This is a genomic window from Mesorhizobium sp. ESP6-5 (assembly GCF_020164695.1).
Lineage (GTDB): Bacteria > Pseudomonadota > Alphaproteobacteria > Rhizobiales > Rhizobiaceae > Mesorhizobium > Mesorhizobium australicum.
The window spans coordinates 1-56,767 of record NZ_JAIUGR010000014.1 but is presented as its reverse complement, the minus strand read 5'-3'; the positions used below and the strand labels follow the sequence as shown (position 1 = coordinate 56,767).

Sequence of the window (56,767 nt, the reverse complement as noted above, 5' to 3'; positions counted from 1 at the left end):
CGTCGCACCATTGCTGTGCCGCCATCACCGCCATGACGATCGCCTTGGTGGCGTTGGGATATTTTTCTATGAAGGCGGCGCGCAGGCCGAGCGCCTTTTCCGGATGGCCCTTCCAGAGTTCGCCGGTCGTGGCGGCGGTGAAGCCGACGCCCTGATGGACAAGCTGTTCGTTCCACGGCTCGCCGACGCAGAACACGTCCATATTGCCGACCTTCATGTTGGCCACCATCTGCGGCGGTGGCACGACGATGGTCGAGACGTCCTTGTCCGGGTTGATGCCGCCGGCCGCCAGCCAGTAGCGCAGCCACAGATCATGGGTGCCGCCCGGGAAGGTCATGGCGGCCTTGACCTCCTTGCCCTCGGCCTTCTTGGCGGCGAAGGCGTCCTTCAGCTTGGCGGCATCGAGGCCGACGCCGGTCGCGGCATATTCCTGTGCGACCGAAATGCCCTGGCAGTCGTAGTTGAGGCGAGCGACGATCGCCATCGGCAGCGGCTGGTTGTTCTGCGTCACCTTGCCGGTGTGCATGAGGTAAGGCATCGGCGTCAGGATGTGGGCGCCGTCGATGCCATTGGCTTCGCCGCCGAGCATCAGATTGTCCCGCGTCGCGCCCCAGGAGGCCTGCTTGAGCACCTCGACATCAGGCATGCCGAATTTCGCGAACAGGCCCTTCTCCTTGGCGATGATCAGGGGCGCGGCATCGGTCAGCGCAATGAAGCCGAGCTTGGCGCCGGTTACTTCGGGACCTTTGCCTTCGGCATGAGCGCCGGCGGGAAACAATGTCTTTGCGGCGAGGAACAGTCCCGCCGTCAGCGCGCTGCTGGCCAGAAAATCGCGGCGGGTGAAATCCTTGAGGGACGTGCCAGTTCCGATCCGTTTCGTCATCGTCGTCTCCGGTTGGGCGCGGTTGAAGCGCCGTCGATTGCGTGTTCGGCCAAAAACAAAAAAGCCGCCGGCCAGGCTTCGCGCATCCCTGGGGATTGCGCAGTGACCTGAGCGGCAGCTTTGCCTGTGGCGCCCGCCATTGGACGCCTGTTCCATTGCCCGTGAAGGGCTCGTTTATTTCAAAGCAGGAACCGTGCCAGTTTACCTCTGGCCGAAAAATACAAATGGATTCAGGATGATGGGAGCATTATGCGGGGACCCGATCCGTCGCGACTGAGGTCAAACATTGGTCAGCTCACCTTTCGAGCGCATAATTTTTGTGCAATGCACAAGCATGGCGCTAAAATGATCGGATTTCCCCGATGGCTGATTTTTGCCTCTCGATATAGGCGTCGATCTCGTCTGGATCGAAGATCTGGCCATCGAAGAAACCGTCCGGTCCGAGCATGAGGCCGGCTCCCGTCGCGCCTACCGCGGTCGCGGCCTTGAGTGCGCCTTCGACCTTGGCATTGGCGCCGGGCAGCGCCACCCCGAGTGGCTTCAGTGCCGAGCGGTAGAGATCTGGGCGGTAGCAGTCGCGGGCGATGGCGAGATTGTCGGGCGTGTGCGCGACGTGGCCCCAGCGGACCATCTGCGTGTAGAACCACAGCGAATGGCTTTTCCAGGGAAAGTTGGCGGCCTTGTCGAACGGCACGAAGAAGTCGTCGATGTCCAGCTCGGCCCCGCCGCCCAGCCGGAGATGGCCGGTCAGGATCGGCATCTGGACCGCCGGCGGCAGGCCAAGGAAGCCACGTTGCGCCATCACCGCGGCCAATTCGTCACGGTTCGCCGGATCCTGGCACCAGCGCGCCGAGTGATGCAATGCGCGCAAGAGGGCCGCCAGCGCCTCTGGGACCTGTTCGGCCCAGGCCTTGCGCACGCCAATCACCTTCTCCGGGCTGTTGCGCCATATCCGTGCCTTGACGGTGACGATATGGCCGGTGCCGGCCGCCACCGCGGCGCTGTTCCAGGGCTCGCCGACGCAATAGCCGTCGATGCGGCCGGCGGCCAGCGCGTCGGCCATGAAGGGCGGCGGCACGATGACGATCTCGATCTCGCGCGATGGATCGACGCCGCAGGCGGCAAGCCAGTAGCGCAGTTCATAATTGTGCCCGGAATGCGGATGCACGACGGCGAAACGCAGTGGGTCGCGGCCGGCGTCGGCCCGCTCGCGGATGAAGGCGCCAAGTGCCGCGCCGGCACGGGCCGGATCGAGATCGGGTACGGCACCGTGCGCCGCCATGCCGGCCCAGACGGCGTTGGAGATGGTGACGCAGTTGCCGCCGAGCCCCAGCGAAAAGGGCACGATGGTCTCGGAGGCCAGCGGAGTGAGGCCCAGATTGCAGGCGAGCGGCATCGGTCCGAGCATGTGCGCGAGGTCGAAATGGCCGATGGCGATGCGGTCGCGGATGTTGGCCCAGGAGGTCTCGCGGTGCAGGGTGAGATCGATGCCTTCGCGCGCGGCAAAGCCCAGTTCGCCGGCCGCGACCAGCACGGCGCTATCGAAAAGCGGCATGAAGCCGGCGGTGATCTGGTGCTCGGCGCCCATGCTCATTCGTCCTCCGCCGGTCCGAGAAGCCCGGCGGCAGTCACCAGGCTTTGGGCGATGTCGCCGATCTTGCGGTTCTGGTTCATCGCGGTCTTGCGCAGCAGCGTGTAGGCGGCCTCTTCGGTCAGGCCGCGCGACTTCATCAAGATGCCCTTGGCGCGGTCGATCACCTTGCGGCTCTCGAGTTCGCTGCGCGCCTCTTCCAGTTCACGTGCCATGCGCGAGAAAGCGTTGAAGCGGCTCACCGCCATGTCGAGGATCGGCTTGACGCGCTCCTGCCTCAACCCGTCGACGACATAGGCCGAAACGCCGGCATCGACCGCGGCCTCGATCGAGGCCTGATCCGAGCGGTCGACGAACATGGCGATCGGGCGCTTTACGGCCCGCGACAGCTGGAACATGTTTTCCAGCATGTCGCGGTTGGGATTTCCAAGGTCGATGACGATGACGTCGGGTTCGATCTCGGCAATGCGGCGCGTAATGCCCGAGACGTCATGGATGACGGTGACCTGCTGATGACCCGCCTCGCGCAATCCGGCTTCGATTATCGAAGCGCGGATGCGGTTTTCGTCGATCACCAGGACGGCGAGGGAAGTTCGGACCATGCCCGCATTATGAGCAAGGCCGCAAATTTGTGCAATGCAGCATAGCCGCCGACCTTGGGAGGTCGGCGGCTATGCCCGGAATGCCTGGTGGCGAAAAGTCTCTGCTTGGCAGGAGACGTTGATCAGCCGCAGACGCGAACGTCTTCGACCACCCTGTGGTGGTGGCGCCAATGCACGACCGTCTCGATGTGGCAGCGGTGATGGCGGTGGTGACGCCAGCGGTAGCCGCCATTGTCATACTGAACGCTCTGGTCGCCATCATACTCGTTGTCGTAGCGGCGCTCATGATGACGGCGCACGACAATTCCGGAATCTTCGTCCGAGGAATACTGGTTGCCGTCGTCGGACTGGATAGTCACGCTGGCAGCCTGCGTGGGCGCAATCGCCGCAGCTGTCGCGGCAAACGCCAGCACCGAAGCCAAAATCAACTTTTTCATTCCGTCCTCCTGCATGTTCAACACACATAAACTCGCGGAACAACCGGGTGTTCCGCTCAAATCCACACGCTTTGCGACGCTGGCGACATCAAGCCGTTATCGGCCGCATATTACAAGTGGACGAAGGCGGTCAGCGGCAGATGGTCGGAGGCCACGCGCGACAACGGTGTGTCATGCGCTTCGATGGTCCCGATCATGCCGTGCCGGTTGGCCATGATCCGGTCGAGCGCCAGCAGCGGCAGATTGGACGGGAAGGTGGGAACGGCAGGGGGCTGCGGGCCGAAGCTCGCGTGCAGCGTGTTCAGCGCGGAGCGGTTGCCGAGCCGCCATTCGTTCAGGTCGCCGAGCAGGAGCGTCGGCTTCTCGTCGGGACTGTTCATGATATCCAGCACGACCTGGGCCTGCTGCGAGCGGGAGCGGCGCAGCAGGCCCAGATGGGCCGCGATGATGCGCAAGGACTGATTTCCGTCGAGATCGATTTCCGCGACCACCGCGCCGCGCGGTTCGAGACCCGGGAGCCTGATCTGATGCACGTCGCGAACGACGCCCCTTTTGAACAGCAGGACATTGCCGTGCCAGCCATGGCCTTTGCCCGTTGCCGAAATGGGCACCGGCACGAGGCCGGTTTCGAGTTCTAGACGGTGCAGGTCGAGAAGCCCGTCACGGTCGCCGAAACGATTGTCGGCCTCCTGCAGGGCGATCACGTCGGGGGCGATCTCCCGGATGACGCGGCTGGTGCGGTCGGGATCGAACTTGCGGTCGACGCCGATGCATTTGTGGACGTTGTAGGAGGCGACCAGCGTCCCGGTGACGCCGTCCTTCTTCGCCGAGAAGGCGTTGGCCTTGCGCATCCGCCGGTCGCGAATGGACAGGAGCATATTGGCCGGCAGGCTGCGCCCGTTCACTCGCATCGCGCGCCGATCGTCCTTGCTGTTTTCACCATGCACCTAGAAATAGAGTCTTTCAGCCGATGTTCCATGGTTGGCGACACCCTATCCGGTAAACACGTCGTTTTCTTAAAGACAGGTTTTTCCCAGAGATAGTTTCTCCTAGAGATAGGGCGATCCCAGCCAGAGCATGCGATCGAACAGCCGGATGATGAACGGACGCGCCCGCAAGGAGGCCAGCGTGACTGGGACGGCCGTTTCGATCGCCGATCCGATCCGGGTCTCGATCTCGGTGGCAAAACCCGCGTCGAGGACCTCAAGGTCGATCTCGAAGTTGAGCCGCAGCGAGCGGGCATCGAGGTTGGAGGACCCGACATAGGCCCACGCGCCGTCGATCGAAAGCAGCTTGGAATGGTCGAAGGGCCCTTCCGTGCGCCATATGCGGCAATAATTCTTCAGGATCTGGTCGAATTGCGCGGTCATGGCGCGATCGACAAGGAAGAGGTTGTTCACCGCCGGCACCACGACATCAATCTCGACGCCGCGCCTGGCCGCGGTGATCAAGGCACTGATCAATTCCCGGTCCGGCAGGAAATAGGGCGACATCAGCCGTATCGACTTGCGCGCGACCGAGAAGGCGCCGATCAGCAGTTTGTGGTTGGTTTCGTTGCTTGCATCCGGTCCGGATGCGACCGCACGCACCAGCATCGGCTGGCCGGCGGGTGGCGAAACCGGTGTGATCCGCCAGGCATCGCCCTTCAGCGCCTCCTTGGTGGCAAAGCGCCAGTCCTCGGCGGCGACGGAGAAGAGATCGGCGACAACGGGGCCGGTGACCTGGAAATGCGTATCCCTGGCGCTTTTCGACCCGGCGAACTCCGCCGAAAAACCCTTGCGGATGTTCATGCCGCCGGTAAAGGCAACCGTGCCGTCGACCACCAGGATCTTGCGGTGGGTCCGCAGGTTGGCATAGGGCAGGCGCAGGCCCATGACGATGTTGCCGTTGAAGACATCCGCCGTGATGTTGGCGCGGCGCAGATGCCCCAGGATGCTGGGCACGGAGTAGCGGGCGCCGACGGCATCGATCAGCACACGGACGGTGACGCCGCGCTGGACGGCGCCGGCCAGCGCTTCGACGAAAAGCAGGCCGACGGCGTCGTTGTCGAAAATATAGGTCTCGAGCAGGACGCTGCGCTCGGCCCCGTCGATCGCCGCGCACATGGCCGGGTAGGCCTCGTCGCCGCTTTCCAGCACCTCGATTGTATTTCCCGGGTTGAGCGTTCGCCGCGCCACCCTGTCGCCCAGCGTCCTGAGGCCAGTGAACCGCTGTCCATAGCGCTCGATGATCAACGCCTCTTCGAGGGCGACGTCGCGTTCATGCTTGGCCGACACCATGCCATCGGCGAGCGGGCGCTGGGCGCTGATCGTGGCGCGGCGGATGCGATTGATGCCGGCCACGGCATAGATCAGCACGCCGAGGATCGGCGACAGCACCATGATGCCGACCCAGCCGGTGGCGGCGCGGACGTCCTCCTTGGTCATGACAGCATGGGCAATGCCGATGGTCGCCATCACCACCGAGATGATCGCCAGTATTTGGGGCCAGTGAATCGCCAGGGTCTCGAACATTGCCGGGACTATCCAGCGAGCGCCCGCATAAGGCAATGCAGCCGGCCGTATCCACGTCTCTGCATGTGCGAGAACGGCGGCGCACGGTTATTTGAGCAGGCCAACCAGGACGCTGAAAGCGGCGTCGATATCGGCGCGGACCGCGGCCTTGACGGCCTCGCCGTCGCGAGCACGGCAGGCCGCCGCTGGTCGCGAGAGCCTCGGCCGCCAAGCGTGGCTCTCCAGCTGGTGGGAACGTTCGTTTGAGGATTGAGCAGTTGGCTCGATCAACCTGCGATAAATTCCACCCGAGAGAGCCCAGCCTCACCGCGTGGGAAAGCATAGAGCCGGTGCGATCCGGCGTCGTCCCGCGCTGCTTTGGTCATCGAGGCTTCCTGTACTTTGGTACCGCATCCATTGTATATCAGAGGGAATGAAATTAGCGATGTAACACTTCGGTTGATGGCGAGGGGGGCGCCGAATGATGACGTTCAACTTCGAGGGGCCACCAGTGGGCGACGGCGATGCGCCGGCCGATTGCCAGGACCAGTTGCTGCCTCTCGTCAATGAGATCGTGCAGGCCGCGGTGGCGGCCGGCTGGAAGCGGGACGATGTTCTTCTGGCTTTCGTAGAACTCGCCTGGGATCTGTACGAGAACCGGCGCGGTGATCTGTAGCAGCGGACTGCCAATCACCGGCTCCGAACGGCGGCTCCCATGCTCGACCTCGCGGGCAAGCCATCAATCAGCGCAGGCTGCGCCAGGCACCTGCCGTCAGCGGTTGACGAGAACACAGAATCGCGCGACCGGGCGTGTCAGCACCGATTGGCGAACTCCTGGATGGCGAAGACCTCGCGCCGAGCGAAAATGAAACGCTCGGCAACTCCCATTCACCGCCATTCTTTGTTCTTTTCTCGAACAAAGATTTTTCTTTGCACGTGGGAGTTCTTCCCAAGCGAAGATGGCTGCGTTACGCTGTCTTCGGGGCCGGGAAGGGGATGTGAGGCGTCGTCGGACGGCTGAGGCAGTGCGAATGAAAAATGCGGACGAGGCACGGGAAAGCGGCATTTCCCGAGGCATCGATCGGAAGCGAGCAGCTCGATACGTCCTGGACATCATTCCTGAAAGTGCAGGTCCGCGCAGGGCCACAGCGCAAGGAAGCGTGATTTATTCCGTTCGCGGGCCCGGCTCGCAGACATTCCTGGCCAAGGAGTACTCCGCAGGGATCGTGCTTGCGCCCATGCAGCCTGCGCATCGTTCGCCGTCCGGACGGATCGCTCACATGAACGGGCCTCACGACGACGCCGGCCCGCGTCGAGCAATCACGAATTGTTTTTCGCGGGAACGGCCAGGGAGGCCTCGGGTTGAACTTTATCTGGAACTTATCAGGAGGCCGAAGAATGCCGGGCGATGATGGTTTCCCCGGGTCAGTTTCTCGAATCAATTCGGCGCGGCAGCCGGCGCTCACTGCAAAAGGCGGGCTTTCTCCCCGCGCCGCACGCAAGGTGCAAGACTTCCTGCACGAGAACTTCACCCGCAAGCTGGCGCTTGCCGAGATGGCTGCGGTGTGCGGGTTGTCGCCTTCTCATTTCGTGCGGGCGTTTGCCAGGACGTTCGGCGTGCCGCCGCATCAATATGTTCTCGACCTGCGGCTGGACCTCGCCGAAAGGCTGCTTGCCGACAGCCGCATGACGATCGCCGACATCGCCCATTCCAGCGGATTTTCAAGCCAGAGCCATTTTACCACCGTGATGAAGAAATACCGGCAAGTGACCCCATTGCAGGCGCGGGTAGGAAAGCTTAACGCCGAGATTAGATGAAGCGTCGCCCACACCGTTGCTTGATTACTTGGTTTTAAAGCAGTTGCTAAGGTAACGAGCTGTTAACCTCCGCCTATATGCTCGGGTCTTTTCTCACAAGACAGCAATTTCGTGAAATACGGCAAGCAGGAATCATGTCTTCCTGCCGTGGACTGGAATTGTCAGACGATTCCATGCCGGCCAGCGGAGAGGGCACCATGACCGACAATCAGATTTCGAGCGGCTCGCCTGTTGTGCAGCGTCGCGCGGCGCATTTCGCCGGCAACTGGATCGCCGGCACCGATCCCCGTTCCCGCTCAATTCGTCGTCGTTTGATGGCGGTGCTGCGCATGGCTCATCGCGCGCTGGGTATGGGACGCAAGCGCCTGGGGCTGGGAACGCTGGGCGTCGGCGGGGCGCCGGCCGCGATGCTGGGCGCCTTCGCGATCGGCATGGCTGCAACGCCGGCCCTGGCGCAATATCAGGCCGGTGGCGGGTCGGCGACAGGCGGCAACGCCGTCGCCATCGGTAACGGCGCGACGGCGAATGGCAATAACAGCACGGCGTTGGGCACCTCCAACAGTGCAACGGGCGACGCTACGATCGCCATCGGCTATGCGATGAGTGTCAATGGCCTCAATTCCATAGGCATAGGCGTGTTCGCGGGCGCGACCGGCGTCAACGCCCTCGCTTTGGGCGGGAACGCCCATGCCAACGGGGACGGAGCAAGCTCGATTGGCGTCAACTCGGTTGCAGCCGCAGGCGCGGCCGCCTTTGGCCTGAACGCGCGTGCCGACGGATTGAACTCGACGGCGATCGGCTACGTTACCCGGGCGACCGGGCTGCGCGCCACCGCGCTCGGGTTTGGGGCAACAGCGTCCGGGCTGGATTCGCTTGCCCAAGGTAATAGCGCCGTCGCAAGCAATCAGAACGCCATCGCCATCGGCTTCCAGGCGACCGCGACCGCGATCAATGCCGTCAATCTTGGCAACCGAACTGTTGCGGGAGGGGGCGCCCTTCAGGAAAGCGCCATCGCCATTGGCACGGACGTACTGGCGTCTCAGGTTGACTCCACTGCGATCGGGCGCCAAAGCAAGGCAACGGGCACGTCCGCCATAGCGATGGGCGTCACAGCCGCGGCATCGGCAACTAACTCGGTCGCCGTCGGCGCCAGCACGGTTGCATCGGGAGCCTTCGGGGTCGCCATGGGTAACCAAGCGCAGGCGCTTGCAGCCGGTGGTGCTGTTGCGATAGGCTCGGGCGCAATCGTTGCCAGCACCGCGACCTCGGGCCTTGCGCTCGGCAACAATGCAAGTTCCGGTGGTATTTTATCGGTTGCCGTAGGCGCCGGTACCAACGCCAGCGGCGACAATTCCACAGCCACCGGACGCCAGGCTGTTGCGAGTGGCACAAACGCCTCCTCGTACGGGACAGGATCCAAGGCTACGGGAGACAATTCCCTCGCTGCCGGCGTCAGCTCCAACGCCAGCGGGGTTGCCAGCACCGCACTTGGCATCGGCGCCGCGGCGTCGGCTACGAGCGCCATCGCCATCGGCAACAATGCCGCGGCCAGTTCCACCAACGCGGTTGCCATGGGTACCAACGCCGTGGCGACCGGCGGCCAAGCCGTCTCGATCGGTGCGAACAACACCGCCTTTGGCGACGGCGCGGTCGCCATCGGCGATCCGAGCTTCGCCAGCGGCACCGGCGCCTTCACCGGCGGCGCCAACAACATCGCCAACAGCGACGGCACGGCGACCGCGACCGGAGCCAATATGGCCAATGGCGCCGTCGCCATCGGCAACAACAACAAGGCGATCGGGCAAGGCTCCGTCGCGCTGGGCAACGGCTCCACCGCGGGCGCCGCCGGTTTCGTCGGCAATGTCGCGCTGGGCAACGGCGCCTCGGCGGCGGCAAGCTCGGGCGACGTGGCGCTGGGCTCGGGCTCGGTGACCGCCGTGGCGGTCGGCACCGCCAGTGGGGTGGTCAACGGCACGACCTATGCCTTCCAGGGCACCAACCCGGCCTCGACGGTCAGCATCGGCGCGCCGGGCGCGGAACGCACCATCACCAACCTGGCTGCGGGGCGGATCAGCGCGCTCTCGACTGACGCGATCAACGGCTCGCAGCTCGCCGCCACCAACCAGGCGGTCGACGCCATCGGCGCCGTCGTCAACAACATCAATGTCGGCGGCGGCATCAAGTATTTCCACGCCAACTCGACGCTGGCGGATTCGCAGGCGCTGGGAGCCGATTCCGTCGCTGTCGGCCCGAACGCGGTGGCCAACAATGCCGGCGACGTCGCGATCGGCCTGAATTCGACGTCGGGCGCCACGACCAATGTCGGCGGCACGACGATCGGCGGCGTCAACTACACCTTCGCCGGCGGCATGCCGGCGGGCGCCTTCTCGGTCGGCTCGGCCGGCGCCGAGCGCCAGATCCAGAACGTCGCCGCCGGACAGTTGAACGGCGGTTCGACCGATGCCGTCAACGGCTCGCAGCTCTTCGCCACAAACCAGCAGGTGACGCAGAACACGACCGACATCGCCAATATCGGCGGCAACATCACCAATCTCGGCAACACGATCAACAACATCGCCGGCGACACCTCGGCGATCTACACCAACGCCAATGGCGAGGGCATCCGCTATGCCCGCACCAACGAGACCGGCCTGGCGCAGACCGATTCCTTCGCGCAAGGCGTCGGTTCCACCGCAGTCGGCTACCAGGCGACCGCGACCGGCGTCAGCGCGCTTGCGCTCGGTCGCGACAGCGCGGCCAGCATCGACGGCAGCGTGGCGCTCGGTCAAGGTTCGGTCTCTGACCGCGCGATCGCTCCGGCTTCCGGGCAGATCGCGGCCGGCCCGTCCAACTTCATCCAGTACAACACGACCGACAAGACGCTGCTCGGCGCCGTGTCGGTTGGTACCGCCACGGCCTACCGGCAGATCACCAACGTGGCCGACGGCACGCAGGACCAGGACGCCGTGACTGTGCGCCAGCTGGCGGGAGCGATCGCGGCGGTCTCCGCCACCTCGACGAAATATTTCCATGCCAATTCGACAGCCGGCGACTCGCTGGCGGTCGGAGCGGAATCGGTCGCGGTTGGCCCGACCACGGTCGTCAATGGCGACAATGGCGTCGGCATCGGCAATGGAGCCGTCGTCGACCAGACGGCACCCGGCGGCACCGCCATCGGGCAGAACGCCCATGTCATGCTGGCCGACGGCATCGCGCTCGGCACCGACTCCACCGCCGCCGGCGTGCAATCCATCGCACTGGGCGCCGGCGCCCAAAGCACCTTCGCCAACAGCGTGGCGCTGGGCGCGTCATCCATCACCACGGTCGGCGCGCAGGCCGGCTACACAGCCTTTGCCCTCGGCGCCGCGCAGACATCGGCCGGCGAAGTGTCCTTCGGTGCCGCCGGGGCGGAGCGCAAGCTCACCAATGTCGCGGCGGGTTCGGCCGATACGGACGGCGTCAACGTCTCGCAGTTGCGCGGTGTCTCACAAAATGTTTCCAACCTGTTCGGCGGCGGCACCACGGTCAATCCCGACGGCTCGATCACCGGGCCGACCTACAACATCCAGGGCAACAACTACTCGACCGTCTATGACGGCTTCACCGCCGTCAACAATGCGCTCACCACCATCAACAATGGCGGCGGCATCAAATATTTCCATGCCAATTCGACGCTGGCCGACAGCCTTGCCGGCGGCACCGACGCGGTGGCGATCGGGCCGGAGAGCGTGGCGAGCGGCACCGACAGCCTGGCCGCGGGCCATGGTTCGACGGCGACCGGGCAGGGCGCCGTGGCGCTCGGCCAGGGCGCGCAGGCCAACAATGCCAGCGATGTGGCGCTCGGCTCCGGCTCGGTGTCGCAGACCGCCGTCGGCACGTCCAACACGGTCATCAACGGCAAGACCTACGCCTTTGCCGGCACGACCCCGGACGGCACCGTCAGCGTCGGCGATGCCGGCGCGGAGAGGACGATCACCAATGTCGCCGCCGGACGCGTTTCTTCCGACAGCACCGATGCGATCAACGGCTCGCAGCTCTACGCCACCAACACAGCGATCGAAGACCTGACCAAAACGATCGGCGGCATCGGCGGCACCGTCCAAAACACCGTGCAGTACGACACCGTCACCAATCCGGACGGATCGACGACCAAAATCAACAAGATCACGCTGCAGGGCGGCGATCCGAATGCGCCTGTCGTCATCTCCAATGTCGGCCCCGGCGTTGCCGGCACCGACGCGGTCAACGTCAACCAGCTGAACCTGAATCTGGCTCAGAGCAAGACCTATACCGACCAGGTTGCTGTCACGACGTTGCAACAAGCCAACACTTATACCGACCAGAAGTTCAGCCAGCTCAATTCCGACATCAGCGGCATCCGGGACGAAGCACGGCAGGCGGCGGCAATCGGTCTGGCGGCAGCCTCGCTCCGCTACGACGACCGTCCCGGCAAGCTGAGCGTGGCGGCGGGCGGTGGCTTCTGGCGGGACTCGAGCGCCTTTGCCTTCGGCGCGGGCTACACCAGCGAGGACGGCCGCATCCGTGGCAATGTGTCCGGCACGGCGGCGGGTGGAAATGTCGGTGTCGGCGCCGGGCTGAGCTTCACCTTGAACTGAGGCGGGGACCTGGGGCGGGAATGAACAGGCGAACCGGCCATGTCAGGCCAGGCTCGAATCCGGGAAACCCGTTTGGTTTTCCCGGACTAGCCATGGCATTCCTGACCTGCCTGGCGCTTGCCGGCGGGCTGGCGCCGGCTGCCGCGCAGACGGCTTCGCCCTATAGGGTCAAGCCCTCCGACGTGGTCGTGCCGCCGGACGTGAAGCTCGGACAATACCAGCGCACCATCCGCCCCTTCGAGAACTGGACGCTGATCTGCGACGAGAACCTCAAGGCGCGCAAGAAGGTCTGCAACGTCTCGCAGGTGATCGAGGACGGGGCGGGCAAGATGGCGTTCAGCTGGTCGCTCGCCGCCACCCAGGACGGCAAACCCTACATGATCCTGCGCACCGCGCCGAACGCCAGGAGCGATGGGCTGGTATCGCTGAAGTTCGAGGGGCGCGCCGAATCCATCGACGTGCATTTGAACGGCTGCAACGAAATGGTCTGTGTCGGCATGCTGCCGGTGGGACCTCTGATGCGCCAGGAGATAGCGCAGAAGGCGACGCCGGCGATTTCCTACCCGACCGTTGATGGCCAGACCGTTACCGTCACCGCAACGCTCAAGGGGCTGTCCGAGGCCCTTGCGCCAGTCAAATAACCGAGGCAGCACCGTGAGCCAGCAAGACCCGTTCATCTCCGCGACGCGCAGCAACCCGACCGTCGAGCCGGACCGCAAGAGGACCGTCGAGCCGCCGCGGCGTTGGCCGCGCGTCATCGGTTTGTGTGCGCTGGGGCTGGCCATGATGGGCATCGGCTTCGCCGCAGCGAACTATGCCGCGATCGCCGGTCTCGTCGGCACGCCGACGGCCGCTCAGGCCGGCACGGCGCCGCCCGCGCTGCCGGACTCGCCCTTCCTCCAACACGTCAAGCAATCCGGCGTGCAGGCCTGTTCAACCGTCTATCCAGTGCTCGGACAGCTTTTGACGACCGGCTCGAAATACAGCGTCAAGTCGCTGTGGAGCGACCAGGCCGCCGACAAGCACGCCGTGCAGGCGCTTGTCGGCCTGGACTATGCGACCGAGCGCTACAGCGGGCCGGCCGCCGGCATCGTTTTTGCTTCGCCCACCGCCACGGGTTGCGAAGGCACCATGGTGCGGGTGGCGCCGTTCGCCAGCCCCTGCGCCGACGTCACGTCCGCGCTTCCGCAAGGCAGCAAGATCACGGATCATCTCGGACAGGTCGAAGTGTACGAGCTTGGCGGCAACACGGGCGAAGCCCTTCTGCTGCCGACGGGCAACACATGCGTGGTGATTTCCATCGCATCGGCGGCCAAGTGAGAATGTCAGGCGAATGGGCGAGGCGCCCTGGAAAGGATTGCGGACCATGAAATCGCGACGTTTGACAGTCTTGTGCATGGCCTTGCTGTGGAGCGGGCAGGTCGTCTCGGCCGATCTGGTGGAGCCGTCCGAGCCACCGCAGGAGGAGAAAGGTATCTGGGCGGCAATCGCCTACTCCCAGACCGATACCAAATACGGCTTCTTCTGGGGCGCCGACAAGCGGCAGGAAGCGAAGGACATAGCGCAGAAATATTGCGAGAATGCCGGTGGAAAGGCCTGCAACGTCGTTACCGTGTTCCGCAATCACCGTCATTGGACGGACGATGATAAGACCGGATTTCCTTACAAGCATTGCGGCGCGCTCGCCGTGGCAGACAAAGTGGAGCACCGGTTCACCCCGTGGGGCGTGAACTCCGCCGAGACCCGCCGGGAAGCGGAGGATCTCGCCCTGCAGGCCTGCGAGGCAGGGGGGACCCAATGCAAGATCCGTGAATGGGTCTGTACGTGACGATAAACACGGGTCCTCGAGCCGCTACTTCGGGCATTTGCCCGGCACCCAAGAGAAGGCAGCATTCATTGGTTCGTAGACAGCTTTTCCCGAAGGCAGCCGTCATCTGCGCGGCTGCCTTCGCCGCTTCGGTGCCGGCCGTTTTCGCGCAACAGCAGCAGGCTTCGCTTCCCAATGGCGCATCGTCGCTCCAGGAAACCTATCAGGACTGGCAGCTCGCCTGCGGCATGCAGGACAATTCCCGGGTCTGCACGGTCACGCAGGACCAGACGCAGAAAAACGGCCAGAGGCTTCTGGCCGTGGAACTGCGCGTGGGGCAGAAGGGCGGGCTGATCGGAACCTTGCTGCTGCCCTTCGGCATCCTGTTCGAGCCCGGCGTGACGCCCCAGATCGACGACCAGCCGCCCGTCGGGCCGTTGAAGTTCAGGACCTGCCTGCCGAACGGCTGCGTGGCGCTGTTTCCGATCGACCGGGCGCTGATGCAGAAGCTCAAGGCGGGGACCGAGCTGAAACTCGACGTCACCACCGCGGCCGACACCAAGCTGAGTTTTCCGGTGTCGCTGAAAGGCCTTGGCGCCGCCCTCGATCGCATGGTCGCGCTGAGCGCACGTTGACGAGGGTGCCGTACGCGACTGCCGGCGGATGCCAAGGTCTTCGTCCCCTGCGGGCGCTCAGCGTCATACCGGAGCCTGACCCGGTCGGGTCATTTCAAAAGGCCCATTGCAGCGCGAGGCCGATAACCGACAATCCCATCGCAGTCGTCGCGAGCCAGCCGAGAAAGCGCAGCCAGCCCTCGACGGGGAATTCGCCCATGATTTCGGAACGCCCGGTCATCAGCATCATGACGACCATTACGGGGACCGCGCATATGCCGTTGATGACGGCGCTCCAGTAAAGCGCCTTGATGGGATCGATCGGCGTCAGCATGATCCCCATTCCCAGCACCACGGCGGCGGCCAAGGTCGCATAGAATGCCAACGCTTGCTTCGGCTTGCGCTCCAGCCCCACTGGCCAGCGGCGCGCCTCGCCCACGGCGAAAGCGGCCGAGCCGGCGAGAACCGGCACCGCGAGAAGGCCAGTGCCGATAATCCCCATCGCAAAAATCACAAAGGCGAATTTGCCCGCGACCGGCTCCAGGGCCTCGGCTGCGTCGGTGGAGGAATTGATGTCGGTCACCCCGGCCTTGTGCAGGGTGGCGGCCGTCGTGACGATGATTGCAATGGCGATCAGGTTCGAAAAAGCCATACCCACCAGGGTGTCGGCGCGAATGCGCTGGAACGCTCGCGGCGCCTGCCAGGGTGCCCATTTCAAAGGCTTGGCCTTCGGGTCGATCTTCTCCTCTTCGACCTCTTGCGATGCTTGCCAGAAGAACAGGTAGGGAGAAATCGTGGTGCCGAGTATGGCCAGAAGCGTCGTGAAGAACGCCCGGCTCCATTCGACATGCGGAACGACGATTCCCTTGAGTGCCTCGCCCCATGGGATATCAGCCAGAAACGCGGCCACCACGTAGGCAAAGAGGCTCAGCGTTGTCCATTTCAGGACCGTGACGTAGCGGCTGTAGTCGAGGAAGACGATCGCCAAAACGCATGCCACGCCGAACGCAACGACGTAAAGCGAGCTTGGGCCGCCCACCAGCAACCACAATGCATCAGCCATCGCGCTCAGGTCCGCCCCGATGTTGATCACGTTGGCGGCGAACAAAAGCAAGGCTACAAAATACATCAGCGGAGACGGGTAGTGCCGTGCGAGGTTGCCGGAAATACCTCGACCTGTCGTCCGGCCTATTCGCGCTGCTATCTCCTGGATCGCGACCATGAGCGGAAAGGTGAAGACCATCGTCCAGCCGACATTGAACCCCAACTGGGCGCCCGCCTGGCTGTAGGTGCCGATGCCCGAAGGATCGTCGTCCGAAGCGCCTGTGATGAAACCAGGCCCGATTGTGCGCAGCAGCCGCTGGAATGGCCCTTTTGCCCGAAGATTGCTCTGTTTCTCAGAGACTTCGGCGCTTATGTTGCTCATGCAGGTGCTCCAAATACGGGGTCCCTTCCGTAATCCGCCTGAAGCAAAATTCGGCGATCGCCATTCGGTTCCGTTAGCTATCGCTGAAACGCCGTTGGTGCCGTGTCGCCAGGTCGTGCTTGCTTTGCCGGCGATATGCTATTTCTCAGGCGCGAGATCGAGCGAAGGTCTCGGCGATCGCGAGAACCGCGGCGTGTATAGGTCCCGCGGTTAGACTGGGCATGATCGACGCGTCGACGACAAAAAGATTGTCGAGCGCCTTCAGCCGCAGATCCGCATCGACGACGGCGTCCGGATCCTTGCCCATCCTGCAAGTGCCACAGGGATGATGATGCGTGATGACCGACTGCGCGATGAAGTCGTCCATGTCAGCCGCGCTGTTCAGGCTGCCTGGCAGGAGTTCGCGCTCGCGCCAGCCGGCGAGTTCATCCCGATGTCCGATCGTCCGGGCTGCCTCGAGCGCCTGGCGAAACAGCGCACGGTCCCGGCCGCTTTGCAAATATGCGGGGTCGATGATCAACCGATCATCGAGCTCCGGCCCGCTTATGCGCACGCTGCCGCGGCTCATCGGATGGGTGATCCCGAACAGCAGCGAATATGCGGTGCCGGCGGAAGGCGCCTGAAAGCGTTCGGACACGATCGGCGCGATGCCGCAACCAACGACAATTTCGGGCTGACCGGTACCGGTGAACCCGCCGGCGCGCATATAGGCCATCGATTCCGAGTGCTGGAGGCGCGATGGAGGAACGGGCCTGCGAGCCGCATAAAGGTTGCCGGCGCCAAGCAGGTGATCCTGAAGGTTTCGACCGACTTCCGGCATATCGATCAAGCAGCCAACGCCGGCGGTATCGAGCATGTCGTGCGGACCGATGCCCGAGCGCATCAGCAAAGCCGGACTTTCCAGCGCGCCGGCGCAAAGGACAATTTGATCCGCGAGGATTTCGACCGGACCCTGTCGCCCCACGATTTCGAGGCCGTGGACCCGATTGCTCGCCAGGTTAAGCCGCCGCACTCGCGATCCCGTGAGGATGGTCAGGTTCTCGCGGCCTCGAACAGCCGGCGTGAGCCAGGCGTCCGCCACCGTAACCCGCCGCCCATCGCGAATGTTCAAGAAGTTCGGGGTGACGCCGATCATCTCCCCGCTGTTGTGCCCTTCAAGACGCGGCAGGCCGAGCGAAGCGCCGGCTTCGATAAACGCGCGCGCGACCGGACTGACCTCGTCGGCCGGCAAATGGACGGGCATCGGCCCGCCCTTGCCGTAAAGGCCGTTGCCGCCGAGCGGGTGATCCTCGATAGCCCGAAACGCGGGCAGCAATTCATCCCAGCTCCATCTGTTATCGCCGGTCGCGTCGACCCATGCCTGGAAGTCCCGGGGATGACCACGCATGTAACCCATCGCGTGCAGGCAACTCGAGCCGCCGACCACCCGCCCGCGCGCCCAGCGATGCACCCGGCCAGCGGTCCCGGCTTGCGGCTCCGTGCGATAGTCCCAATCGTAGCCACGGCCCTGAAGTGCCGGCCATGCGGCGGGGTTCCAGATGTCGGGATCCACCGCTTCTTCGCCTGCCTCGATCAGCAGAACGCGGCTGTCCGGCTTTTCACTCAGTCGCGCCGCAAGCAATGCGCCAGCCGACCCGCCGCCGACGATGACGATATCGGCATCCCGTTCGCGCTCAAAATTCGCCCAGCTCATCATCACTCCATCTGACGCTTGCGTATTTGGTCGGCAAGTTTGGCGCCGGCACGAGGTGGCCTACGCATCGAGCTGTGCGCGGACAGTCGATCCGCGACATCCTCAAAGGCTTCGGGTTTCAGGCGGAGCAACTGTCTTTCGAAAAACTCAAATCGCGCTGTCCATGGACATCTTCGCTGCCGCTTTGGCCTTCAACAGGTGATTTTTGGAGGCCTTGCGGGCGGCCTTCTCGTCGCCGGCGGCGATGGATTCGTATATCTCCTTCATCTCCGCCAGGCTGCTCTGTGCCCTGCCATCCAAGGACATCGATCGTCCGCGAAAGAAGCTGATCCTGGCCACAAGGCCACGATGGACCTCCTCAAGGATCGGGTTGCCGCAATTGGCCAGTATGATCGAATAGAAGTCCGCGGCGGTCATGACCTGTGCCAGGCTGTCATTGCTGGACGCCGCCGCTTCGAACGCGGAAAGAGATTTCTCGAGTTCAAGCAACTGCTCCGGGGAAATTCTCGACGCGCAGCGTCCCGCGGCCTCGACTTCCAGCAGCTCTCGAACCTCGTAGATGGCGGTTGCCACTTCCCACGTAAGCGACGGTATCGACGGCCCGCGGTTGGGGACGATCTCGATCAGGCGCTCGGCCTCGAGACTGCGCAAAGCCTCCCTTAGCGAAGGGCGGCTGATGCCAAGCTGTGTGCACAGCTGACTCTCGATGAGGCGGCTTCCCGGCTGGAACAATCCGGAGAAGATGGCGAGCCGTAACTTGTCGACGGTCTCGCGTTGAACTGTTCGTGGGGAAATTCGCAAATTCAAATCTGGAGGCATCTCTAACGTCTCATCGGTTTGAGTCGCAATCTCCTAACCAGCATACGTCACGCCGTGGAAAATAGCCAGATTGTCAAATCTGAAGATTGCAAGAATGTCAGACAATCTGCTTGACGTCGTTCTGGCTGTATGATCCTTTTGACCGAGACGGGCAGTGACGGTGAGGATCATGAACATTGCGGCAGGGATAGCTTCCGACCAATTTGGCTCGCGACGCATCGACACCGGCCGCATCACCTTGAATGTGCGCGAGGCGGGCAACGGCCCGTTGATGCTGTTTTTCCATGGCATTACCTCCAATTCCGCGGTCTTCACGCCGTTGATGGCTCGGCTCTCGGATCGCTTCACCGCCGTGGCCGTCGACCAGAGAGGGCACGGCCACAGCGACAAGCCGGAAGGCGGTTACGATGCGCATGACTATGCCGACGACATTGCCGGCTTGATCCGCACCCTCGACCGGGGTCCTGCCATCCTCGTCGGACATTCGCTTGGCGCGAGAAACTCCGTCACGGCAGCCGTGCGACATCCGGAACTGGTGCGGTCGGTCATCGCAATCGACTTCACGCCCTATATCGAGACCGAAGCGTTGGATGCGCTGGAAGCCCGGGTAAACGCGGGAAGCCAGCTTTTCGAGGATATCAAGGCCGTCGAAGCCTATCTTGCTGGCCGCTATCCGAACATTCCCGCCGACGCCATCAGGATCCGAGCCGAGAGCGGCTATCAGCGGGTCGACGGCGGGCTGCGACCATTGGCGTCGCCGGCGGCCATGGCCCAGACGGCCAAGGGCCTGCGATCGGACCTGGTGCCCGCCTATCGGGATGTGGCGAAGCCCGTCCTTATCGTTCGGGGCGAGGCGAGCAAATTGGTTTCGGCGGCGGCGCTGGCGAAAACAAGCCGGCTGCGGCCCGATCTGCCCGTGGTCGTCGTTCCGGGCGCCGACCACTACGTCAACGAGGTATCTCCCGAGATCACGCTGAAAGCGATCACGAATTTCATCGACGCCTGACGGCCCAGCACGCCGTCTTCTTGTACGCAGCATCAGGATAGAAAATGGCCAATGTAAACAAAACCCAGGGTAAGGCGCGCCGTGCCGAGGTCGCTGGCGGCGGCTTTGCCGGTCTGACCGCCGCCATCGCTCTGAGGCAGAACGGTTGGGATGTCAGGCTGCACGAAAAGAGCTCGGAGCTGCGGGCATTCGGCGCGGGCATCTATCTCTGGCACAATGGCCTTCGCGTGCTCGAAGGACTGGGCGCCCTGGATGATGTTCTCCAAGGTTCGCATACGCCCCCGACCTACGAGACCTGGATGCATAACAAGTCGGTTTCCAAGGAGACGTTCAACGGCCTCCCGTGGCGCATCATGACCCGGAGCCACCTGCATGATGCCCTGGTCAACCGCGCCCGCGCGCTGGGTGTCGACGTATCGGTCAACTCCGAAGCGGTTGCCGCCGATCCGGAAGGTCGCCTGACGCTTCAGACGGGAGAGGTTCTCGAAGCCGACCTGATCGTCGGCGCCGACGGTGTTGGGTCCAAGGTCAGGGACTCCATTGGCTTCAAGCAGGACCGATGGGTCTCCAAGGACGGTCTCATCCGGCTGATCGTGCCTCGCAAGAAGAAGGAACTCGGTCACGGCGAGTGGGACAACACCATAGACATGTGGAACTTCTGGCCGCGCGTTCAGCGGATCCTCTACTCGCCCTGCAACGAGAATGAGCTTTACCTCGGCCTCATGGCTCCAGCCGCCGATCCGCGGGGGTCGCAGGTGCCGATCGATCTCGAGGTCTGGGTCGAGATGTTCCCTTTCCTGGAGCCGTGCCTGATCGAGGCGGCGAAGCTGAAAACAGCCAGGTACGACAAGTACGAAACGACCAAGCTTGACAGCTGGACAAGAGGCAAGGTCGCCCTGGTGGGAGATGCCGCGCATGCGATGTGTCCGGCTCTTGCCCAGGGCGCCGGTTGCGCGATGGTCAATGCCTTCAGCCTGTCGCAGGATTTGCAGACTGGCTCTTCGGTCGAGGACGCGCTCGTCGCGTGGGAAAAGCGCATTCGCCCGATCACCGATCGCTGTCAGGCGCTGTCCGGCGACTATGCGGCGAACCGCTCGCTCTCGAAGGGAAACATGTTCACGCCGGCGGCATTGGAAGCAGCCCGCTACGACCCGCTGCGCGGCGTCTTCTCATGGCCGCAGTAGCATCGGACGAGCCGCTCAACGCATTAATCGGCGCGCGCAAGCTGCGCTCCCTTCAGGAGACAAAGATGAACTATTCCAGTGAAGTCGAACGGGACTACGATGTCAGGGGGTGGTACGCCTCGGTCCAGGAAAGCCGGCATGATGGCGGCCAGCCTGGCGAGACCCTCGTCAAAGTCGCGACTGGCGTTGTCATCCGCAATCCGTTCGCCGGAAAGTTCGTCGCCGAACTGTCCGACCTGACCAATCCCAGTTCAGCCATCGGTCATGCGCTCGGCGAGCGGGCGGTGGCGCTGCTCGGCAACAGGCCGGTCGAAAGCTATGGCAAAGGCGGTATCGCGGGCACATCCGGCGAGCAAGAACATGTCGTCGCCTGCATCACCACGGTGTTCGGAGATCCGCTGCGTCAGCAAGTGGGCGGCGGCAAGGCCTGGATCTCGTCGGTCAGCAAGGTCGCCGCAGCCGGCACATCCATCGATATCCCGCTTGCCCACAAGGACGAGCTTTATATCCGTTCCCACTATGATGCCGTCACATTTTCGGTGCCGGATGGCCCGCGCCCCGATGAGCTTTTGATCTGCGTGGCCGTCGCATCGGGTCCGCGCGTGCATCAGCGCGTCGGGGGCAAATCCGTCGCCGACCTCAAGGCCGGTGTCTAGTTCGATCGAAATTGGCGAAGGACGAATTCCATGCCCCTGAACATCAAGGATCTCAAAATTACGTCGGCGGATTTCAAGCCGCTCGGGAAGTTGCGCGACGAGCATGCCGGCGACAAAGGCAATGTGTTGCCCAGGCTTACGGTCAGCGGCGTCCCCGCGGGCACGAAGGAACTCGCGGTCATCTGCCATGATCCCGACGCGCCCTTGCCCAACGGCTTCACCCATTGGGTCGTCTACGGCATCGATCCGTCGACCACCGATCTTTCGGACGCGCAGGAAAAGTTTCGCGTCGGGCCAAACGGCGCCGGCGGCAAGCAGTATTACGGGCCCCAGCCGCCTGCAGGCCATGGAGAACATCACTATTACTTCTGGGTCTATGCCCTGGACACCAAGGTCGAAGGGACGCCTACCAGGGAGGAGTTCCTGCAGAAATACGCCGGGAACATCATCGAGCAAAACCGGATCGTTGGCCTCTACGAAAACAAGTGAAATCCGCGACGCCGGCGACCGATAACTAAGAATAAAAATGGTCGCCAGCGCCGCGCAATGGGAGAATTTGGAAATGAAAGACAACAGCCCAGCACACCAGACCGTCTTCGAAGAGCTGGTCACGGCGACGAAGATCCTTCTGAACGAAGGCATCATGGATACGTTCGGGCACATCAGTGCCCGTGACCCCCAGGATCCCCAAAGCTTCTTCCTAGCGCAGAAGCTTGCTCCGAGTCTGATAACCGTCGACGACATCCAGCGTTTCAATCTCGACGGCGAGACGTCGGACAATCGCCCGTCCTATCTTGAGCGCTACATCCACAGCGAGATCTATAAGGCGCGGCCCGACGTTCAGTGTGTGCTCCACACCCATTCTCCGGCTGTCCTGCCGTACTGCTTCGTCGACACGCCGCTTCGGCCGGTCACCCACATGGGAGCTTTCATCGGCGAGAAAGTCCCGGTCTACGAGATTCGCGACAAGAATGGCGACGAGACGGATCTCTTCGGCGGCAGCCCCGGGATCTGCGCTGATATCGCCGAAAGTCTCGGCCACCAGACAGTGGTGCTCATGGCGCGGCATGGCGTCGTCAATGTCGGCAACTCCGTGCGTGAGGTCGTCTTCCGGGCGTTCTATCTCGAGCAGGAAGCGGCAGCGCTCACGGCCGGCCTGCGGATCGGCAACATCAAATATCTGTCGCCGGGCGAGATAAAGACGGCAGGAAAACTCGTCGGCGCCCAGATCGATCGAGGATGGAATCACTGGTCGCAGCGTCTGAGAGAGGCCGGCCTGGCCTAGTGCCGGCCGCCTTGAGGAATACCTAGTCCATCCGGCCCTGGCCGGGATGGTCCAGGCTCGGGTTTCAATAGTTCCCTGGCGCAGGAGCGCCGGACCAAGGCAATGAAACGCACCATGCCGCACGCGGAAAGTTACGACTACGTCATCGTTGGGGCCGGATCGGCCGGTTGCGTGCTCGCCAACCGGCTGAGCGCCGACCCCGGATGTTCGGTGCTGCTGCTCGAGGCCGGCGGCTGGGATCGCGACCCCATGATCCACATCCCGCTTGGCTGGGGCAAGATCCTGACCGAGCGACGTCACGACTGGATGTATTTCTGCGAACCGGAAGACAATGTCGGCGGACGCAGAGTCGAGTGCGCCCGCGGCAAGGTGATCGGCGGATCTTCGTCGACCAACGCCATGGCCTATGTGCGGGGAAATCGCGGCGATTACGACCGTTGGGCGGCCAGCGGGCTCCAAGACTGGTCGTACGACAAGGTGCTGCCCTATTTCCGCAAGCAGGAGAGCTGGGAAGGAGGCGCGAGCCACTTTCGCGGCGGCAATGGTCCGGTCAGCACCCAGTTCTGCCGTTACAAGGACCCGCTGATCGACGCGTTTGCGCAGGCCAGCGTGGAGGCAGGATATCCACAGACGGACGACTACAATGGTGAGCGGCAGGAAGGTTTCGGCCGCCTCCAGATGACAATCTCGAAAGGTCGGCGCAGCTCGACCGCGTCCGCCTATCTGCGGCCAGCCCTGAAGCGGCCCAATTTGACCGTGCTGACCGGAGCGACGGCGACGAAGATCACGCTGGAGGGCACACGCGCCACCGGGGTGGTTGTGAACCATGGCGGCGGCCAACGGTCGGTCGTCGCCCGCAAGGAAGTCCTGCTCTCGGGCGGCGTCATCAACACGCCGCAACTTCTGATGCTGTCCGGCATAGGGGCGCCAGAGGAACTCGCGACGCACGGTATCCAGACGCGGGTCAACCTGCCGGCGGTCGGCAAGAACCTGCAGGATCACGTCTCGGTCATTCTCATGTACCGGCGCCGGGGGCCGGGCGGCCCTTTCCTTCGCAACATGCGTGCCGACCGGATCGGGTTCGATTTCGCCAAGACCTACTTCACGGGACGAGGTTTCTCGGGAGATGTGCCCGGTGGGGTCGTCGCGTTCCTGAAAAGCGGCCCGGAGCGTCCGTTGCCGGATGTGCAACTGCTGTTCACGGCCGCCCCGCTCGCCGCGTGGCCGTATTTCGAGCCGTTCAAGGCGCCGTTTCCGGACGGGTTCGCCACACGGATCGTGGCGACGCAGCCTGAAAGCCGGGGCGCGGTGAAATTGGCCTCGGCCGATCCTCTCGCGGCGCCACTGATCCACCAGAATTTCCTCGCCTCGCCGAAGGACTGGGCCTCGCTTCGGGCCGGCTTCCGAGTGGCGAGGGACCTCGCGTCGCAACCCTCCATGCAGCCCTTCATCGAGGCGGAGTTTTTCCCTGGCCCGAAGTGCCAGAGCGACGACGAGATCGATGAACATATCCGCAAGACGTCCATCACCGTGCATCACCCGGCGGGAACCTGCCGGATGGGCGCCGACGCGGCCTCGGTCGTCGACCCGCAATTGCGGCTTCGTGGCGTCGACGGCCTGAGGGTGGTGGACGCTTCCGTCATGCCCGACCTGGTCTGCGGAAACATCAACGCGGCGGTGATCATGATTGCCGAGAAAGCCGCCGATCTCCTCGCGGCATCAAAAGCGGCAACGCAAAGCAGGGCAGCATAATGATCCAGCGTATCGCCATCATCGGTCTGGGTACGATGGGGCCTGGCATGGCCGCCCGGCTCGCCAGAGGCGGCCTGCAGGTCGTCGCCTACGACGTTGCCCCGGCTGCGATCGAGCGCGCGGGGTCCATGCTGGGCGTGGCCGAGAGCGTTCTCGACGCCCTGGGTATCGCGGCGCCACCGGCCGGCGCCGGAACGGTCCGCTTCACGGATGACATCGCAGACGCGGTATCGGGCGCCGACCTCGTCATCGAGAACGTTCCTGAAAACATTTCGATCAAGGCCGATGTCTATCGCACGATCGACAGCCTGATCGCATCGGACACGATCGTCGCGTCCGACACGTCGGGCATCCCGATCACCAAGCTGCAGGCGCACATCTCCCATCCCGAGCGGATGGTGGGCATGCACTGGTCGAACCCGCCGCACATCATCCCGATGATCGAGGTGATCGCAGGCGAAAAGACCGCGCCGCATATCGTGACGACGATTCGCGACCTGATCCGCTCGATCGGCCTCTTGCCGGTGGTGGTGAAGAAGGATGTTCCGGGCTTCGTCGAAAACCGCGTGCTCTATGCGTTGCTGCGCGAGGCGGTCGACCTTGTCGAGCGCGGTGTCATCGAGCCGGAAGATCTCGACACCTGCGTCTCGTGGGGCATCGGCTACAAGATCGCGGTCATCGGGCCGATGGCGCTGCTCGATATGGCGGGCCTCGATATCTACAAGTCCGTCTCGTCCTTCCTCAACGCCGATCTCTCCAATCGCGACGATGTCGCGCCGATGGTGCTGGAAAAGACGAACGCGTCGAAGCTCGGCATCAAATCGGGGGAGGGCATGTTCTGCTACACGCCCGAGCAGACAAAGGCGCTGCAAGGCGAACGGGCGCGCAAGCTCGTCGCGGTGCGTCGCATCCTGGAGGGCCGGGAGTAGCCATGACACATCGTGCTCACAAGGCCGGTCGGGTTGGGTACCGCATGGAGGGCCAAGCCATGCGTGTTGAAACCATCCGGGCAGCCGGTGGCCGGCCGGCCCATATACGTCACGACGACCTGATCTCCGCCAAGGGCGTTTCGGTGGTCATGGCCAAGCAATTGGTTCTGCAGAACATCGATCTTTCGGTACCGAAGGGATCGTTTGTTTCTCTCATTGGTCCTTCCGGCTGCGGCAAGAGCACCTTGCTGAAGGTTCTGGCCGGACTTGTAAATCCGACAAGCGGCAGCGTTTCGATCGCCGGGCTTTCGCCGGTCGAGGCGGCGCGCAAACGCATGATCGGCCTCGTCTTCCAGGACGCCAACCTTTTGCCGTGGAAGAACGCCGTCGACAACGCTTCCATGCTGCTAGGTATCGCCGACAAGTCGCTTTCGCGCGCGCAACTACGGACGCGCGGACAGGAGATGCTTGAGCTGGTGGGCCTGGGCGACAGCGCCCACAAGCGTCCGAACGAATTGTCAGGCGGCATGCGCCAGCGCGTCGCTATCGCGCGGGCGCTGGCGCTCGATCCGGCGGTGCTGCTGATGGACGAGCCGTTCGGCGCGCTCGACGCCATTACCCGCGACCAGATGGGTCAGTCGCTGCTGGAGATCTGGCAGCGCACCGGCAAGACCATCGTTCTTGTCACCCACTCCATCGACGAGGCCATTCATTTGTCTCGCCATGTTCATGTGCTGGGGATCAAGCCGGGCCGGATCACCGAAAGCCTCGACATTGGCCTGCCCTATCCGCGCGATCTGTCGGTGACGGAAGATCCGGAGTTCGTCAGGCTGGTGGTTCAACTGCGCACCATGCTGCGCGCCAGCCACCAACCGGGAGGCGTGTCATGAGCGATCAACCCATCACCAATCCCTCCGACTCGCGGTTTGCCTCGAGTTGGGTGGCCGCGACCGGCAGCTGGCTGCCGGCGGTCATACTTTTGCTGGCGACGATCGTCGTATGGGAAGCCGTGGTGCGGATTTTCGCTATCTCCGCCTTCATCATTCCCGCTCCGTCCGAAATCGCGCAATCGCTGGTCGCGCAATGGGCAACGCTGATGCAGGCGACGCTGGTGACGGCAGGCGAGATCCTGTTCGGGTTCCTTGTCTCCGTCGTGGTCGGCGTCGCCATTGCGCTGGTCATCGTGCGCTTCGACTGGCTGGGGCGAGCGCTTTATCCGCTGGTGGTGTTGTTCCAGAACGTGCCGAAGGTGGCGCTGGCGCCGATCTTCATTCTCTGGTTCGGCTATGGGCTCGCGCCCAAGATCGGCCTGATCCTGGTCATCGCCTTCTTCCCGGTGACATTGTCGATGCTGGCCGGCATGCAGTCGGTCGATCGCTCGCTGCTGTCGCTGATGAACTCGGTCGGCGCCAGCCCGACGCAGATCCTGTTCAGGATCCGCGTTCCGCATTCGCTGCCGAACCTGATGGCGGGAACCAAGATCGCGGCCACGCTGAGCGTGATCGGCGCCATCGTCGGCGAATTCGCCGGTGCCTCGGACGGCTTAGGCTACGTCATCCAGTTCGCCTCGACCCAGCTCGACACGGCGCTGGTCTTCGCGGCGCTGCTGCTCGTCTCCGTGCTCGGCATCGCCTTCTACTACGCCGCCGAAATCCTCGAACGCATCGTGGTGCCATGGGCACCGAAATTCAGCCAGGCCTAGGCCTCTCGATCAACCACCGTCAATAAAAGGGAACAAAAATGCTGAGCTCACTTATCAAGGTAGCCACGCTTGCGGCCTTTGCCGGCGCGCTTGGCTTCTCGAACGCGACGCTGGCGGCTGACAAGATCACCGTCCAACTCGATTGGGTGGTGCGCGGCAACCATGCCATGTTCTTCGTCGGCAAGGAAAAAGGCTTCTTCGCCAAGAACGACATCGACGTTGCCGAAATCCGCAAGGGTTCGGGTTCGCCGGATGCCATGCGGCTGGTGGGCAACGGGAACGCGGATTTCGGTTTCGGCGATCTTCCCACGCTCGCCGTGGCCCGCTCGCAGAGCGTTCCGGTGGTGGCGGTGGCAGCCGTCAACCAGCACTCGCCGCTGGCAATCATGTCGCTCGCCAAGACGGTGAAGCTCACCAAGCCGGCCGATCTCAAGGGCCTGACCATCGGCATTCATCCAGCGGGCTCGACCTACATCTTCTTCAAGGGCTTCCTGGCGGCCAACGGCCTGACCGAAAAGGACATGACGCTGAACAGCGTCTCGCCGCCCTATGAAAGCTATCTGCTTCTCGGCCGGGTTCAGACGGTGGTCGGCTATGTCGACGCCGAGGTTCCCGAACTGGAAGCCAAGGCGGGCGGTCCCGGTTCGCTCAGCATCATGATGGGCGCCGACCATGGCTGGAAGGCTTATGGCTCCGGCCTGTTCACCTCGGAGACAATGATCAAGGACAAGCCGGACGTCGTCGCCCGTTTCGTCAAGGCCTACAGGGAAGCCTTCGATTATGTCGTCGCCCATCCGGAAGAAGCCGCCGAGATCACCGCGAAGGCCGCACCCGGTTACGCGGACAAGAAGGATGTGCTGCTGGCCCAGATCAACGCCGACGTCGCCTCAACCTTCACCAGCCCCGACACCAAGGACCACGGCCTCGGCTGGATGACGAAGACGCAGTGGGAGGAAACGCTGAAGACGCTCACCGACCAGGGCGTGCTCAAAGCTGCGCTGTCGGCCGACGACGTCTTCACCGACAAGTTCCTGGAGGAATAGGGCACGATGGCCCGGACGGACCGATCAATGAGCGCCTACCGGCATGCCAGGCTGTCCTGCTCCATGCCGCAGGACACCTCGCGCTCGCCTTTGGCGGCGTCGGTTCGGTCGAGCGCGATCTGCCCGCGCGTGGCATATGCGCGACCCGCGAGGCCACACCACAGGCGCTCGACCGGCAGGTTTTCGCGCTTGTCGTTGAGGATGGTGAAGGTGCCGGTCTTGGGATCGAACCAGAGTTCGACACGAGCGCTCATGCCCGGCTCTATCGTCGCTATCCCTTCTGAATACCAGTGGGCGAAGTCGGCGTTGCAGGACACACCTTCCTTGCCGGCATTCGAAATCGTCAACGGCACCATATCGAGCCCGTCGGTGCCCTTGCGGACGATCACATGGTGCAACTCAACCGCGTTGGCAAGCGATGTGAACGCCAACATCACGGGGAGGACATAACGGATTTTCACTTTGCCTGAGCTCCATGGGTAGCTTTCTCAGGCAGTCTATCTCGCTTGTGCGCAATAACAATAAAAATATTGATTGGAAATCAAACAGAGAGGGTAACATGTTAAAGATCCTGAAGGGTAGCGTAAGTGCATTAATACTGTCTGGTATCTTGACGGGCGGCGCGCTTGCCGGCGAAGTCAAGTCGATCGCCATCCTCACGCCTGAAGAAGGCACGGACTATGGCTGGAACCAGCAAGGCATCGACGCCGCCAAGGCAGCCGGCAAGGCAGCCGGCGTCGAGGTGGTCGTGGCGCAGGGCCTCGGCTATGGCGATGTCCGTCCGACGCTGCGCGAGCTCGCGTCCGACGGCGCCAGCCTGCTGATCGCGCATGCCAGCGGCTACAACACCTCGGCACCCGAGATCGCCAAGGAACTGAAGGTTCCGGTAGCGATCGTCGATACGCCGAACGGGCTGGAGAAAGGCCTCGTCGCCGACTACACGCTGAGCGGCCACCAGGGCGCCTATCTGGCCGGCCGTCTCGCCGCCAAGATGTCGCGCTCGAAGTCGGTCGGCATCGTCGTCTCCGGTGAACCGCCATCGTGGAACTCGCAATCGGCGGCGTTCGCGCAAGGGGTGAAGGCGGAGAACCCGGACGTCAAGATCACCTATGCGGTGATCGGGCCGGCCGCCTACAGTGACGCTGCCGGCGGCAAGCGCGTCACCGAAAGCGTTATCGCCTCGGGCGCCGACATCATTTTCGGCCAGGGCAACGGCTCCAGCTTCGGTATGCTGCAGGCAGTCGAGACGACAAAGGCCGCCGATGGCGGCAAGGTCTATTTCATCGACGTCATCGGCGACAAGTCGCCAATCGACAAGGGCTTCCTGCTGTCGTCGGTGGTGTGGAACATCGAACCGGTCTACGCGGCGATGATCGCCGACCTGAAGGCCGACACGTTTGGTACCAAGCATTATTCGATCGGCCTCAAGGACGATTCCGTGCAGTTGCTGAAGACCGCCGCCATCCCCGACAACGTCTGGAGCGAAATCCAGGCGCTGCGCGAGGACGTCATTTCCGGCAAGATCAAGGTCGAGCCAGTCTATGACGCGGCCGCCGTCAGGGCACTGATGACAAGCGTCGCCCAGTAAGGCGATCAGAAGTCGGCTGCCGGAGGGGCGATCGGTTCGCCCCTCCGGATATTTCCCGTTTTCCAGTGCTGGGCTTTCATGAGCAGTCTTTCTTCATCGCCCGTCGATAGCCGCGACATCGTCGCGCTCGAAGGCGTGACCAAACGCTTTCCCGGCATCGTCGCCAATGACAGCGTCGACCTGTCGATCCATCCTGGCGAGGTGCATGTACTGCTTGGTGAGAACGGCGCGGGAAAATCCACCTTGATCGGCATGCTGTCGGGCCTGCAGCAGCCGGACGAGGGGCGCATACTTGTCGACGGCAAGCCGACGCCGATCACCTCGCCGCGCCATGCGCTGGCGCTTGGCATCGGAACGGTGTTCCAGCACATGATGCTGGTGCCCACCCTGACGGTCGCCGAGAACCTGCTTCTTGGCGGGCCCTGGTGGCAGCGCCCGAGGACCGAAGAGCTTGCGGCCCGCGTGGCCGAGATCACTGGCAGCCTCGGCATCACAGTAAAACTGCATGCCAAGGTTTCGGAACTCTCGCTCGGTGAGCAGCAGCAAGTCGAAATCCTACGCGCCATGGTGCGCAACAGCCGGCTGCTGATCCTCGACGAATCCACCTCGATGCTGACGCCGAAGGGCATCGAGGAACTTGGCGCGCTGATGCGGCGCCTCGTCGAACAGGGATTGGCGATCGTCTTCATCACCCACAAGCTCAAGGAGGCGGCCGCCTTCGGCGACCGCATCTCGGTTCTCAAGCTCGGCCGCAAGGTGGGCGAGATCCCGCCCGAGCGGTTTCGCGCACTCGGCGAGCAGGAGATTATTTCCGAGATCGTGGAGTTGATGTTCGGCAAGCAGAAGGACGATCCCGAAGCGGTCGAACGTCCGGCCCGCGCGGTCGATGCCAGTGCCGCGCCTCTGCTTCAGGTCGCGGATCTCACGGTCGCGCCGACCGACAATGCACCCGGCCTGTCGTCGATCTCCTTCGACATCCGTCCGGGCGAGATCCTCGGCATCGCGGGCATTGATGGCAACGGCCAGAAACAACTGGCGGAGGCCTTGGCCGGTCAACGGGCGGCGACCAGCGGCTCGGTCCGGCTGGAGGGCACCGCCATCGAAGCGCTGAGCGTCGGCGAACGCCGCCACCGCGGTCTTCGCTATTTGACCGATGACCGGCTGGGCGAGGGCACCGTCGGCACGTTCCCGGTCTCCATAAATTTCTTCCTGAAGCAGGTCGGGGCGGCGCCCTTCTGGCGCGGCGGCGTCGAGCAGCGCGCCGAGATCGACAGGCGTGCCGCCGAGCTCGTGCGCGAATACGATGTGCGCACGCCAAGCTTGAAGACGCCCGTTGCCCGGCTCTCCGGCGGCAACATCCAGAAGGTGCTGCTGGCGCGGGAACTGGCCGAAGGCGCCAAGGTGGTGATCTTCAACAAGCCGACCTATGGGCTCGATCTCGCCAACACGCTGGCCTCGCGCCAGCGCATCCGCGACACGGCGGCACGCGGCCTCGCAGTACTCTTGATCTCCACCGACCTCGAGGAACTGCTCAGCATGTGCGACCGTATCGCCGTCATTGCCAATGGTGCGCTGGTCGGCACCGTCGCCAACGCCGACGATGCCCGGACCAGGGTCGGTCGCCTGATGATCGGACTTGCCGCATGAGCATCGACACCGCACCCGCCGCCGGCGCCACCGCACTCGATGCCACGAGCGCAGCCGCCACGCGGCGCGACATAGTGCACCGGCTGCTGATGACGCTTGGGCCGATCCTTGCCGCCCTCGTCATCGCCGGCTGCATCCTGCTTGCCGTCGGCGTCGACCCCCTCGCTTATTATGGCTATGTGCTGGAGAAGGGCCTCTTCTCGCCGCTCGGCATCCAGCAGACGCTGACGCGCATGGCGCCACTGCTGTTTCTCGCCGCCGGCCTGATCGTTGCCTTTCGCGCCGGCATGTGGAACCTCGGCGGCGACGGTCAGTTCCTGCTCGGCGCCGTCACGGCGGCGGCCAGCGCTCCCGTGCTGGTGCAGGTCATGCCAGCCTGGCTGGCGTTGTTCTGCGCGTTCCTGATTGCCATGCTGGTGGCCATGATCTGGTCGCTGGTGCCGGCGCTGCTGCGCGCCTATCAGGGTGTCAACGAGATCATCACCACGCTGATGATGACGTTCCTCGGCACGTCGCTCGCCAATGTGCTGGTCAAGCTGGTGTTTCGCGATCCCGGCACGACCGTGCCGCAGACCCGCACGCTGCCGGTGGAGGACCGGCTACCGCGCCTGTTCGAAACCACCATCACCAGTGGCCTGCTGCTCGGCCTGGCGGCAATCATCATCGTGCATCTTGTGATGACGCGTACGGCATTCGGGCTGAAATTGCGGATCGTCGGCGCCAATCCGCGTGCGGCGGTTCATGCGGGGCTGGGCGTGCCCGGCCTGACGATTGCCGTCTTTGCCATTTCCGCCGGGCTCGCCGGCCTTGCCGGCGCTGTCGACATCATCGGCGTGCAAGGCAATGTTCGCGCCGACTGGAATCCAGCCTATGGGCTGGCGGTCATTCCGGCCGTGTTTCTCGCCCGCATGAACGGCTTTGCCGCGATCGGCTTCGTGTTCCTGCTCTCCGTATTATCGATCGGCGGCGAGAGCGCGGCGCGGCGGCTTGGCGTGCCCAATCACTTCACGCTGGTGCTGGTCTCCATCGTGCTGATCGTGCTCGCCTTGGCCGAATATGTCGACCACCGTTATCATCAGTCGAGAAAGGCGTAGGGCATGACCGGGCTCTTCAGCGAAGTCTTTCTCAGCGCATTGCTGTTTGGCGCCGTCACCGCCGCCATTCCGCTGCTGCTTGCCGGGCTCGGCGAACAGATGTCGGAAAAGGCCGGCGTGCTCAACATCGGCATCGAGGGCATGATGCTGGCCGGCGCTTATCTCGGCTTCGTCGGCGCATTCTATTCGGGATCGCTGTGGCTAGGCTTTCTCACCGGCGCTGCGGGCGGCGTCGCGGTGGCGCTGATCATGGCGCTGCTTTGCGTGCGCATCGGGCTGAACCAGATCGTCATCGGCATCGCGCTGACGCTTGGTCTCGAAGGCCTGACGGCGCTGCTCCATCATTTCCAGTTTTCGCGCAGCTATCCCCGCCTGCCGGCGGCGGACGCAACCGTCATTCCGCTGCTGTCGGACATTCCGGTGATCGGCCCGGCCTTCTTCAGGCATCACTTGATCGTCTATCTGGCGGTCGCCCTGGTGTTCGCCATGAGCCACCTCTACCGCCGCACGCAGCTCGGCCTCAACCTGCAGGCAGCGGGCGACAAGCCGGCCGCGCTCGATGTCGCCGGCATCGACGTCATCAGGACCCGTACCATCGCGGTGCTGACGACCGGCGCGCTGGCTGGGCTTGGGGGTGCCTATCTCGCCAATGTCGGAGCGGGCCTGTTCATTCCGTTCATCACCAATGGCGCCGGCTTTCTCGGCATCGTGCTGGCCATGCTGGCGCGGGGACGGCCGATCTGGGTGCTGTTCGGCGCTCTTCTGTTCGGCGTGTGCCTGTCGCTGACGACGGCCATGCAGGTGGCGGGCATCAACATACCGACCGATGTCATCCAGATGCTGCCGTTCCTGGCGGTGATGATCATGCTGGTGCTGTTCGGGCGGCGGGCCAGCCTGCCGGCGGCACTGGGCATTCCATACGAGCGCGGGGCGCGCTGAGAAAAACCAGACGCGCGGATGGAACCCGCGCCGGAAAAGGAGGCAACAATGTCGGATACCAAGGTCTACCTGCTCGACGGCGGCTCACTTGTCCTCGACGGCTATCATGTGTTCTGGAACCGTGGCCCAGGCGGCGAAGTGCGCTTCCCCGTCTATTCGATCCTGATCGAGCATGCCGAGGGCCGCTTCCTCATCGATACCGGCTATGACTACGACCACGTCATGAAGGTGCTGCCCTTCGAGAAGCCGATCCAGGAAAAGCACCAGACCATTCCCGGCGCGCTGGCGCTGCTCGGGCTGGAGCCGAAGGACATCGACGTCGTCGTCAACTCGCACTTCCATTTCGACCATTGCGGCGGCAACAAGTATTTTCCGCATGCCAAGAAGATCTGCCACCGTTCGGAGGTGCCGCAAGCCTGCAATCCGCAGCCCTTCGAACATCTCGGTTATTCGGACCTGAGCTTCTCGGCGGAAGCGGCGGAGGCACGTGGCGCGACCGCGCAACTGCTGGCAGGCACGACACGGGCCAACTCGACTTTCGAGGGCATCGAAGGTGACATCGAACTGGCAAAAGGCGTGAAACTGATCTCCACCCCCGGCCACTCGATCGGCCATTACAGCCTTCTGGTCGAGTTTCCCAAGCGCAAGCCGATCATGTTCACGATCGACGCCGCCTACACGCAGAAGAGCCTGGAAACGCTTTGCCAGGCCGCCTTCCATATCGACCCGGTCGCGGGCGTCAATTCGATGCGCAGGGTGAAGAAACTTGCCGAGGATCACGGCGCCGAGCTGATGTACTCGCACGACATGGACAACTTCAAGACCTACAAAACCGGCACACAGTTCTACGGCTGATCGCCGCCAATCCGGAGACCAAGACCATGCGCTATCCCGATCACGCGGATCCGGTCCTCACGCTGACGGCGGGGCCAGTCAATGCCTATGCCGAGGTGCTGCGGGGCCTCGGCCGCACGGTGCTCTACGACTATGACCCGGCCTTCCAGCTCTTCTACGAGAAGGTCGTCGACAAGGTTCAAAAAGCGATGCGGCTTTCCAACAAGCCAGTCATCCTGCACGGAGAGCCGGTGCTGGGTCTCGAGGCGGCAGCGGCGTCGCTGATCACATCGGACGACGTCGTGCTCAACCTTGCCTCGGGCGTCTACGGCAAGGGGTTCGGCTATTGGGCGAAGCGCTATTCACCGCATCTCCTCGAAATCGAAGTGCCCTACAATGAGGCGATCGACCCGCAGGCGGTTGCCGCCATGCTGAAGACGCATCCGGAAATCACTGTCGTCTCCGTCTGCCATCACGACACGCCGTCGGGCACCATCAACTCGATCGATGCCATCGGCGCGCTGGTGTCGGCGCATGGCGGTTACCTGATCGTCGATGCCGTCTCGTCTTTCGGTGGCATGAAGACGCATCCGGACGACTGCAAGGCCGACATCTATGTGACCGGCCCGGGCAAATGTCTTGGCGCGCCGCCAGCGCTTACGATCATGGGGGTCAGCGACCGCGCCTGGGCCAAGATGAAGGCCAACAAGGCGGCGCCCCGGGCCTCGATGCTGAGCATCGTCGACTGGGAGAACGCCTGGTCTCGCGACAAGCCATTCCCCTTCACGCCCTCGGTGGCCGAAGTGAACGGCCTCGATGTGGCACTCGATCTCTATCTCAACGAGGGGCCGGAAGCGGTTTGGGCGCGCCTGCACTGACGGCCAAGGCCATGCGGGCAGGCGTCGTCGCCATGGGCCTGTCGATCTGGGCCGCCAGCGATGCAATCGCCTCGCCGAGCACCACGGCCGTTCGCACACCCGACGGTGTCGACGAGAAAGCACTTCGCCAGGCAGCGCGCGCCCGCTACGGCGTGGTGTTTTCGTCGGGTCGCGGTGAAACTTTGGGGAAGCTTACACGCATCGGCCATATGGGCCCGACGGCACAGCCGATCTATGCGATCGCGGCGCTGACGGCGCTTGGCGGCGCCATGAACGCGGCTGGCCAGAAGCTTGCGGTCGGCAAGGGCATCGACGCGGCGCTGGCGGTGATCGACGCCGACGCCTGAACAGACATCAACAGACTGCGCATCGAGGGAGAAATTTCATGACTGAACGGCTTGCGGGAAAGACGGCGCTGGTGACGGGGGCGGCACAGGGCATCGGCAAGGCGATCGCGGCGCGGCTGGCGGCCGACGGCGCGACCGTCATCGTCAGCGACATCAATGCCGAGGGTGCCAAGGCCGCGGCCGCCGAAATCGGCGGCAAGGCGAAGGCGATCGCAGCCGATATCGCCGATCCGGCTTCGGTGAAAGCGCTGTTTGGCGAGATACAGGCACTCACCGGCGGCGTCGATATCCTGGTCAACAATGCCAGCATCGTGCCGTTCGTCGCCTGGGACGATGTCGACCTCGACCATTGGCGCAAGATCATCGACGTCAACCTGACGGGGACCTTCATCGTCACCCGCGCGGCGACCGACCAGATGCGGGCGGCGAGCAAGGCCGGACGCGTGATCAGCATCGCCTCCAACACCTTCTTTGCCGGCACGCCGAACATGGCGGCCTATGTCGCGGCCAAGGGCGGCGTCATTGGCTTCACCCGGGCGCTGGCCACCGAGCTTGGCAAGTATAACATCACGGCCAATGCGGTGACGCCCGGCCTGATCGAGAGCGATGGCGTCAAGGCAAGCCCGCACAACGAGGCGTTCGGCTTCGTCGAGATGCTCCAGGCGATGAAGGGCAAGGGCCAGCCCGAACATATTGCCGATGTCGTGTCGTTCCTGGCCAGCGACGACGCCCGCTGGATCACCGGCCAGACGCTGAATGTCGACGCCGGGATGATCAGGCACTAAGGGCAATCGTCAAGTCCGGCGCCCTGCCGGCCCGATCGCCGGCCATCGAAACGTCTGGCTTTTCGCTGGCCTCCAGCCTCCCGGCTAGGTCAGCGTGTTCGCAAAGCCTGGCGTCTACCGGCGGCATTATCGGGGTGCACCTCGATAACGCCGCCGGGACTTATTAGCGGCTCGCGGTTGCGAGCGATGCATCCGGCCGCTATGCCGGGCCGGGATTTCTTGACGAGAAGGCAGAGCTGATGAAAGTCGTTTCCACGTCCAAGTCGCATGGCGGCGTGCAAGGTGTTTATTCACACGCTTCCGAAGCCTGCGCCTGCGACATGACCTTTGCCGTCTTCGTGCCGCCGCAGGCCAAGGATGGGCCACTGCCGGTGCTCTGGTATCTGTCGGGCCTCACCTGCACTCATGCCAATGTCATGGACAAGGGCGAATACCGGCGTCTGGCAGCCGAGCTCGGCCTGATCGTGGTCTGCCCCGACACAAGCCCACGCGGCGAGGGTGTGGCCGACGAAAAGGATAATTGGCAGTTCGGCTCGGGCGCCGGCTTCTATCTCGACGCGACGCAGCAGCCCTTCGCCAGGAACTACCGGATGCACTCCTATATCGTCGACGAGCTGCCGGCCCTGATCGCCAGCCAGTTCCCCGCCGATATGGAGCGCCAGTCGATTTTTGGCCACTCCATGGGCGGGCATGGCGCGCTGACCATCGCGCTGAAGAACTCCGAGCACTTCAGAAGTTGCTCGGCGTTCGCACCGATCGTTCAGCCGATGACGGCAGACTGGTCGCGGCCGGCTCTGGAAAAATATCTCGGCAAGGACGAGAAATCCTGGCGCGCCTACGATACAACAGCGCTGATCGAAGACGGGCACCGCTTCGGCGAATTCCTGGTCGATCAGGGCACCGCCGATGGCTTCCTCAAGGACGGCCTGCGGCCATGGCTTCTCGAAGACGCCTGCAAGAAGTCCGGCATCGCGCTCACCTTGCGCATGCAGGAAGGCTACGATCACTCCTATAATTTCATCTCGACCTTCATGGACGACCATTTGAAGTGGCACGCCGCGCGCCTGGCCAAGTAGGAGCACGCCAGGGGCCACTCACTCCGTGAGGATCGGGTTCGGGTCCGGCAAGGCCATCCCATAGGCGGTGTCGGCCGCGCCTTCGGCTATGTCACTGGCGCAGGATCCGCAGGTCAAGAGCCTGAGCACACTGATGCTGACGCGGCGGCGCGGAAATCGGCCGCGAACTCGATCGTTACGCGCTCAAACGGGTATGGCTGCGTGGATAGCAAACCGAGCCAAGGTTCTCGGGCGCCGGAGCCCATTGGTATCTGAAATTATTCTAGAAATTGGTAGCGGGAGAGGGACTTGAACCCCCGACCCCAGGATTATGATTCCCGTGCTCTAACCAACTGAGCTACCCCGCCAGGGCGGCGACAGGCCCGAAATCCACCTTAAATCGAAAGGCATTTCGAGGCGTTCGCCAAGGTCGCGCGGATATAAGGTTGGGAGGGCGAGCCTGTCAAGCTTCGATGCATTCGATATCAGGGCTATTCTCGATGGGGAAAAGCTTTGCCGCACGAACAGCTGGTTGGTGCCGCCGGGGTTGAGTTCGACGGGGCACGTCGCTATGTCTCGGCCACGAGTTTTTAGAGTTTGAAACAGATGAAGCCGCGCATTGCAGTCCTCGGTTGCGGATACTGGGGCTCCAACCACATCCGCACCCTCAAGGCGCTCGGCGCATTGCACGCGGTTTCCGACACCAATCGGGCTCGCGCCGAAGGTTTCGCCAGCGAACAGGACTGCCTGGCGATCGAGCCGGACCAACTGTTCGTCCGCGATGACATCGACGCCATCATCATGGCCTTGCCGCCGCAGTTCCATGCCGATCTTGCCGTGCGCGCCGTCGAGAACGGCAAGGACGTGCTGGTGGAAAAGCCGATCGCGCTGACGGTGGCCGATGCCGAGCGCTCGGTGCAGGCGGCCAAGGACAATAGCCGCGTGTTCATGGTCGGCCATGTCCTGCGTTTCCATCCCGCCTTCGAGACGTTGAAAGGGCTGATCGACAAGGGCGAGCTCGGCGAGGTCCGCTACATCCATTCGCACCGGCTGGGGCTCGGCAAGTTCCATACCGAGAACGATGCGCTATGGGACCTGGCGCCGCACGATCTGTCGATGATCCTGGCCATCACCGGCACCGAGCCGATCGAGGTGCGCGGCGAGGGAGCGGCACTCCTCGACAATCTCAGCGATTTCGCGCATCTGCACATGCGCTTTCCCAACGGACTGCGCAGCCATCTTTTCACATCGCGGCTCAACCCCTATCGCGAGCGGCGGCTGACCGTGGTCGGAACCAAGGCGATGGCGGTGTTCGACGATGTCGAGCCATGGGAGCGCAAGCTTGCGGTCTACCGCCACGCCGTGTGGCAGGACAGCGGCCAGTGGGCATTCACCACCAATGAGCCGTCCTATGTCGCGGTTGCCCAGGGCATGCCGCTGACGCGCGAACTGGAGCACTTCATCCACTGCATCGAAACGCGCGCCGAACCGCGCACCAGCGGCGAGGAAGCGATCAGGGTGCTGCGCATCCTGACGGCCGGCACCGTCACCCACACCAAATCCACGGCCTGAGGGAAGGCTACGCCGCACTCCTGGTACGATGGGCAGGGGAGAGCTACTCGGCGGGAACTTGCGCCGGCTTCGCGGCCAGCCGGCTCAGCATCGCTTCGGCTTCGGCGCCGCGCTCGGAGCGCACGATGAAGCCGCCGCCGAAGACACGGGCCTCGTTGCCGTCGTCGGAATAGAGCACGCAGGCCTGTCCAGGCGCGATGCCGGATTCACCGTCGGCCAGTTCGACCGAGGCTACACCTGCCTCGTGACGCAGCACGGCCGGCCGTGGCGGCCTGGTCGAGCGCACCTTGGCGAACAGCTCGATGCCGCCGGCGGGCACATCGGCGAGGCCTCCGTCTCCCAGCCAGTTCATGTTGCGCAGATAGATCTTGTGCGTCTCCAGCGCCTCGCGCGGGCCGACCACGACACGGGCGCGCTCGGCGTCGAGATGGACGACATAGAGCGGCTCGCCGGACGCGATGCCGATGCCACGGCGCTGGCCGATCGTGTAGCGCAGAATGCCCTCGTGGCGACCGAGCACGCGGCCGTCGATATGAACGATGTCGCCTGGGTTGGCGGCAGTCGGCTTCAGCTTGGCGATGATGTCGGAATATTTGCCTTGCGGCACGAAGCAGATGTCCTGGCTGTCCTGCTTGGCGGCCACCGTCAGCCCCATCTCCTCGGCGATGGCGCGAACCTGGGGCTTCGACAGGCCGCCGAGCGGAAAGCGCAGGTAGTCGATCTGCGCCTGCGTGGTGGCGAACAGGAAGTAGCTCTGGTCGCGGTCGGCATCGACCGGCCGGTAAAGCGCCCGGTGGGCGCCATTGGCGCCGGAGCGGATGTAGTGGCCGGTGGCCAGCGCGTCGGCGCCGAGATCCTTGGCCGTGGCCAGGAGATCGGCGAACTTGACCGTCTGGTTGCAGGAAACGCAAGGAATGGGGGTTTCGCCGGCGACGTAGCTCTCGGCGAAGGGATCGATGACCGCCTTGCGGAACCGCTCCTCGTAATCGAGCACATAATGGGGAATACCTAGCGTCTCGGAAACGCGACGGGCATCGTCGATGTCCTGGCCGGCGCAGCATGAGCCGGCCCGATGCGTTGCCGCACCATGATCATAGAGTTGCAAGGTGACGCCGACGACATCGTAGCCCTCGCGCTTCAACAAGCCGGCGACCACTGATGAATCGACGCCGCCCGACATGGCGACGACGACGCGGGTCTCTTCGGGGCGTCTGGGGAGGTCGAGACTGTTCATGGTGCTTTCATTTCGCGGCGGCTCAATGCCAATGTCGAGAATATAGGTCAAGCTTTCATGCGGCGCCAGCTTGCAGGACGACCTCGGCGTGGCGGACGCTGCGAACGGGCACATTTCTCCCGGCTAAAACGGGGCTTCCGACCGTATATTTCAAATGCCCGCTAAAAGACTAACGCGGCGTTCACGATCCTTACCTAGTCATTAGGGTCTGCTTAGGCAATTTTTAAAGCTGTGGCGGTAACGTGGCGGGGATTGGGTCTTTGAGTTTTTTGTAGAGAGTACGATGACCGATCTGGTTAGACCTAGAGTCAAATATGTTATCGGGCCTGACGGCAGCCCTCTCACGATTGCCGATCTGCCGCCGACGAACACGCGTCGCTGGGTTATCCGGCGCAAGGCGGAGGTGGTTGCAGCAGTGCGCGGCGGGCTTTTGAGCCTTGAAGAGGCATGCCAGCGCTACAAGCTGACCACGGAGGAATTCCTGTCCTGGCAAGCGTCGATCGACGAATATGGCCTTGCCGGGTTGCGCACCACGCGTATCCAGCAATACCGGCACTAGGCCGGTCTCACCACAAGCAAGGGCGCGGCATGCCGCGCCCTTTGCTTTCAGTGTCGCCGCTCAGACCGTCAGCGCTACCTTGCCGATCGGCTTGGTTGCGAGAAAGGCGTCGGCGGCTCCCGCCTGGTCGAGTGGAAAAGTCCTGGCCACATGGACGGCAGGCTTTTGCGCGTCGATCAACCCGGCGAGCGCGAGCAGGCCCTCGCGGTCGGGCACCACCGACATGCGCTCGACCCTGATATTGCGCGAACTGGCGTAGGCGCGCTGCGCAAAGGCTGGCTGCGCAATGGCGCGCTTGCCACGCGTCGAACATGAACTGACCGAACTCGGCCATAACCTGGCCGGACTGCTTGCCCAGATCAGATCACGGGCGGAGCAGCTGCGCCTGATATTGGGGATGCCCGGGCGAGGGCCAGCGCCAAAAAGGAGGATTGGGCGGCGTAGGTCTTGCGTGCCAGCAGCGCTTCCGCGGCAGCTTGCTGTTGCCGGTTCGAGCTGTCGCCTGACAGGGCGCGCGCTTGTGCGCCAAATAGCGCCGATGTCGGCCGACTCAGCCGATCATGGCGCTGCGGCCGCCAGTTTCGGTCTCGCGAACCTTGGTATCGCGCGATTCCAGCATCTCAGCCTTGGAAAGCTCCGCTTCAGCTTCGCCGAGTAATGATTCGGCGGCGCTTCGCTGCTGGGCGAGGTCGCCTTGCGAGTTCCTGAGATTGTCGCGGCGCAGGCGCGCCGCCTTGGCGAAGGTCGGATAGGCGAAATGATTGATATCTGTGATGCCGGCTTTCTTTTCCTCGGCGGTGATCTGAAGCTCCAATTCGACGGCCATGCGCTCGAACTCGGCGATCATCGTGTCGAGCTGCAGCAGCTGGCGCCGCTTCTCATTCACCTGAAATTGCTTCAGCCGAACGAGGTTTTCACGTGACTTCATGATTCGGTACTCCCGGAAACGCACACCCGCACATATCGTCCAAACCACCTGGAAAGGTCCAAGCGCTGCCCGTATCCACCGGCTTTCCCCGCACTATGGGAAACAAAACCCTAAAGTTTTTTGCCGACGGTAACCATTCGTTTACGGGCATTGTTAATCATACGGGTCAGGGCTTAAGGCCGGGTAAAAATTCCGGCCGCCGAAGCGAAGCCGCGTCGATGAGGCCCTGGAGTCACTTAGTCCGGGTTATTAATGTGTTGCATTAGGAATTTTGGTCTGTGATTCGTCATTAGATTCAAGAGGGTGTAGAAAGAGGTTAAAAAATCTGATACCGTATTGGACGGGAAATTAGGTTTTGTTAACCATTCGATGGCAGCCTCTGCACAAGGCAACCACTGCTCCGGGACAGGACGGTCGTGAAATGGTCCGGCGGCAGAAAAGGGGAATGAAATGCGTGTTCTGCTGATAGAAGATGACAGTGCAACCGCACAAAGCATCGAGCTGATGCTGAAATCGGAAAGTTTCAACGTCTATACGACAGACCTCGGCGAAGAGGGTGTCGATCTGGGCAAGCTCTACGACTACGACATCATCCTTCTCGATCTCAACCTGCCGGACATGTCCGGCTACGAGGTCTTGAGAACGCTTCGCCTCTCCAAGGTAAAGACGCCCATCCTCATCCTCTCCGGCATGGCCGGCATCGAGGACAAGGTACGCGGCCTCGGCTTCGGCGCCGACGACTACATGACCAAGCCGTTCCACAAGGACGAGCTGGTGGCGCGCATCCACGCCATCGTGCGCCGCTCGAAGGGACACGCCCAGTCGGTCATCACCACCGGTGACCTGGTGGTCAACCTCGACGCCAAGACCGTCGAAGTCGGCGGCCAGCGCGTGCACCTCACCGGCAAGGAATACCAGATGCTGGAGCTGCTCTCGCTGCGCAAGGGCACCACGCTCACCAAGGAAATGTTCCTCAACCACCTCTATGGCGGCATGGACGAGCCGGAATTGAAGATCATCGACGTCTTCATCTGCAAGCTGCGCAAGAAGCTCGACGCCGCGTCCGGGGGCCAGAACTACATCGAGACTGTCTGGGGCCGCGGCTATGTGCTGCGCGAACCGGAAGATATCCGCGTCAGCGCCTGAGCGCAGTCGGCAGCGCACTTCTAAAAAACCCGGCTTGGCCGGGTTTTTTGCATTGTGGAGCAATTATTTGTTTTTGTGCGACACGACAGACCACCGCGCGGTTTGCCTGGAACGGCTTCCGTTCAGGCAGCGATTTTCAAGGCGCGAAAACGTTCGAGCAGTTGCGGGCGATTGAAGGGCTTCAACAGATAGCCCTGGGCGCCGGCGCGCTTGGCTCGCATGATCGACGCGATATCGAGTTCGACCAGCGAGATCAGGATCTGCGGCCGGATCGGGCTTTCCATGGCGCGCACGCGCCGGATGAGGTCGACCGCCTGCATATCCGGCAAGGCGCCGTCGATGACGATGATGTCGGGCATGTCGGCGGCGCACATCTCCAGTGCGTCAAGCCCGCTGGCCGCCTCGATGACCATCATGTCGGAACCGCCCAGGATGCGTTTTGCAACCTTCCTGATGACGCTTGAATCGTCGACGAACATGCAGCGTTTCATTTCCGCGTCCTCTTTGCCCTTGGGCGATCCGGTCGTGCGGGGCATCTACGGTGCAGCCTAGACTGATCTGGTAAAGAAGCCGAAAAGCCGTTAGGTAAAATTTTTGCAAAGATACCGTTCGGCGGGTTTTTCCTTGTGGATGCTTCGGTGTCGACGAGCGGGCAAAGATCATCGCGCCGCGATTGCGGCGTCAATGAAATATTTCAGATTGAAATACTTTGTTTGGTCGCGCCGCCGGCGCCGACTTTCAGGCCACTGAAAGAACGATTTCTTCAGGCGTCGCGTGGATCGAAATCGTCATGTTGGCCTCGCGGGCCAACAGCAGCGTGTAATAAGGTTGCACCGAATGCGCGTCGATCGGCTCTTCCGGCTTGTGGCCGGAATGCAGTTCGAGGAATTTCGGCGGCACACGCAGCATCGGCCCGCTTGCCGAAAGCGAAAAACGCGGCTCGGTTTCGAGATTCTCGAGCGTCACGACCAGCTTGCCGCCGCGCGGAATGGCGGCGTTGGCGACCAGCAGCAGGTTGAGCAGCAGCTTGACCTTGTTCTTGGGCAGCAGCGCGCGGGTTCCATTCCAGACCAATTCCGGCTTTTCGTTCTTGAGGAAGGCGATGGCGACGGCCTCGGCATCTCCGGTGTCGATCATCATGCCCGCAGAGCCGGCCGCGCCAAAGGCGATGCGGGCGAACTGCAAACGCGCCGAAGCGTTTTTTGCACTCTGGCGGATGAGCCGCATGGCGTCTTCGTCGGCGCCGCCCTCGTCGAGCAGTTCAAGCCCGTTGTTGATCGCGCCGACCGGCGAGATGATGTCGTGGCAGACGCGGCTGCATAAAAGTGCCGCCAGGTCGGGAGCGGTAAGGGTGAACAGATCGGCCATCGGCGAAATCCCTGCAAAATCTTCCATTTGACGGCCGAGCGATCGATCCTCGCGCCTGCCCGCACGAATCACGCTTCAACCCAAGGCTTTCTGAATACACAGCGCTCGTGCGTGCAGCAACAAATCCAAAATTGTCGTCATGGCATATGGCGCGTTCACGCAGGCTGCGTGTCCCCTCGAGCGGCCAAGAGCCTTCGAACCGCCATCTTCATGTGGGAGTTTAATGGTTGAAAAAGGATTACGGCATAGTTTGCCCCTAACAGTCATCCTTAACGGCCGCCTAAAGAGCCGTACGGATGCGAGGCGTCGGCGAAAGTGCTTCATGACGGAGATTGGAAGCATGTTTTCCCGAATCTATGACCGGAGTTTTCTCCGTGTCCTCTCAATGGCGATCGCGCTCATGGGCGTTCTCGTCTTCTCGACATCGCCCCTGCGGGCGCAGGAGTACACCGCTCAGGAGATTGTCGATTCCGGCCACAAGTTCTTCGGCGCGACGTCGGGCGGGTTGGCCACCGTCGTGGAGAAGATTTTCGCCTCCTACGGTCTGCCCAATGGCTACCTGCTTGGGGAGGAGGGATCCGGTGCGCTGATCGGCGGCCTGACCTATGGCGAAGGCACGCTCTACACCAAGAATGCCGGCGATCACAAAGTGTTCTGGCAAGGCCCGTCGCTGGGCTGGGATTTCGGCGGCGAGGGGTCACGCGTGATGATGCTGGTCTACAATCTCGACGATGTCGGCAACCTCTACAATCGCTATGGCGGCGTCGCCGGTTCGGCCTATGTGGTGGCGGGTGTCGGCTTCAACGTGCTGAAGAACAACAATGTGCTGCTGGTGCCGATCCGTACCGGCGTCGGCGCCCGGCTCGGCGTCAATCTGGGCTACCTGAAACTGACCGAGCGGGCGACCTGGAATCCGTTCTGATCCGGCCGATATGAGCGAATCACGGACGGTTCGACCGGATTCCTCAACCGACGACCCGAATGGGCCGCGGCAAGCCCTTGCCGCGGTGCCGGATTTCCGCCATGCCAAGATGGCACGGTCCAGCCTTCCAAGTTGTCGTCGATAACGGGTAGTCCTTTGGTTCAGTCGGTCCTGTTCTTTGCCCTCGGCTTTCTCTGTGCCGGCTTTCTGGCGCTGATGGTGGCTCCCGCCGTCTGGCGGCGTGCCGTCGCACTGACCCGCAGGCGCATCGAGGCCTCCATTCCGCTGACGCAAGCCGAGATCCAGGCCGACAAGGACCGGATCCGGGCCGAATACGCCATGACGACGCGGCGCCTCGAAATCAACGTCAAGACGCTGCGCGAGAAGGCGGCCGAACAACTCGTCGAGATCAATCGCGGCCGCGAGGCGCTGAAGGCGCTGGCGGTCGAGCGCACGGACAAGGACCACGCGCTCGCCGAACTCGGCGCCAAGAACGAAGCGCTTCGACAGCGCGAAGAGGAACTGCATCAGCTTTCGGAGCGGCTCAAGGAAACCGAACGAAAGCTGGAAAGGCGGGCGCTCGATCTCGAGAAGCTGGAGCACATGTATGACGACGCCAGTTTTGCCTCCAGCAGCCGCCAGATCGAACTCGTGGCCCGCGAATCCGAATTGCAGAAGCTTGCCAGCGATATCGTGCTGCTGCGCGGCCAGCGCAAGGAAGCGGATCGGCGCAGCCAGGAGATCGTGGCCGAAAGCAAGGCCGCGCGCGATGCCCTGAAGGCCGAGAAGAAAAGGGCCGCTGAACTCGACAAGAAGGTCCAGCGGCTGCTCGCAACGCTCGCCGACCGTGAGGACAAGCTTGATCGGCGGGAAAAGGAATTGGCGCGGTTGCGGGAAAAATCGAAAACCGAGGACGGCGCACCGGCCCTGCGGCTGGTCGGCAAGCCAGATGAGCCGGCCCGGCACGAGGAGGCCGGCAAGCGCGACGATTTGGACCGGGCGATTGCCAAGCTTGACGGCGACCGCGAACGGCTGGAGGCCAGGCTGACGGCGCTGGCGCGCGAGAACAAGCGCCTCAAGGCGGATCTCGGCGCCGCGGCATCGTCGGGTTTGACGAACGGCAATGGTGCCGCGCTGCGCGAGCAGATGAATGAGCTGGCGGCGGAGGTGGTCCACCTGACGGCCAAGCTCGAAGGCCCCGATTCACCAATCGCCAAGGCGCTCGCCGCGCCGCAGGACAATCGCTCTGCCGGCAACGACCGCAGCCTCGCCGATCGCGTGCGCGCCTTGCAGAAAGCAGAAGCCAACTGACGCCGTGCAGGCTGACGCTTTCGCCGTGTCCTGGCTCACATGATCGTCAGCGCGAGAAATGATGCAGGGCAATGGCCGAGGCGGCAGCGACGTTCAAGCTGTCGAAGCCCTTCGACATGGTGATCCGCACGGTTTGCAGGCGGGCAAGCAGGCTTTCGGGCAGGCCTTCGCCCTCGGTGCCGAGATAGAGTGCCAGCCGCTCGCCGCGCCGTGCATCGCGTATGTCGATCCGGCCGCGCGGTGACAATGCGAACTGGTCATAGCCCCGGCGGTCGAGCTCCGCGGTGAAGCCCGCGGTGTCGGTGAAGGACGCAAAAGGGATATTGAGCGCGGCGCCGACCGAAACCCGGATCGCCTTGCGGTACAGCGGATCACAGCATGTCCCGTCCATCAGCACCGCATTGGCGCCGAAAGCGGCGGCGTTGCGGAAGATCGAACCCATATTGTCGTGGTTGGCGATGCCGACAGGCACGACGATCAGGGCTTGAGCGGGCAAGGCATCCAGCAATGACCCGGCCGGATGCGGCGTCTCCTTGCGGCCGATGGCCAGGATGCCGCGGTGCATGTGGAATCCGGCAATCGCGTCCATCACCCCGCTGGCGACGACGTAGACCGGCAGGTCCGCCTGCGCCTTGCGCAGCACCTCCTCCAGGCCGCCAAGCCGGTTTTCCAGGATCAGGATGGATTCGGCGGTGAAGCGGCTCGACGACAAAAGCAGGTCGAGCACCACTTTGCCCTCGGCGACGAAGCGGCCTTGCCGGCCCGCCAGATCGCGCTCGCGAATATCGAGATAGGCTGCGACGCGCGGATCGCGTGGATCGTCGATGCGAATTGGGTCCATGTCCCGCTCAACAATCGAAAGCGCGGTCCGTGCGCCGGGAAAGACACACCAACCGCGCTCCGGAAATCGTCAGCGAGGTAAACGACCGCGGCAGCGTCCGGTCAAGTCCCGGCGCGGCGCAACCTCTGCGCCATTTGGGACAGATCCTCCTTGCCGCCGCCGAAAATGCCTTCCAGCATGGCGAGCAGTTCGCGCACGGCATCGGATTTGCAGGAATAGTAGATCATCTGGCGATCGCGGCGGGTGTCCACGAGGTCCAGCGCCCGCAACTTGGCCAAATGCTGCGAGAGGGCGGATTGGCTAAGCATCACCTTTTCGGCGATGGCGCCGACCGACATTTCGCCGTCGATCAGATAGCTCATGATCAACAGCCGTTTTTCGTTGCCCATCAGCATCAGAAATTCGGCAGCTGATTCGGCGTTGGCGATTAGCTTTGTCGAGACCATTGATGCCCCATGCTGTTTGCTCATCGAGGCGCCATGGGGGCAATGGCGCCTGAATCCATAAATTCACGTGTGAAGGTGCCGACGAGTCAGCACCACACCTAAAGCCTAGAACATTTCTTTCAAATCTCAAGCGTTGCTTTTGATCAAATGCAATTTAATCTCGCTTTGCGCCTAGGATGCCGCCCTGGCGGCCCTCGCCATTTCAACCAAAACGGGACGCAATTCCTGCGAATTTGCCAGTGGTTGTGGGAAGAATACCCGGCAAACATCGTCCCCGGACACCAGATCCATGCCATCGGCGTCCAGCCCGGCGATGCTCCAGCCAGCACCTGGCGCCTTGGCAAAATGATGGGCGTAGTTGGCGATCGCGTCGAGATGGTCCGCATTCATGTGCTCGACGGCTGACTGTTCGCTCGCCGCGAGCTCTTCGACAATCGGCCCGGCGGTGACCAGATCGGCCCGGTCGAGCAGATAGGCCTTGCCGAAGCCGCCGTTGAGACTGGCGCGCTGCGGCTCGAGGCGAAAGATTGAGAAGTCGCCGAGCCCGGCATAGAGGCTCGCCTTGGGATTGCGGTTGAGATAGCGGCGCGCGGCGCGAGCTTGGGCCTGCGAGCCGCGCTCCAGCCGCGAGGCCTGGCAGGCCAGCGTCAGCCGCGGATGCGCCAGCGGATCGCCTTTGCCGGGCTCCCCGAGCAGAAGGGAACAGCGGGGATCGGCAAGCAGGGCCGACGTGTGCGCCGCGAGCATCGACACCAGGATGAGCGGTGCGCCGTCAATGTCGGTGGCGACGCCGACCCGGCTCGCCAGCGGCGCCCCGGTCCCCGGTTCCAGCACCGCCAGGGCGCCGAAACGGGCACTGCGCAGAAGCGTTTTCGCCAGGCGGATCGCCTCGGCGTCGGTCTCGCGGATGACATCCTTCTTTCGATCGTCCAAGGTTTCTCGCCCTGCCAAGTTGATTTCCTATTCCACTTGTCAGCCGATGATGCCGGACTTGGCAAGGGGAGGTGCCCGCGCAAACCGCTTCGCGGCTTGGGGCGACACGCCTTACTTCGGCGCCATGCGGATGGCGCCGTCGAGGCGGATGGTCTCGCCGTTCAGCATCTGGTTTTCGACGATGTGCAGGGCAAGCGCGGCATATTCGGATGGTTCGCCGAGGCGCGACGGGAAAGGCACGGCGGCGCCCAGCGAATCCTGCACCTCCTGCGGCATGCCGGCCATCATCGGCGTCTTGAAGATGCCGGGCGCGATGGTGCAGACCCGAATGCCGGATCGGGCGAGATCGCGCGCCACCGGCAGCGTCATGCCGACGACACCGCCCTTCGAAGCCGAATAGGCCGCCTGGCCGATCTGGCCGTCATAGGCGGCGACCGAAGCGGTGTTGACGATGACGCCGCGCTCGCCGCCCCGCAGCGGCTCGAGTTTCGCGGCGCGGTCGGCGACCAGGCGGATCATGTTGAACGTGCCGATCAGATTGACCTCGATCACCCTGCGGTACTGGTCGAGCGGATGCGGTCCATCCTTGCCGATCGTCTTCACGCCGATGGCGATGCCGGCGCAATTGACCAGGATGCGCGGCTCGCCCAGCTTGGCGGCAGCCTCGGCCAGGGCGGCGACGGCACTGTCGGCACTCGCGACGTCGCACTGGACGGCGATGCCGCCGATCTCGGCCGCGACCTTGGCCGCGCGCTCGATGCCGACATCGAAGATGGCAACGTTGGCTCCCTTGGCGGCAAGCGCACGAGCGGTTGCCTCGCCAAGGCCGGAGCCGCCGCCGGTCACGATTGCTATCTGGCCGCTGGGATTCATGGCGTCATCCTTCCCGTGAGAATGGGCTTGCTATCAAACAGGGACGGATCAGGCCCGGATTGAAGGGCCGGGTCAAGCCATCGCCTAGACGTGCTCGGCGGCCCTGGCCTGGCTGGCGTGACCGACCTCGCCGGAAAGCCTGGCAACCGCGCCGGGCGTGATCTCGTGCGACAAAAGGCGGTCGAGGTCGACAGGCCTAGGCATCGAAATCTGACCACGGGGGATGCGCTTGAAGCCGAGCGGCCCGTAATAAGGTTCGTCGCCAACCAGGATGACGGCCGGCGCGCCAGCCTTGGCGGCCGCCTCCAGCGCGATCGCTACCAGCCGGCGGCCGATGCCGAGGTTCTTGAAGGCCGGCCGTACCGCGAGTGGCCCAAGCATCAGCGCCCGGCCGGCCCCCGCCGCTATGCGGGTCATGCGCACCGAGGCGACGACGAGGTCGCCGTCGACCGCGACAAAGGACAGGGCGCGCTCGTGGCCGCCGGCCTCGCGGATCTTGTAGGCGGCCAGCACGAAACGGCCGGGGCCGAAGGCCTCGTCGTTAATGGCTTCGATTTGAGGGTCATGCGCCGGAGTTTCCGGCAGGTATTTCACGTCGGCAAGGCTCATGGTCTTTGCGTTCCGGTAGAGGAGGAAAGATTGCTGCAAACGGCAGCATTCGCCAGTCAGCGCTTCATCAAGCGCGGGCGCCCTTTCGTCGTCGGTCAAACCGGATCAAAGCAAAGTCGAACATGCGGAGTGTCCGCTAGCATCAATTTTGCGCCGCCGCAATCGACCCGTTCGCTGGCACTACCGATTGACGATCTGTTCAGCCCTGGATGCTTTCCGCCTTGCCGCATCGCGCCCTACATGACGGGAAACCCGAAAGGACAATTCATGGGATTGCTCGTCGACGGCAAATGGCAGGATCGCTGGTACGACACGAAGAACAGTGGCGGCAAGTTCGTGCGGGCGCAGTCGCAATGGCGCGACTGGATCACGCACGACGGCAAACCCGCCGAAGGCCGCAGTCGCGGCTTCAAGGCGGAGCCCGGCCGCTATCACCTTTACATCTCACTCGCCTGTCCCTGGGCGCACCGGACGCTGATTTTTCGCACGCTGAAGAGGCTGGAAGGCATCATTTCCGTCTCGGTGGTTCACCATTTCATGGGCGCGGACGGTTGGACGTTTCTCGCCGAGGACGGCGCCACCGGCGACACGCTCTATGGTCTCGACTTCCTGCACCAGATCTACACCAAGGCCGATCCTGCCTATTCAGGCCGGGTGACGGTGCCGGTGCTGTGGGACAAGAAGGAACAGACGATCGTCTCCAACGAATCCTCCGAGATCATCCGGATGCTCAATTCGGCCTTCGACGAATGGGGCGACGCCAGCTTCGACTTCTACCCCGAGGCCTTGCGCGGCGAGATCGACGCGATCAACGGGCTGGTCTATCCCGCCGTCAACAATGGCGTCTATCGAGCCGGTTTCGCCACCACGCAAGCGGCCTATGAGGAGGCGTTCGGCGCGCTGTTTTCGGCGCTCGATACTCTGGAACATCGCCTTTCCAGGCAGCGCTACCTAGTGGGTGATCGCATCACCGAGGCCGACTGGCGGCTGTTCACCACCCTGGTGCGCTTTGACCCGGTCTATGTCGGACACTTCAAGTGCAACCTGCGCCGCATCGCCGACTATTCGAACCTGTCGAACTATCTGCGCGACCTCTATAGCGTGCCTGGCGTCGCCGGGACCGTGAACCTGCGCCACATCAAGGCGCATTATTACGGCAGCCACGATACCATCAACCCGACCCGGATCGTGCCGGTCGGGCCGACGCTCGACTATGGCGCGCCGCATGATCGGGCGCGGTTCGGAAGGGCTGCTGCCTGACTACCAATAGGGCGATGCTGGCACGTTGGCGAAAATTTCGGCGATCCGCCGCAGCGTTGCCGGCGTCGTGCCCTCCGGCAGGCGATCGAGCGGGAAAAAGCCGGCCTCGGCGATTTCATGGTCTGGCAGTTTCGGTGCGGTGCGGCTGAAATGCTCGACGAGGTAGAAGCCGACATGGTCGCGCCGGCTGGCACGGCGGTTGAAATGCATCGATTTGAGAATCGGCGCGTCCGTGATCTGGATGTTGCCTTCCTCGTAAAGTTCGCGCGCCAGCGCTTCGGCCATCGTCTCGCCGACCTCGACGCCGCCGCCGGGAAGCTGCCAACCGGGCACATAGGTATGGCGGATGAGGAAGACGGAATTGGTGGCGGCATCGTGGATCAGGCCGCGCACACCGAGCGTCATCGGCCGCCGCAGCACGAAATAGAGATGGAACAGCCGGGCCCTCAAACCCGCCCAGCCGGTCTGGCGGAACGGAGCCTCCTCGTCGCTCGCCATCAGTAGCGAAACCGTGGGTGGAAAGGGGCGCGCACGTCGCCTATGAAGGAGGGATGTTCAGGCTCGCGCATATTTCCGATGTCCATCTGGGGCCGCTGCCCGATGTATCCTATCGCGATCTCGCCTCCAAGCGCGTGCTCGGTTATGTCAACTGGCAGCGCAACCGCCGCCGCCACATGCACGACGCCGTCATCGACTCCATCGTCGCCGATATCAAGGCGCAAAATCCGGACCATCTCGCCGTCACCGGCGACCTCGTCAACCTGGCCCTCGACGGTGAGATCGAGATGGCCAAACACTGGCTGGAGACGTTGGGGCCACCGCATGACGTTTCGGTGGTGCCGGGAAACCATGATGCCTATGTGCCCGGCGCCTTCGACAAGGTCTGCCGGTCGTGGGCGGCGTGGATGAGCGGAGACGGTGTCAACACGCCGGTCGACCGCAATGCCTTCCCGTATCTGCGCGTGCGCGGCAATATCGCGCTGATCGGGGTTTCGACGGCGCGCGCCACGGCGCCCTTCATGGCCAATGGTTTTTTCATGGAGGGGCAGGCGGCTCGGCTCGGCAAGATACTCGAGAGCACGGCGAAGCAAGGGCTATTCCGCGCGATCATGATCCATCATCCGCCCCTGCGGGGCGCTGTCTCCCAGCACAAGCGGCTGTTCGGCATCGCCCGCTTCCACAAAATCGTCCGCCGCCATGGCGCGGAGCTTGTGCTGCACGGCCATTCGCATCTGCCGTCGCTGTTCCAGATTGGGCTTCGCGGTGCAAAGATCCCGGTCGTCGGGGTCGCCGCCGCCGGCCAGGCGCCGGGCGGCAATCACCCGGCAGCACAGTACAATCTGTTCGACATCGACGGCGAAAAGGGTAACTGGCGTATCCACCTGACGCGGCGGGGTCTGACCGGACCGTCAATACCGCCTTCCGATCTGCAGAGCCTGGAACTCGGGGTCGAGCCCGGCGAGGCTATGGCCGCCAGTTGAGAACCATGGCCGAGATGCGGTCCCACAGCAGCGCGGCCGACACCGCCAGACCAACCAGCGCGCCGGCGGCGACCAGCCCAAGCCCCGACAGGAAGGCCGACCAGCCCTTGCCTTGCGTCGATGCTCGCAGCGGTGGCTCGGCTTCCGCGACCTCGGCGCGTTTCATGCCGGCGACCGCCGGCTCGACGCCACCTTCCATCATCCTCTGGCGCTCGACGATGCGCTCGGCCACATAACGCGTCACGGAATCGGCGACCAGCTTCATCTCGGTCGACTCGGCAAGCACGACCCGGCCAATGCGTGTATCCTTGAGGAAGCGGTAGGTGCGACGGTCGCGTCCCATCGCGACATGGCTGACGGCGTCGATCCACAGGCGCGGCTGCAGCCCCGAGGAGACGACAAAGTCGAAATTGTCCATGTCGGCTGGAACGTCGGCGAAGATGGGCGCGAGGTCCGCGGCCAACAGGTCCAGGCGCATGCGGTGCGCCTCACGCATGTCGACGACGACATCGTCGCGGTCAGCGAAGGCATTCTTCACATCACGGATGGCATCGGACAGTTTCTTTGACGGATCGATCTTCTCGCCTGCGTCCTTCATCGGCGTGGCCTCGCGGGTTTGGTTAACAGGCAGTTAACACAGCCGAAGGCAAAATGCACTCGCGAGATCAAGACGGCAAGGGCGCCCGCTCGGTGCCGCGCGGGACGTCTCAGCCGGTCGCGGCGAGTTTCGGGCGCAAGGGCCTGGCGCGGCGGTTCATGTTGCGCTGGATGATCGTGGCGACCAGATCGGGCGCCTCCTCGATCAGCATATGGCCAGCCTCCAGCACGTGGTGCACGTGAAATCGCGCGGGCAGACCATCCATTTGGGTAACGGGTAGCATCGGGTCATTGCTCCCCCATACCACCATCACCGGCATGGCCAGTGTGTCCAACCGGTCGTGCGGGATGACGCCCTGCCGGTCGTCGCTGGTCATGGCGGCAGCAATCTCGATGAGTTGCTCCACCTGGCCGGGTCGCCCGCGCATGTCGCGAATGGTATCCACGGTGCGGTCGACGGGGCGCGTCAGCGGTCCCGACATCGCGCTTAGGCACGCCCGGATGTCGGAGGGGTCCCTTGCGGCGGCAAAGCGGCGCAACAGCGGGCCATTGATCTCGGGGCCGAAGCCGCCCGGCGCCAGAAGTGTCAGCGAGGCCACCCTCTCGGGTTCGGCCAGTGCCATCAGCGTCGCCACCGCGCCGCCCATCGAGTGGCCCACCAGATGAACGCGCTTCACCGATCGCGCGGCGAGATCGGTCAGGACGGCCCTTGCCGCCACCTTGGCCGGGCCGGCGCCGGGGAAATCGAGCGACAGCCCGTGCCCCGGCAAGTCATAAGCGAGTGTGCGCACCGCAGGCGACAGCGACGGGATCACTTCGTGCCAGACACCGTGGCAGCCGCCAAAACCATGCAGCAGGGCGATGGCCTTCGAGCCAGCACCCTGTTCGGTGGCGTGAAGCGATGCGATCATTGAAATGTGAAAGCTTATTACGGGACGGGAAGATTACGGGACGGGAAGATGGGAATGCGGCTGGATTGCTCCTTGTCCAGCACGATGGCCAGTAAAATTTTCGCGACGACTGGCGGTTGCGCTCTCTCGACCTTGCGAAGTCGCCTGACAAAGCCGACAAATCCGTCGTATCGGGGGTTTGCCACCTACTTTAGGGAGCCAACAATTCGGTTGGTCCAAACAACCCGTTGGTGAGACGTCAGCTCGCGTTGCCGAGGCCCGCCGCGCGCAGGGCCCCAACCAGCCGCTCGGTCAGATCGGGCGGATATTTCCGGTCGATGAAGGTCGCGCGCGGATCGGCGGTGAATTTCGGAAATTTGGCGGTCAACTCGTCGAGCAGCTTGCGCGCCAGATTGTCCTGGCCGGCGATCTTGGCACCGATCAGCCGGGCTGCAAGATAGTGCGATTTGGTTGCGGTTGTTCTCAAAGAGGAACTGGCGATGGCGGCCTTGTTCGTGTCGCCAAGCATGAGTTCGCCGGCGAAAAGTCCGAAATCCCACCATGTCGGATGACCGCTGGAGGCGTCCACCGCCTGGGCCAGGATCGGCGTCCCCTCGGCATACCTGCCAGCGAAAATCAACCCATAGCCGTAAGCTGCGGCCATGGCGAGATCGTAGGGATTGAGGTCATAGGCCTTGCGCATCCAGCGCAGCGCCTCGTCAGCGTTGCCAAGACGCGAATTGATGTAGCCGTAGGAGCGATGCGCATAAGGACTGGTCGGTCCCATCTGCACGGCGCGATGGGCAAATGTCATCGCCTTCTCGATCGTGGCATCCGGCGGATAGGCGTAGTGGTCGTTCACGGCCTCCAGGTGCAGCGAGGCGAGTTCCGAATAGACCAGCGGTGACTTGGTGCCGCGTTCGGCGAGGGTTTCGAGGCAGCGATAGGCGGCCTCGTGGGTCCTGGCGTTCTGGTCGAGATAATATTTGTCGTTGAGCGTCAGGCATTGCGTGAGGACGGTCTGAATACCGCTCTGTTCGAGATAGCTGTAGATCGTGCCGGAAGCGGGAAGAGCGGACGTCAAGATGCCGGCTATACGGTTCTCGACAGCGGTCGGTGCGCTGTCGGCGGCGGTCAGGTTGCGCGACAAAAGCACCCGTCCGGTCGCCACGCTCTGCAGTTCAATCGTGATTTCGCCCGTATCCGGCCCAGGCAGAATATCGAAGATGAAGCTTGTGGCATTGGTGGCCGGATCGGTCGTGGCGACCGCGTCGCGACCGATGAAGTCGATCGTATCGAAACCGCTCAGGCCGGCGCGCAGCGATGCGGCGACACGGCTGGCATCCGTGCCACTGGCCTTGACGGCGATGTAGACGAGCGGCAAGGCCTCGCTGGCGGGAGACGGCTCGATGCTGCCGGTGAGGCCTGCGGTCTCGAGCGTGGCCGCAAGGTCGCCGCCTGCCAGCAGCGCACCGCTGCCCTGACGCAGGATCAGAACACCAAGCATGGCGATGACGACGGCGATCGCCATCCAGAAGAATCTGAGGTGACGTGCCACCGACGGCGCTGGCGCAACCATCGGTGCCAGTAAGGCAGGGGCCGCAATGGCACTCTCGGCAGTGCCGCGTTGCGCCGATGGAGCCGCCGCCGCTCCCGTCTGGATGGCGAGTTCGGCCGTCTCAGGCAAGCGGATCGCATTGAGCTCGTAGGCCGGGACATAGCCGCCGCGCGGAATGGCTATGCGGACAGGCTCGGCAACACCTTCATTGGCGAAATATTGCTGCAGCAAGTCGCGCAGCCGGCCGGCCTGAACCCGCACCACCGCATCGGTCGAAGGATCGAAATCGCCGTCCTTGCCGAAGACATCCATGGCGATGGAAAAGCCCTTGAGCCTGTCGGCTTCGCCTGCCTGTTCGCGCTCGACAAGATAACGCAACAGCTTGCGTGCCCGTTCGGATCTTCCGAACGTTTCGCTGGCAAGCAGTCGCTCCAATGTTTCGCGCACTGCGGGGGCGGCAGGCGTGGCATGCTGCAAGTGTCGATCCTCTCGAAGTCGGCACAGGTTAAGGCACGGATCATATAATGCCCGCACCGCCATACAAGTATACACCCATTATGCGATCGCGTACCCCACCGGATATTTTCCCGGTGGTTAATGAGCCGCGCGCGACAGGATAGCCAGGATGCCGGAGCAATCCTTATTGAACCCCATGGATGCCAAGACCTTGTTCAGGCCCGAAGGATGGCGGCGCGAGAGCCAATCCCGGCTCTCGCG

General features: G+C 63.3%; 55 protein-coding genes, 1 tRNA gene and 1 pseudogene (1 of these 57 cut by a window edge). 32 read left to right on the top strand and 25 right to left on the bottom strand.

The annotated features are described in order from the left end of the window. The 6 genes from LB524_RS22285 to LB524_RS22260 form a co-directional block, all read right to left on the bottom strand. Positions 1–883 carry the 5' portion of a CmpA/NrtA family ABC transporter substrate-binding protein gene (locus LB524_RS22285; protein ID WP_224530156.1) on the bottom strand. Its footprint begins 434 nt before the window's first position, so only the first 883 of its 1,317 coding nucleotides appear in the window; its start codon is at positions 881–883; the stop codon falls past the left edge of the window. 340 nt (positions 884–1,223) lie between these two features. Beyond that, positions 1,224–2,471 (bottom strand): CmpA/NrtA family ABC transporter substrate-binding protein, encoded by a 1,248-nt coding sequence (locus tag LB524_RS22280; RefSeq protein WP_224530349.1) that lies wholly within the window; start codon positions 2,469–2,471, stop codon positions 1,224–1,226. Positions 2,472–2,473: 2 nt separating this feature from the next. Further along, entirely contained in the window at positions 2,474–3,076 is a 603-nt protein-coding gene (locus LB524_RS22275) for an ANTAR domain-containing response regulator (RefSeq protein WP_140875303.1), read from the bottom strand. Between the two features lie 122 nt (positions 3,077–3,198). Further along, entirely contained in the window at positions 3,199–3,513 is a 315-nt protein-coding gene (locus tag LB524_RS22270; RefSeq protein ID WP_140875305.1) for a hypothetical protein, read from the bottom strand. Between the two features lie 110 nt (positions 3,514–3,623). Then, positions 3,624–4,424: an endonuclease/exonuclease/phosphatase family protein gene (locus LB524_RS22265; protein WP_224530152.1), complete on the bottom strand. Its 801-nt coding sequence runs from the start codon at positions 4,422–4,424 to the stop codon at positions 3,624–3,626. Positions 4,425–4,562: 138 nt separating this feature from the next. After that, positions 4,563–6,026: a phospholipase D-like domain-containing protein gene (locus LB524_RS22260; RefSeq protein ID WP_224530149.1), complete on the bottom strand. Its 1,464-nt coding sequence runs from the start codon at positions 6,024–6,026 to the stop codon at positions 4,563–4,565. A gap of 460 nt (positions 6,027–6,486) precedes the next feature. On the opposite strand from LB524_RS22260, the gene LB524_RS22255 reads away from it, so the two are divergent. The 7 genes from LB524_RS22255 to LB524_RS22225 all read left to right on the top strand — a co-directional run bounded on the left by LB524_RS22255 (position 6,487) and on the right by LB524_RS22225 (position 14,881). After that, positions 6,487–6,681, top strand: a complete 195-nt coding sequence (locus tag LB524_RS22255) for a hypothetical protein (RefSeq protein WP_015315963.1) — start codon at positions 6,487–6,489, stop codon at positions 6,679–6,681. Between the two features lie 722 nt (positions 6,682–7,403). Beyond that, complete coding sequence (locus tag LB524_RS22250; protein ID WP_224530146.1) at positions 7,404–7,823, top strand: AraC family transcriptional regulator; 420 nt, start codon at positions 7,404–7,406, stop codon at positions 7,821–7,823. A gap of 197 nt (positions 7,824–8,020) precedes the next feature. After that, a complete protein-coding gene (locus LB524_RS22245; RefSeq protein ID WP_224530142.1) occupies positions 8,021–12,439 on the top strand; it encodes a YadA-like family protein in 4,419 nt (1,472 codons plus the stop codon). 92 nt (positions 12,440–12,531) lie between these two features. Continuing rightward, complete coding sequence (locus LB524_RS22240; RefSeq protein ID WP_140617616.1) at positions 12,532–13,080, top strand: invasion associated locus B family protein; 549 nt, start codon at positions 12,532–12,534, stop codon at positions 13,078–13,080. A gap of 13 nt (positions 13,081–13,093) precedes the next feature. Continuing rightward, the gene (locus LB524_RS22235; protein ID WP_224530139.1) at positions 13,094–13,759 is read left to right on the top strand and encodes a hypothetical protein; all 666 of its coding nucleotides are present in this window, start codon (positions 13,094–13,096) and stop codon (positions 13,757–13,759) included. Positions 13,760–13,805: 46 nt separating this feature from the next. Continuing rightward, the gene (locus tag LB524_RS22230) at positions 13,806–14,267 is read left to right on the top strand and encodes a DUF4189 domain-containing protein (protein ID WP_015315968.1); all 462 of its coding nucleotides are present in this window, start codon (positions 13,806–13,808) and stop codon (positions 14,265–14,267) included. A 68-nt stretch (positions 14,268–14,335) separates the two neighbouring features. Next, on the top strand, positions 14,336–14,881 hold the full coding sequence (locus LB524_RS22225; RefSeq protein WP_140713525.1) for an invasion associated locus B family protein: 546 nt from the start codon (positions 14,336–14,338) through the stop codon (positions 14,879–14,881). A 94-nt stretch (positions 14,882–14,975) separates the two neighbouring features. Here the strand turns inward: LB524_RS22225 and LB524_RS22220 are convergent, their stop codons facing one another. From LB524_RS22220 to LB524_RS22210, 3 genes are all read right to left on the bottom strand, one after another. Beyond that, positions 14,976–16,286 carry an NRAMP family divalent metal transporter gene (locus LB524_RS22220; protein WP_224530136.1) on the bottom strand — a complete coding sequence of 437 codons (1,311 nt, stop codon included), beginning with the start codon at positions 16,284–16,286 and terminating at the stop codon, positions 14,976–14,978. Positions 16,287–16,431: 145 nt separating this feature from the next. After that, complete coding sequence (locus tag LB524_RS22215; protein ID WP_224530133.1) at positions 16,432–17,979, bottom strand: GMC family oxidoreductase; 1,548 nt, start codon at positions 17,977–17,979, stop codon at positions 16,432–16,434. A gap of 147 nt (positions 17,980–18,126) precedes the next feature. After that, on the bottom strand, positions 18,127–18,798 hold the full coding sequence (locus LB524_RS22210) for a GntR family transcriptional regulator (RefSeq protein ID WP_140617621.1): 672 nt from the start codon (positions 18,796–18,798) through the stop codon (positions 18,127–18,129). A gap of 169 nt (positions 18,799–18,967) precedes the next feature. Between LB524_RS22210 and LB524_RS22205 the strand changes: the two genes are divergently transcribed. The 10 genes from LB524_RS22205 to LB524_RS22160 all read left to right on the top strand — a co-directional run bounded on the left by LB524_RS22205 (position 18,968) and on the right by LB524_RS22160 (position 28,355). After that, positions 18,968–19,804, top strand: coding sequence for an alpha/beta fold hydrolase (locus LB524_RS22205; protein ID WP_224530130.1), 837 nt, complete (start codon positions 18,968–18,970; stop codon positions 19,802–19,804). A gap of 44 nt (positions 19,805–19,848) precedes the next feature. Then, on the top strand, positions 19,849–20,988 hold the full coding sequence (locus LB524_RS22200; protein WP_015315974.1) for an FAD-dependent oxidoreductase: 1,140 nt from the start codon (positions 19,849–19,851) through the stop codon (positions 20,986–20,988). Positions 20,989–21,053: 65 nt separating this feature from the next. Beyond that, on the top strand, positions 21,054–21,644 hold the full coding sequence (locus LB524_RS22195) for an amino acid synthesis family protein (protein WP_041163678.1): 591 nt from the start codon (positions 21,054–21,056) through the stop codon (positions 21,642–21,644). Between the two features lie 30 nt (positions 21,645–21,674). Further along, a complete protein-coding gene (locus LB524_RS22190) occupies positions 21,675–22,133 on the top strand; it encodes a YbhB/YbcL family Raf kinase inhibitor-like protein (protein WP_015315976.1) in 459 nt (152 codons plus the stop codon). 37 nt (positions 22,134–22,170) lie between these two features. Beyond that, positions 22,171–22,929 (top strand): class II aldolase/adducin family protein, encoded by a 759-nt coding sequence (locus LB524_RS22185; RefSeq protein WP_224530127.1) that lies wholly within the window; start codon positions 22,171–22,173, stop codon positions 22,927–22,929. Positions 22,930–23,043: 114 nt separating this feature from the next. Further along, a complete protein-coding gene (locus tag LB524_RS22180; protein WP_224530346.1) occupies positions 23,044–24,681 on the top strand; it encodes a GMC family oxidoreductase in 1,638 nt (545 codons plus the stop codon). Then, entirely contained in the window at positions 24,681–25,610 is a 930-nt protein-coding gene (gene fhmpcd1, locus LB524_RS22175; protein ID WP_224530124.1) for a 5-formyl-3-hydroxy-2-methylpyridine 4-carboxylate 5-dehydrogenase, read from the top strand. The genes LB524_RS22180 and fhmpcd1 overlap by 1 nt, the downstream gene beginning before the upstream one ends. A 59-nt stretch (positions 25,611–25,669) precedes the next feature. Next, positions 25,670–26,500: an ABC transporter ATP-binding protein gene (locus LB524_RS22170; protein ID WP_140665227.1), complete on the top strand. Its 831-nt coding sequence runs from the start codon at positions 25,670–25,672 to the stop codon at positions 26,498–26,500. Then, positions 26,497–27,312, top strand: coding sequence for an ABC transporter permease (locus LB524_RS22165; protein ID WP_015315981.1), 816 nt, complete (start codon positions 26,497–26,499; stop codon positions 27,310–27,312). Before LB524_RS22170 ends, LB524_RS22165 begins: the two co-directional genes overlap by 4 nt. A 38-nt stretch (positions 27,313–27,350) precedes the next feature. After that, positions 27,351–28,355, top strand: a complete 1,005-nt coding sequence (locus LB524_RS22160) for an ABC transporter substrate-binding protein (RefSeq protein WP_224530121.1) — start codon at positions 27,351–27,353, stop codon at positions 28,353–28,355. A gap of 35 nt (positions 28,356–28,390) precedes the next feature. Here the strand turns inward: LB524_RS22160 and LB524_RS22155 are convergent, their stop codons facing one another. Continuing rightward, positions 28,391–28,816, bottom strand: a complete 426-nt coding sequence (locus tag LB524_RS22155; protein WP_140617627.1) for a hypothetical protein — start codon at positions 28,814–28,816, stop codon at positions 28,391–28,393. A 98-nt stretch (positions 28,817–28,914) separates the two neighbouring features. Between LB524_RS22155 and LB524_RS22150 the strand changes: the two genes are divergently transcribed. The 8 genes and pseudogenes from LB524_RS22150 to fghA all read left to right on the top strand — a co-directional run bounded on the left by LB524_RS22150 (position 28,915) and on the right by fghA (position 37,543). Further along, the gene (locus tag LB524_RS22150) at positions 28,915–29,943 is read left to right on the top strand and encodes a putative B6 ABC transporter substrate-binding protein (protein ID WP_224530117.1); all 1,029 of its coding nucleotides are present in this window, start codon (positions 28,915–28,917) and stop codon (positions 29,941–29,943) included. Positions 29,944–30,021: 78 nt separating this feature from the next. After that, complete coding sequence (locus tag LB524_RS22145) at positions 30,022–31,590, top strand: putative B6 ABC transporter ATP-binding protein (protein WP_224530116.1); 1,569 nt, start codon at positions 30,022–30,024, stop codon at positions 31,588–31,590. Further along, positions 31,587–32,684, top strand: a complete 1,098-nt coding sequence (locus LB524_RS22140; RefSeq protein WP_140713539.1) for a putative B6 ABC transporter permease subunit 2 — start codon at positions 31,587–31,589, stop codon at positions 32,682–32,684. The genes LB524_RS22145 and LB524_RS22140 overlap by 4 nt, the downstream gene beginning before the upstream one ends. 3 nt (positions 32,685–32,687) lie before the next feature. Next, complete coding sequence (locus LB524_RS22135; RefSeq protein ID WP_140617631.1) at positions 32,688–33,623, top strand: putative B6 ABC transporter permease subunit 1; 936 nt, start codon at positions 32,688–32,690, stop codon at positions 33,621–33,623. A 48-nt stretch (positions 33,624–33,671) separates the two neighbouring features. Beyond that, a complete protein-coding gene (gene pldA / locus LB524_RS22130) occupies positions 33,672–34,478 on the top strand; it encodes a 4-pyridoxolactonase (protein WP_015315988.1) in 807 nt (268 codons plus the stop codon). Positions 34,479–34,504: 26 nt separating this feature from the next. Then, positions 34,505–35,682 (top strand): annotated as a pseudogene (gene ppaT / locus LB524_RS22125) (pyridoxamine--pyruvate transaminase). A gap of 38 nt (positions 35,683–35,720) precedes the next feature. Beyond that, on the top strand, positions 35,721–36,467 hold the full coding sequence (pldH, locus tag LB524_RS22115) for a pyridoxal 4-dehydrogenase, SDR-type (protein ID WP_224530106.1): 747 nt from the start codon (positions 35,721–35,723) through the stop codon (positions 36,465–36,467). Positions 36,468–36,706: 239 nt separating this feature from the next. Continuing rightward, positions 36,707–37,543, top strand: coding sequence for an S-formylglutathione hydrolase (gene fghA, locus LB524_RS22110; protein ID WP_224530103.1), 837 nt, complete (start codon positions 36,707–36,709; stop codon positions 37,541–37,543). A gap of 270 nt (positions 37,544–37,813) precedes the next feature. Here fghA and LB524_RS22105 read toward each other — a convergent pair. After that, positions 37,814–37,890: transfer RNA gene (locus tag LB524_RS22105), tRNA-Met, on the bottom strand. A gap of 238 nt (positions 37,891–38,128) precedes the next feature. Between LB524_RS22105 and LB524_RS22100 the strand changes: the two genes are divergently transcribed. Then, on the top strand, positions 38,129–39,094 hold the full coding sequence (locus LB524_RS22100; protein WP_015315992.1) for a Gfo/Idh/MocA family protein: 966 nt from the start codon (positions 38,129–38,131) through the stop codon (positions 39,092–39,094). A 43-nt stretch (positions 39,095–39,137) separates the two neighbouring features. Here LB524_RS22100 and mnmA read toward each other — a convergent pair whose 3' ends face one another. Beyond that, entirely contained in the window at positions 39,138–40,328 is a 1,191-nt protein-coding gene (gene mnmA / locus LB524_RS22095) for a tRNA 2-thiouridine(34) synthase MnmA (protein WP_140713547.1), read from the bottom strand. Positions 40,329–40,611: 283 nt separating this feature from the next. Between mnmA and LB524_RS22090 the strand changes: the two genes are divergently transcribed. Next, positions 40,612–40,887 (top strand): DUF1153 domain-containing protein, encoded by a 276-nt coding sequence (locus LB524_RS22090; protein ID WP_006203587.1) that lies wholly within the window; start codon positions 40,612–40,614, stop codon positions 40,885–40,887. Positions 40,888–40,947: 60 nt separating this feature from the next. Here the strand turns inward: LB524_RS22090 and LB524_RS22085 are convergent, their stop codons facing one another. After that, a complete protein-coding gene (locus tag LB524_RS22085; protein WP_224530100.1) occupies positions 40,948–41,112 on the bottom strand; it encodes a hypothetical protein in 165 nt (54 codons plus the stop codon). 325 nt (positions 41,113–41,437) lie between these two features. Then, entirely contained in the window at positions 41,438–41,815 is a 378-nt protein-coding gene (locus tag LB524_RS22080) for a flagellar export protein FliJ (RefSeq protein ID WP_015315994.1), read from the bottom strand. A 450-nt stretch (positions 41,816–42,265) separates the two neighbouring features. On the opposite strand from LB524_RS22080, the gene ctrA reads away from it, so the two are divergent. After that, the gene (gene ctrA, locus LB524_RS22075) at positions 42,266–42,961 is read left to right on the top strand and encodes a response regulator transcription factor CtrA (protein WP_006203583.1); all 696 of its coding nucleotides are present in this window, start codon (positions 42,266–42,268) and stop codon (positions 42,959–42,961) included. 122 nt (positions 42,962–43,083) lie between these two features. On the opposite strand, the gene LB524_RS22070 is transcribed toward ctrA, so the two are convergent. Together LB524_RS22070 and chpT are read right to left on the bottom strand one after the other, a co-directional pair. Next, positions 43,084–43,452 (bottom strand): PleD family two-component system response regulator, encoded by a 369-nt coding sequence (locus LB524_RS22070; protein WP_015315995.1) that lies wholly within the window; start codon positions 43,450–43,452, stop codon positions 43,084–43,086. A 247-nt stretch (positions 43,453–43,699) separates the two neighbouring features. Next, the gene (chpT, locus tag LB524_RS22065; protein WP_015315996.1) at positions 43,700–44,329 is read right to left on the bottom strand and encodes a histidine phosphotransferase ChpT; all 630 of its coding nucleotides are present in this window, start codon (positions 44,327–44,329) and stop codon (positions 43,700–43,702) included. A 385-nt stretch (positions 44,330–44,714) separates the two neighbouring features. On the opposite strand from chpT, the gene LB524_RS22060 reads away from it, so the two are divergent. Continuing rightward, positions 44,715–45,251 (top strand): DUF1134 domain-containing protein, encoded by a 537-nt coding sequence (locus tag LB524_RS22060; RefSeq protein ID WP_224530344.1) that lies wholly within the window; start codon positions 44,715–44,717, stop codon positions 45,249–45,251. 156 nt (positions 45,252–45,407) lie between these two features. Continuing rightward, positions 45,408–46,562 (top strand): hypothetical protein, encoded by a 1,155-nt coding sequence (locus LB524_RS22055; RefSeq protein WP_141906214.1) that lies wholly within the window; start codon positions 45,408–45,410, stop codon positions 46,560–46,562. A gap of 46 nt (positions 46,563–46,608) precedes the next feature. Here the strand turns inward: LB524_RS22055 and LB524_RS22050 are convergent, their stop codons facing one another. The 5 genes from LB524_RS22050 to LB524_RS22030 form a co-directional block, all read right to left on the bottom strand. Continuing rightward, positions 46,609–47,403 (bottom strand): TrmH family RNA methyltransferase, encoded by a 795-nt coding sequence (locus LB524_RS22050; RefSeq protein ID WP_224530099.1) that lies wholly within the window; start codon positions 47,401–47,403, stop codon positions 46,609–46,611. 101 nt (positions 47,404–47,504) lie between these two features. Continuing rightward, positions 47,505–47,849 carry an ArsR/SmtB family transcription factor gene (locus LB524_RS22045; RefSeq protein WP_015316000.1) on the bottom strand — a complete coding sequence of 115 codons (345 nt, stop codon included), beginning with the start codon at positions 47,847–47,849 and terminating at the stop codon, positions 47,505–47,507. A gap of 171 nt (positions 47,850–48,020) precedes the next feature. Continuing rightward, on the bottom strand, positions 48,021–48,782 hold the full coding sequence (locus LB524_RS22040; RefSeq protein ID WP_224530098.1) for a HugZ family protein: 762 nt from the start codon (positions 48,780–48,782) through the stop codon (positions 48,021–48,023). A 111-nt stretch (positions 48,783–48,893) separates the two neighbouring features. Then, positions 48,894–49,655 carry a 3-hydroxyacyl-CoA dehydrogenase gene (locus LB524_RS22035; protein WP_015316002.1) on the bottom strand — a complete coding sequence of 254 codons (762 nt, stop codon included), beginning with the start codon at positions 49,653–49,655 and terminating at the stop codon, positions 48,894–48,896. 84 nt (positions 49,656–49,739) lie between these two features. Next, entirely contained in the window at positions 49,740–50,264 is a 525-nt protein-coding gene (locus LB524_RS22030) for a GNAT family N-acetyltransferase (protein WP_015316003.1), read from the bottom strand. A 267-nt stretch (positions 50,265–50,531) separates the two neighbouring features. On the opposite strand from LB524_RS22030, the gene LB524_RS22025 reads away from it, so the two are divergent. Further along, positions 50,532–51,524, top strand: coding sequence for a glutathione S-transferase family protein (locus LB524_RS22025; RefSeq protein ID WP_015316004.1), 993 nt, complete (start codon positions 50,532–50,534; stop codon positions 51,522–51,524). Here the strand turns inward: LB524_RS22025 and LB524_RS22020 are convergent, their stop codons facing one another. After that, positions 51,525–52,022 (bottom strand): NUDIX domain-containing protein, encoded by a 498-nt coding sequence (locus LB524_RS22020; RefSeq protein ID WP_015316005.1) that lies wholly within the window; start codon positions 52,020–52,022, stop codon positions 51,525–51,527. 53 nt (positions 52,023–52,075) lie between these two features. Between LB524_RS22020 and LB524_RS22015 the strand changes: the two genes are divergently transcribed. Continuing rightward, a complete protein-coding gene (locus LB524_RS22015; RefSeq protein ID WP_015316006.1) occupies positions 52,076–53,005 on the top strand; it encodes a metallophosphoesterase family protein in 930 nt (309 codons plus the stop codon). Here the strand turns inward: LB524_RS22015 and LB524_RS22010 are convergent. The 3 genes from LB524_RS22010 to LB524_RS22000 all read right to left on the bottom strand — a co-directional run bounded on the left by LB524_RS22010 (position 52,989) and on the right by LB524_RS22000 (position 56,527). Continuing rightward, the gene (locus tag LB524_RS22010) at positions 52,989–53,603 is read right to left on the bottom strand and encodes a hypothetical protein (protein WP_015316007.1); all 615 of its coding nucleotides are present in this window, start codon (positions 53,601–53,603) and stop codon (positions 52,989–52,991) included. The genes LB524_RS22015 and LB524_RS22010 overlap by 17 nt on opposite strands. 109 nt (positions 53,604–53,712) lie before the next feature. Further along, entirely contained in the window at positions 53,713–54,513 is an 801-nt protein-coding gene (locus LB524_RS22005) for an alpha/beta fold hydrolase (RefSeq protein ID WP_015316008.1), read from the bottom strand. A gap of 238 nt (positions 54,514–54,751) precedes the next feature. Next, the gene (locus LB524_RS22000) at positions 54,752–56,527 is read right to left on the bottom strand and encodes a tetratricopeptide repeat protein (protein WP_224530097.1); all 1,776 of its coding nucleotides are present in this window, start codon (positions 56,525–56,527) and stop codon (positions 54,752–54,754) included. Positions 56,528–56,767: the final 240 nt, after the last annotated feature.

Coding starts and splice junctions, on each gene's coding strand:
- LB524_RS22280 (WP_224530349.1), bottom strand. CDS start 2,471: ATGGGCGCCGAGCACCAGATCACCGCCGGCTTCATGCCGCTTTTCGAT.
- LB524_RS22275 (WP_140875303.1), bottom strand. CDS start 3,076: ATGGTCCGAACTTCCCTCGCCGTCCTGGTGATCGACGAAAACCGCATC.
- LB524_RS22270 (WP_140875305.1), bottom strand. CDS start 3,513: ATGAAAAAGTTGATTTTGGCTTCGGTGCTGGCGTTTGCCGCGACAGCT.
- LB524_RS22265 (WP_224530152.1), bottom strand. CDS start 4,424: ATGCGAGTGAACGGGCGCAGCCTGCCGGCCAATATGCTCCTGTCCATT.
- LB524_RS22260 (WP_224530149.1), bottom strand. CDS start 6,026: ATGTTCGAGACCCTGGCGATTCACTGGCCCCAAATACTGGCGATCATC.
- LB524_RS22255 (WP_015315963.1), top strand. CDS start 6,487: ATGATGACGTTCAACTTCGAGGGGCCACCAGTGGGCGACGGCGATGCG.
- LB524_RS22250 (WP_224530146.1), top strand. CDS start 7,404: ATGCCGGGCGATGATGGTTTCCCCGGGTCAGTTTCTCGAATCAATTCG.
- LB524_RS22245 (WP_224530142.1), top strand. CDS start 8,021: ATGACCGACAATCAGATTTCGAGCGGCTCGCCTGTTGTGCAGCGTCGC.
- LB524_RS22240 (WP_140617616.1), top strand. CDS start 12,532: ATGGCATTCCTGACCTGCCTGGCGCTTGCCGGCGGGCTGGCGCCGGCT.
- LB524_RS22230 (WP_015315968.1), top strand. CDS start 13,806: ATGAAATCGCGACGTTTGACAGTCTTGTGCATGGCCTTGCTGTGGAGC.
- LB524_RS22220 (WP_224530136.1), bottom strand. CDS start 16,286: ATGAGCAACATAAGCGCCGAAGTCTCTGAGAAACAGAGCAATCTTCGG.
- LB524_RS22215 (WP_224530133.1), bottom strand. CDS start 17,979: ATGAGCTGGGCGAATTTTGAGCGCGAACGGGATGCCGATATCGTCATC.
- LB524_RS22210 (WP_140617621.1), bottom strand. CDS start 18,798: ATGCCTCCAGATTTGAATTTGCGAATTTCCCCACGAACAGTTCAACGC.
- LB524_RS22205 (WP_224530130.1), top strand. CDS start 18,968: ATGAACATTGCGGCAGGGATAGCTTCCGACCAATTTGGCTCGCGACGC.
- LB524_RS22200 (WP_015315974.1), top strand. CDS start 19,849: ATGGCCAATGTAAACAAAACCCAGGGTAAGGCGCGCCGTGCCGAGGTC.
- LB524_RS22195 (WP_041163678.1), top strand. CDS start 21,054: ATGAACTATTCCAGTGAAGTCGAACGGGACTACGATGTCAGGGGGTGG.
- LB524_RS22190 (WP_015315976.1), top strand. CDS start 21,675: ATGCCCCTGAACATCAAGGATCTCAAAATTACGTCGGCGGATTTCAAG.
- LB524_RS22185 (WP_224530127.1), top strand. CDS start 22,171: ATGGTCGCCAGCGCCGCGCAATGGGAGAATTTGGAAATGAAAGACAAC.
- LB524_RS22180 (WP_224530346.1), top strand. CDS start 23,044: ATGCCGCACGCGGAAAGTTACGACTACGTCATCGTTGGGGCCGGATCG.
- fhmpcd1 (WP_224530124.1), top strand. CDS start 24,681: ATGATCCAGCGTATCGCCATCATCGGTCTGGGTACGATGGGGCCTGGC.
- LB524_RS22170 (WP_140665227.1), top strand. CDS start 25,670: ATGCGTGTTGAAACCATCCGGGCAGCCGGTGGCCGGCCGGCCCATATA.
- LB524_RS22165 (WP_015315981.1), top strand. CDS start 26,497: ATGAGCGATCAACCCATCACCAATCCCTCCGACTCGCGGTTTGCCTCG.
- LB524_RS22160 (WP_224530121.1), top strand. CDS start 27,351: ATGCTGAGCTCACTTATCAAGGTAGCCACGCTTGCGGCCTTTGCCGGC.
- LB524_RS22150 (WP_224530117.1), top strand. CDS start 28,915: ATGTTAAAGATCCTGAAGGGTAGCGTAAGTGCATTAATACTGTCTGGT.
- LB524_RS22145 (WP_224530116.1), top strand. CDS start 30,022: ATGAGCAGTCTTTCTTCATCGCCCGTCGATAGCCGCGACATCGTCGCG.
- LB524_RS22140 (WP_140713539.1), top strand. CDS start 31,587: ATGAGCATCGACACCGCACCCGCCGCCGGCGCCACCGCACTCGATGCC.
- LB524_RS22135 (WP_140617631.1), top strand. CDS start 32,688: ATGACCGGGCTCTTCAGCGAAGTCTTTCTCAGCGCATTGCTGTTTGGC.
- pldA (WP_015315988.1), top strand. CDS start 33,672: ATGTCGGATACCAAGGTCTACCTGCTCGACGGCGGCTCACTTGTCCTC.
- pldH (WP_224530106.1), top strand. CDS start 35,721: ATGACTGAACGGCTTGCGGGAAAGACGGCGCTGGTGACGGGGGCGGCA.
- fghA (WP_224530103.1), top strand. CDS start 36,707: ATGAAAGTCGTTTCCACGTCCAAGTCGCATGGCGGCGTGCAAGGTGTT.
- LB524_RS22100 (WP_015315992.1), top strand. CDS start 38,129: ATGAAGCCGCGCATTGCAGTCCTCGGTTGCGGATACTGGGGCTCCAAC.
- mnmA (WP_140713547.1), bottom strand. CDS start 40,328: ATGAACAGTCTCGACCTCCCCAGACGCCCCGAAGAGACCCGCGTCGTC.
- LB524_RS22090 (WP_006203587.1), top strand. CDS start 40,612: ATGACCGATCTGGTTAGACCTAGAGTCAAATATGTTATCGGGCCTGAC.
- LB524_RS22085 (WP_224530100.1), bottom strand. CDS start 41,112: ATGTCGGTGGTGCCCGACCGCGAGGGCCTGCTCGCGCTCGCCGGGTTG.
- LB524_RS22080 (WP_015315994.1), bottom strand. CDS start 41,815: ATGAAGTCACGTGAAAACCTCGTTCGGCTGAAGCAATTTCAGGTGAAT.
- ctrA (WP_006203583.1), top strand. CDS start 42,266: ATGCGTGTTCTGCTGATAGAAGATGACAGTGCAACCGCACAAAGCATC.
- LB524_RS22070 (WP_015315995.1), bottom strand. CDS start 43,452: ATGAAACGCTGCATGTTCGTCGACGATTCAAGCGTCATCAGGAAGGTT.
- chpT (WP_015315996.1), bottom strand. CDS start 44,329: ATGGCCGATCTGTTCACCCTTACCGCTCCCGACCTGGCGGCACTTTTA.
- LB524_RS22060 (WP_224530344.1), top strand. CDS start 44,715: ATGGCGATCGCGCTCATGGGCGTTCTCGTCTTCTCGACATCGCCCCTG.
- LB524_RS22050 (WP_224530099.1), bottom strand. CDS start 47,403: ATGGACCCAATTCGCATCGACGATCCACGCGATCCGCGCGTCGCAGCC.
- LB524_RS22045 (WP_015316000.1), bottom strand. CDS start 47,849: ATGGTCTCGACAAAGCTAATCGCCAACGCCGAATCAGCTGCCGAATTT.
- LB524_RS22035 (WP_015316002.1), bottom strand. CDS start 49,655: ATGAATCCCAGCGGCCAGATAGCAATCGTGACCGGCGGCGGCTCCGGC.
- LB524_RS22030 (WP_015316003.1), bottom strand. CDS start 50,264: ATGAGCCTTGCCGACGTGAAATACCTGCCGGAAACTCCGGCGCATGAC.
- LB524_RS22025 (WP_015316004.1), top strand. CDS start 50,532: ATGGGATTGCTCGTCGACGGCAAATGGCAGGATCGCTGGTACGACACG.
- LB524_RS22020 (WP_015316005.1), bottom strand. CDS start 52,022: ATGGCGAGCGACGAGGAGGCTCCGTTCCGCCAGACCGGCTGGGCGGGT.
- LB524_RS22015 (WP_015316006.1), top strand. CDS start 52,076: ATGTTCAGGCTCGCGCATATTTCCGATGTCCATCTGGGGCCGCTGCCC.
- LB524_RS22010 (WP_015316007.1), bottom strand. CDS start 53,603: ATGAAGGACGCAGGCGAGAAGATCGATCCGTCAAAGAAACTGTCCGAT.
- LB524_RS22005 (WP_015316008.1), bottom strand. CDS start 54,513: ATGATCGCATCGCTTCACGCCACCGAACAGGGTGCTGGCTCGAAGGCC.